60 protein-coding genes (2 of these 60 running past the window's edge) are annotated in these 53,607 nt (G+C 70.2%); 29 read left to right on the top strand and 31 right to left on the bottom strand.

The annotated features are described in order from the left end of the window. A protein-coding gene (locus GXW79_RS03835; RefSeq protein WP_211873003.1) for a TetR/AcrR family transcriptional regulator crosses the window boundary here: on the top strand, positions 1–360 show its 3' portion. The gene continues 267 nt to the left of window position 1, outside the view; the window shows 360 of its 627 coding nt (coding positions 268–627); its start codon lies beyond the left edge, outside the window; its stop codon occupies positions 358–360. Between the two features lie 25 nt (positions 361–385). Here the strand turns inward: GXW79_RS03835 and GXW79_RS03830 are convergent, their stop codons facing one another. Then, positions 386–1,015 carry a hypothetical protein gene (locus tag GXW79_RS03830; RefSeq protein WP_211873002.1) on the bottom strand — a complete coding sequence of 210 codons (630 nt, stop codon included), beginning with the start codon at positions 1,013–1,015 and terminating at the stop codon, positions 386–388. Between the two features lie 108 nt (positions 1,016–1,123). Further along, complete coding sequence (locus GXW79_RS03825) at positions 1,124–2,017, bottom strand: shikimate dehydrogenase (protein WP_211873001.1); 894 nt, start codon at positions 2,015–2,017, stop codon at positions 1,124–1,126. 94 nt (positions 2,018–2,111) lie between these two features. On the opposite strand from GXW79_RS03825, the gene GXW79_RS03820 reads away from it, so the two are divergent. Genes GXW79_RS03820 through GXW79_RS03805 form a run of 4 tightly spaced genes read left to right on the top strand, consistent with a single transcriptional unit; the run spans position 2,112 to position 6,376 of the window. Continuing rightward, positions 2,112–3,101 carry a Bug family tripartite tricarboxylate transporter substrate binding protein gene (locus GXW79_RS03820; protein WP_367614792.1) on the top strand — a complete coding sequence of 330 codons (990 nt, stop codon included), beginning with the start codon at positions 2,112–2,114 and terminating at the stop codon, positions 3,099–3,101. A gap of 15 nt (positions 3,102–3,116) precedes the next feature. Next, entirely contained in the window at positions 3,117–3,842 is a 726-nt protein-coding gene (gene pcaH, locus GXW79_RS03815) for a protocatechuate 3,4-dioxygenase subunit beta (protein WP_211873000.1), read from the top strand. Between the two features lie 3 nt (positions 3,843–3,845). Next, positions 3,846–4,463: a protocatechuate 3,4-dioxygenase subunit alpha gene (pcaG, locus tag GXW79_RS03810; protein WP_211872999.1), complete on the top strand. Its 618-nt coding sequence runs from the start codon at positions 3,846–3,848 to the stop codon at positions 4,461–4,463. Between the two features lie 11 nt (positions 4,464–4,474). Then, positions 4,475–6,376, top strand: a complete 1,902-nt coding sequence (locus GXW79_RS03805; RefSeq protein ID WP_211872998.1) for a bifunctional sugar phosphate isomerase/epimerase/4-hydroxyphenylpyruvate dioxygenase family protein — start codon at positions 4,475–4,477, stop codon at positions 6,374–6,376. On the opposite strand, the gene GXW79_RS03800 is transcribed toward GXW79_RS03805, so the two are convergent. Beyond that, positions 6,325–7,650 carry an MATE family efflux transporter gene (locus GXW79_RS03800; protein WP_211872997.1) on the bottom strand — a complete coding sequence of 442 codons (1,326 nt, stop codon included), beginning with the start codon at positions 7,648–7,650 and terminating at the stop codon, positions 6,325–6,327. The two genes, GXW79_RS03805 and GXW79_RS03800, sit on opposite strands and share 52 nt — an antisense overlap. A 105-nt stretch (positions 7,651–7,755) precedes the next feature. Between GXW79_RS03800 and GXW79_RS03795 the strand changes: the two genes are divergently transcribed. The 4 genes from GXW79_RS03795 to GXW79_RS03780 all read left to right on the top strand — a co-directional run bounded on the left by GXW79_RS03795 (position 7,756) and on the right by GXW79_RS03780 (position 10,212). After that, positions 7,756–8,697 (top strand): thioredoxin family protein, encoded by a 942-nt coding sequence (locus GXW79_RS03795; RefSeq protein WP_211872996.1) that lies wholly within the window; start codon positions 7,756–7,758, stop codon positions 8,695–8,697. Between the two features lie 47 nt (positions 8,698–8,744). Then, the gene (locus GXW79_RS03790; protein WP_246503670.1) at positions 8,745–9,356 is read left to right on the top strand and encodes an LON peptidase substrate-binding domain-containing protein; all 612 of its coding nucleotides are present in this window, start codon (positions 8,745–8,747) and stop codon (positions 9,354–9,356) included. A gap of 12 nt (positions 9,357–9,368) precedes the next feature. Next, positions 9,369–9,548: a Trm112 family protein gene (locus GXW79_RS03785; RefSeq protein WP_211872994.1), complete on the top strand. Its 180-nt coding sequence runs from the start codon at positions 9,369–9,371 to the stop codon at positions 9,546–9,548. A 298-nt stretch (positions 9,549–9,846) separates the two neighbouring features. Beyond that, positions 9,847–10,212, top strand: a complete 366-nt coding sequence (locus tag GXW79_RS03780) for a gamma-butyrobetaine hydroxylase-like domain-containing protein (RefSeq protein WP_211872993.1) — start codon at positions 9,847–9,849, stop codon at positions 10,210–10,212. Between the two features lie 292 nt (positions 10,213–10,504). Here the strand turns inward: GXW79_RS03780 and lpxK are convergent, their stop codons facing one another. From lpxK to GXW79_RS03755, 5 genes are all read right to left on the bottom strand, one after another. Continuing rightward, on the bottom strand, positions 10,505–11,494 hold the full coding sequence (lpxK, locus tag GXW79_RS03775; RefSeq protein WP_211872992.1) for a tetraacyldisaccharide 4'-kinase: 990 nt from the start codon (positions 11,492–11,494) through the stop codon (positions 10,505–10,507). After that, the gene (locus GXW79_RS03770; protein WP_211872991.1) at positions 11,494–12,798 is read right to left on the bottom strand and encodes a 3-deoxy-D-manno-octulosonic acid transferase; all 1,305 of its coding nucleotides are present in this window, start codon (positions 12,796–12,798) and stop codon (positions 11,494–11,496) included. Before GXW79_RS03770 ends, lpxK begins: the two co-directional genes overlap by 1 nt. After that, on the bottom strand, positions 12,795–13,463 hold the full coding sequence (locus tag GXW79_RS03765; protein ID WP_211872990.1) for a lysophospholipid acyltransferase family protein: 669 nt from the start codon (positions 13,461–13,463) through the stop codon (positions 12,795–12,797). Before GXW79_RS03765 ends, GXW79_RS03770 begins: the two co-directional genes overlap by 4 nt. 106 nt (positions 13,464–13,569) lie before the next feature. Then, positions 13,570–14,640, bottom strand: a complete 1,071-nt coding sequence (locus GXW79_RS03760; RefSeq protein WP_367614791.1) for a glycosyltransferase family 4 protein — start codon at positions 14,638–14,640, stop codon at positions 13,570–13,572. Next, positions 14,637–15,518, bottom strand: a complete 882-nt coding sequence (locus GXW79_RS03755) for a UDP-2,3-diacylglucosamine diphosphatase (protein WP_211872989.1) — start codon at positions 15,516–15,518, stop codon at positions 14,637–14,639. Before GXW79_RS03755 ends, GXW79_RS03760 begins: the two co-directional genes overlap by 4 nt. Before the next feature lie 199 nt (positions 15,519–15,717). Here GXW79_RS03755 and GXW79_RS03750 point away from each other — a divergent pair, with 199 nt between their 5' ends. Beyond that, positions 15,718–16,587: a diacylglycerol/lipid kinase family protein gene (locus GXW79_RS03750; protein WP_211872988.1), complete on the top strand. Its 870-nt coding sequence runs from the start codon at positions 15,718–15,720 to the stop codon at positions 16,585–16,587. Between the two features lie 12 nt (positions 16,588–16,599). Here the strand turns inward: GXW79_RS03750 and GXW79_RS03745 are convergent, their stop codons facing one another. The 4 genes from GXW79_RS03745 to GXW79_RS03730 are packed head-to-tail and all read right to left on the bottom strand — an operon-like array spanning position 16,600 to position 20,617. Beyond that, the gene (locus GXW79_RS03745; RefSeq protein WP_211872987.1) at positions 16,600–17,697 is read right to left on the bottom strand and encodes a mandelate racemase/muconate lactonizing enzyme family protein; all 1,098 of its coding nucleotides are present in this window, start codon (positions 17,695–17,697) and stop codon (positions 16,600–16,602) included. A gap of 14 nt (positions 17,698–17,711) precedes the next feature. After that, positions 17,712–18,344, bottom strand: coding sequence for a glutathione S-transferase family protein (locus tag GXW79_RS03740; RefSeq protein WP_211872986.1), 633 nt, complete (start codon positions 18,342–18,344; stop codon positions 17,712–17,714). A gap of 58 nt (positions 18,345–18,402) precedes the next feature. Beyond that, positions 18,403–19,164, bottom strand: coding sequence for a TVP38/TMEM64 family protein (locus GXW79_RS03735; protein ID WP_211872985.1), 762 nt, complete (start codon positions 19,162–19,164; stop codon positions 18,403–18,405). Positions 19,165–19,210: 46 nt separating this feature from the next. Further along, positions 19,211–20,617: a helix-turn-helix domain-containing protein gene (locus GXW79_RS03730; protein WP_211872984.1), complete on the bottom strand. Its 1,407-nt coding sequence runs from the start codon at positions 20,615–20,617 to the stop codon at positions 19,211–19,213. Between the two features lie 152 nt (positions 20,618–20,769). Here GXW79_RS03730 and aceA point away from each other — a divergent pair, with 152 nt between their 5' ends. The 3 genes from aceA (at position 20,770) to GXW79_RS03715 (ending at position 23,470) form a co-directional block, all read left to right on the top strand. Beyond that, a complete protein-coding gene (gene aceA / locus GXW79_RS03725) occupies positions 20,770–22,098 on the top strand; it encodes an isocitrate lyase (RefSeq protein WP_211872983.1) in 1,329 nt (442 codons plus the stop codon). Positions 22,099–22,136: 38 nt separating this feature from the next. Continuing rightward, a complete protein-coding gene (locus GXW79_RS03720; protein WP_211872982.1) occupies positions 22,137–22,325 on the top strand; it encodes a hypothetical protein in 189 nt (62 codons plus the stop codon). Positions 22,326–22,429: 104 nt separating this feature from the next. Further along, positions 22,430–23,470, top strand: a complete 1,041-nt coding sequence (locus GXW79_RS03715; RefSeq protein WP_246503668.1) for a DNA topoisomerase IB — start codon at positions 22,430–22,432, stop codon at positions 23,468–23,470. On the opposite strand, the gene GXW79_RS03710 is transcribed toward GXW79_RS03715, so the two are convergent. The 6 genes from GXW79_RS03710 to GXW79_RS03685 are packed head-to-tail and all read right to left on the bottom strand — an operon-like array spanning position 23,467 to position 29,488. Further along, positions 23,467–24,351 carry a beta-xylosidase gene (locus tag GXW79_RS03710; protein WP_211872980.1) on the bottom strand — a complete coding sequence of 295 codons (885 nt, stop codon included), beginning with the start codon at positions 24,349–24,351 and terminating at the stop codon, positions 23,467–23,469. The two genes, GXW79_RS03715 and GXW79_RS03710, sit on opposite strands and share 4 nt — an antisense overlap. Continuing rightward, positions 24,348–25,100, bottom strand: a complete 753-nt coding sequence (locus GXW79_RS03705) for a TIGR04290 family methyltransferase (RefSeq protein WP_211872979.1) — start codon at positions 25,098–25,100, stop codon at positions 24,348–24,350. The genes GXW79_RS03710 and GXW79_RS03705 overlap by 4 nt, the downstream gene beginning before the upstream one ends. Continuing rightward, entirely contained in the window at positions 25,097–26,200 is a 1,104-nt protein-coding gene (locus tag GXW79_RS03700; protein WP_211872978.1) for a CgeB family protein, read from the bottom strand. Before GXW79_RS03700 ends, GXW79_RS03705 begins: the two co-directional genes overlap by 4 nt. Next, positions 26,197–27,312, bottom strand: coding sequence for a glycosyltransferase family 4 protein (locus GXW79_RS03695; protein WP_367614790.1), 1,116 nt, complete (start codon positions 27,310–27,312; stop codon positions 26,197–26,199). The genes GXW79_RS03700 and GXW79_RS03695 overlap by 4 nt, the downstream gene beginning before the upstream one ends. After that, positions 27,309–28,376: an NAD-dependent epimerase/dehydratase family protein gene (locus GXW79_RS03690; RefSeq protein WP_211872977.1), complete on the bottom strand. Its 1,068-nt coding sequence runs from the start codon at positions 28,374–28,376 to the stop codon at positions 27,309–27,311. Before GXW79_RS03690 ends, GXW79_RS03695 begins: the two co-directional genes overlap by 4 nt. Next, on the bottom strand, positions 28,373–29,488 hold the full coding sequence (locus GXW79_RS03685; protein ID WP_211872976.1) for an NAD-dependent epimerase/dehydratase family protein: 1,116 nt from the start codon (positions 29,486–29,488) through the stop codon (positions 28,373–28,375). Before GXW79_RS03685 ends, GXW79_RS03690 begins: the two co-directional genes overlap by 4 nt. Positions 29,489–29,685: 197 nt before the next feature. Here GXW79_RS03685 and GXW79_RS03680 point away from each other — a divergent pair, with 197 nt between their 5' ends. Genes GXW79_RS03680 through GXW79_RS03665 form a run of 4 tightly spaced genes read left to right on the top strand, consistent with a single transcriptional unit; the run spans position 29,686 to position 33,504 of the window. Then, on the top strand, positions 29,686–30,753 hold the full coding sequence (locus GXW79_RS03680; protein ID WP_367614789.1) for an inositol-3-phosphate synthase: 1,068 nt from the start codon (positions 29,686–29,688) through the stop codon (positions 30,751–30,753). Further along, positions 30,750–31,361 carry a histidine phosphatase family protein gene (locus GXW79_RS03675; protein ID WP_211872974.1) on the top strand — a complete coding sequence of 204 codons (612 nt, stop codon included), beginning with the start codon at positions 30,750–30,752 and terminating at the stop codon, positions 31,359–31,361. The genes GXW79_RS03680 and GXW79_RS03675 overlap by 4 nt, the downstream gene beginning before the upstream one ends. Further along, positions 31,358–32,455 (top strand): CgeB family protein, encoded by a 1,098-nt coding sequence (locus tag GXW79_RS03670; RefSeq protein ID WP_211872973.1) that lies wholly within the window; start codon positions 31,358–31,360, stop codon positions 32,453–32,455. Before GXW79_RS03675 ends, GXW79_RS03670 begins: the two co-directional genes overlap by 4 nt. Beyond that, positions 32,455–33,504 (top strand): CgeB family protein, encoded by a 1,050-nt coding sequence (locus GXW79_RS03665; protein ID WP_211872972.1) that lies wholly within the window; start codon positions 32,455–32,457, stop codon positions 33,502–33,504. The genes GXW79_RS03670 and GXW79_RS03665 overlap by 1 nt, the downstream gene beginning before the upstream one ends. On the opposite strand, the gene GXW79_RS03660 is transcribed toward GXW79_RS03665, so the two are convergent. Both GXW79_RS03660 and GXW79_RS03655 read right to left on the bottom strand, forming a co-directional pair. After that, positions 33,483–34,487, bottom strand: coding sequence for a Gfo/Idh/MocA family protein (locus GXW79_RS03660; protein ID WP_211872970.1), 1,005 nt, complete (start codon positions 34,485–34,487; stop codon positions 33,483–33,485). The two genes, GXW79_RS03665 and GXW79_RS03660, sit on opposite strands and share 22 nt — an antisense overlap. After that, positions 34,484–35,404, bottom strand: a complete 921-nt coding sequence (locus GXW79_RS03655; RefSeq protein ID WP_246503667.1) for an MDR/zinc-dependent alcohol dehydrogenase-like family protein — start codon at positions 35,402–35,404, stop codon at positions 34,484–34,486. Before GXW79_RS03655 ends, GXW79_RS03660 begins: the two co-directional genes overlap by 4 nt. Before the next feature lie 136 nt (positions 35,405–35,540). On the opposite strand from GXW79_RS03655, the gene GXW79_RS03650 reads away from it, so the two are divergent. The 3 genes from GXW79_RS03650 to GXW79_RS03640 all read left to right on the top strand — a co-directional run bounded on the left by GXW79_RS03650 (position 35,541) and on the right by GXW79_RS03640 (position 38,123). Continuing rightward, positions 35,541–36,086 (top strand): DUF1003 domain-containing protein, encoded by a 546-nt coding sequence (locus GXW79_RS03650; RefSeq protein WP_211872963.1) that lies wholly within the window; start codon positions 35,541–35,543, stop codon positions 36,084–36,086. Next, a complete protein-coding gene (locus GXW79_RS03645) occupies positions 36,079–37,026 on the top strand; it encodes a glycosyltransferase family protein (protein ID WP_211872961.1) in 948 nt (315 codons plus the stop codon). The genes GXW79_RS03650 and GXW79_RS03645 overlap by 8 nt, the downstream gene beginning before the upstream one ends. Positions 37,027–37,100: 74 nt before the next feature. Beyond that, positions 37,101–38,123, top strand: coding sequence for an aldo/keto reductase (locus GXW79_RS03640; RefSeq protein ID WP_211872959.1), 1,023 nt, complete (start codon positions 37,101–37,103; stop codon positions 38,121–38,123). Between the two features lie 61 nt (positions 38,124–38,184). On the opposite strand, the gene GXW79_RS03635 is transcribed toward GXW79_RS03640, so the two are convergent. From GXW79_RS03635 to hslV, 7 genes are read right to left on the bottom strand one after another with little or no spacing between them, the layout of a single operon-like run. Continuing rightward, a complete protein-coding gene (locus tag GXW79_RS03635) occupies positions 38,185–39,927 on the bottom strand; it encodes an ABC transporter transmembrane domain-containing protein (RefSeq protein WP_211872957.1) in 1,743 nt (580 codons plus the stop codon). Then, positions 39,924–40,463, bottom strand: a complete 540-nt coding sequence (locus tag GXW79_RS03630; protein ID WP_211872955.1) for a carboxymuconolactone decarboxylase family protein — start codon at positions 40,461–40,463, stop codon at positions 39,924–39,926. The genes GXW79_RS03635 and GXW79_RS03630 overlap by 4 nt, the downstream gene beginning before the upstream one ends. A 15-nt stretch (positions 40,464–40,478) precedes the next feature. After that, a complete protein-coding gene (locus GXW79_RS03625) occupies positions 40,479–41,285 on the bottom strand; it encodes an EcsC family protein (protein ID WP_211872953.1) in 807 nt (268 codons plus the stop codon). 33 nt (positions 41,286–41,318) lie between these two features. Next, positions 41,319–41,708: a type II toxin-antitoxin system death-on-curing family toxin gene (locus tag GXW79_RS03620; RefSeq protein WP_211872951.1), complete on the bottom strand. Its 390-nt coding sequence runs from the start codon at positions 41,706–41,708 to the stop codon at positions 41,319–41,321. Beyond that, positions 41,705–41,932, bottom strand: a complete 228-nt coding sequence (locus tag GXW79_RS03615) for an AbrB/MazE/SpoVT family DNA-binding domain-containing protein (RefSeq protein ID WP_211872949.1) — start codon at positions 41,930–41,932, stop codon at positions 41,705–41,707. Before GXW79_RS03615 ends, GXW79_RS03620 begins: the two co-directional genes overlap by 4 nt. Positions 41,933–41,983: 51 nt before the next feature. Next, entirely contained in the window at positions 41,984–43,309 is a 1,326-nt protein-coding gene (hslU, locus tag GXW79_RS03610; protein ID WP_211872947.1) for an ATP-dependent protease ATPase subunit HslU, read from the bottom strand. Beyond that, entirely contained in the window at positions 43,306–43,887 is a 582-nt protein-coding gene (gene hslV / locus GXW79_RS03605) for an ATP-dependent protease subunit HslV (protein ID WP_211872945.1), read from the bottom strand. Before hslV ends, hslU begins: the two co-directional genes overlap by 4 nt. Positions 43,888–43,999: 112 nt before the next feature. Here hslV and GXW79_RS03600 point away from each other — a divergent pair, with 112 nt between their 5' ends. The 9 genes from GXW79_RS03600 to GXW79_RS03560 all read left to right on the top strand — a co-directional run bounded on the left by GXW79_RS03600 (position 44,000) and on the right by GXW79_RS03560 (position 50,009). Continuing rightward, positions 44,000–44,206 (top strand): hypothetical protein, encoded by a 207-nt coding sequence (locus tag GXW79_RS03600; protein ID WP_211872943.1) that lies wholly within the window; start codon positions 44,000–44,002, stop codon positions 44,204–44,206. 66 nt (positions 44,207–44,272) lie between these two features. After that, complete coding sequence (gene hisB, locus GXW79_RS03595; RefSeq protein WP_211872941.1) at positions 44,273–44,884, top strand: imidazoleglycerol-phosphate dehydratase HisB; 612 nt, start codon at positions 44,273–44,275, stop codon at positions 44,882–44,884. After that, positions 44,881–45,273, top strand: a complete 393-nt coding sequence (locus tag GXW79_RS03590) for a DUF2628 domain-containing protein (protein WP_211872939.1) — start codon at positions 44,881–44,883, stop codon at positions 45,271–45,273. The genes hisB and GXW79_RS03590 overlap by 4 nt, the downstream gene beginning before the upstream one ends. Then, positions 45,273–45,926 (top strand): imidazole glycerol phosphate synthase subunit HisH, encoded by a 654-nt coding sequence (hisH, locus tag GXW79_RS03585; RefSeq protein ID WP_211873071.1) that lies wholly within the window; start codon positions 45,273–45,275, stop codon positions 45,924–45,926. Before GXW79_RS03590 ends, hisH begins: the two co-directional genes overlap by 1 nt. Then, entirely contained in the window at positions 45,926–46,489 is a 564-nt protein-coding gene (locus tag GXW79_RS03580) for a GNAT family N-acetyltransferase (protein WP_211872938.1), read from the top strand. Before hisH ends, GXW79_RS03580 begins: the two co-directional genes overlap by 1 nt. After that, on the top strand, positions 46,486–47,211 hold the full coding sequence (gene hisA / locus GXW79_RS03575) for a 1-(5-phosphoribosyl)-5-[(5-phosphoribosylamino)methylideneamino]imidazole-4-carboxamide isomerase (RefSeq protein ID WP_211872936.1): 726 nt from the start codon (positions 46,486–46,488) through the stop codon (positions 47,209–47,211). The genes GXW79_RS03580 and hisA overlap by 4 nt, the downstream gene beginning before the upstream one ends. A gap of 173 nt (positions 47,212–47,384) precedes the next feature. Continuing rightward, entirely contained in the window at positions 47,385–48,164 is a 780-nt protein-coding gene (gene hisF / locus GXW79_RS03570) for an imidazole glycerol phosphate synthase subunit HisF (protein WP_211872934.1), read from the top strand. Continuing rightward, entirely contained in the window at positions 48,164–48,682 is a 519-nt protein-coding gene (locus GXW79_RS03565; protein WP_211872932.1) for a phosphoribosyl-ATP diphosphatase, read from the top strand. Before hisF ends, GXW79_RS03565 begins: the two co-directional genes overlap by 1 nt. A 67-nt stretch (positions 48,683–48,749) precedes the next feature. Beyond that, positions 48,750–50,009: an RsmB/NOP family class I SAM-dependent RNA methyltransferase gene (locus GXW79_RS03560; protein WP_211872931.1), complete on the top strand. Its 1,260-nt coding sequence runs from the start codon at positions 48,750–48,752 to the stop codon at positions 50,007–50,009. A 15-nt stretch (positions 50,010–50,024) separates the two neighbouring features. Here the strand turns inward: GXW79_RS03560 and GXW79_RS03555 are convergent, their stop codons facing one another. The 4 genes from GXW79_RS03555 to GXW79_RS03540 all read right to left on the bottom strand — a co-directional run. Next, positions 50,025–50,258 (bottom strand): hypothetical protein, encoded by a 234-nt coding sequence (locus GXW79_RS03555; protein ID WP_211872930.1) that lies wholly within the window; start codon positions 50,256–50,258, stop codon positions 50,025–50,027. A gap of 119 nt (positions 50,259–50,377) precedes the next feature. Continuing rightward, positions 50,378–52,183, bottom strand: coding sequence for a hypothetical protein (locus GXW79_RS03550; RefSeq protein ID WP_211872928.1), 1,806 nt, complete (start codon positions 52,181–52,183; stop codon positions 50,378–50,380). 110 nt (positions 52,184–52,293) lie between these two features. Continuing rightward, a complete protein-coding gene (locus tag GXW79_RS03545) occupies positions 52,294–53,070 on the bottom strand; it encodes an ABC transporter permease (protein ID WP_211872927.1) in 777 nt (258 codons plus the stop codon). Then, positions 53,067–53,607, bottom strand: the 3' portion of a protein-coding gene (locus GXW79_RS03540) for an ABC transporter substrate-binding protein (protein ID WP_211872925.1). 419 nt of this gene lie beyond the right edge of the window; the window shows 541 of its 960 coding nt (coding positions 420–960); its start codon lies off the right edge, out of view — the gene reads right to left on this strand; its stop codon occupies positions 53,067–53,069. Before GXW79_RS03540 ends, GXW79_RS03545 begins: the two co-directional genes overlap by 4 nt.

Raw genomic sequence — 53,607 nt, 5'->3', positions numbered from 1 at the left:
CGCCTGGTGGAATTGACCTTCGACCATCATGCGGCGCGCCCGGAATTCGTCCGGCTGGTGACGGTGGAGAACATCCACGAGGCGAGCCATGTGAAGACCTCGCCCACCATCCGCAAGCGCAATGCGGCGGTGATCGGCGCCATCCGCGCGCTGCTGGATCGCGGCGAGGCGGCGGGGGTGTTCCGCAAGGGCGTGGACCCGCTGGACCTGCATCTGCTGATCACGGGGTTCTGCTTCCATCGCGTGTCGAACCGGCACACGCTGTCGGCGATCTTTGGGCAGAACCTGCACAGCCGGCCGCGCGCGGCGGCGCATCGGCGGATGATCGCCGATGCGGTGCTGCGCTACATGGCGCCCTGACCCGGGGGGCGGCCCCGGGCGCGGATCAGTTGGATTTCAGACGGTTCGCCAGGCGCTCGGTGTCGTTGGCGCGGGTGACCATGCCGTACTCCTCGCCCAGCAGCACGGCGAGCGCTTCGTCCGCCGGGTTGCCGCCGGATGCGACGTTGAATTGGGCGGTGTGGCAGTGCAGCAGTGTCGCGGCCGCCTGCAGGCGGTGCACGCCGCGCGTCCCCCTTGCGAACTTGTAGATGCCCTTGGCGGAGCGCTTCAGACGATCGGCCACCGTCACCGTGACGCCGAGACCGGCGCCGGCAACCGCGCCGCCGATCCCGCCCAACGCGGTGCCGAGGACAGGCACCACGGAGCCGATCGTCGCGCCACCCGCAGTCGCCGCGATCTGCAGGCCGAACTTCGCGGTGCCGATGACACCCTTGCGGATGGCCTTGGAGTGCTTCTTGCCGCGCGCGTAGATGATGGCGCGCTTGACGTCGGTCAGGCCGATCTCGCGACCGTCGAATTCTTCCCCCCGGGCCTGGTAATAGGTCTGGAGGATGTCGTTGAGGACCTGCGCCTTGGCCTCCGCCGATATGGCCGAGGCGGCATCGCCGCTGCCGGAGATGACATTGCTGCCGGCCATCTTGGCCAGGCTGTGGCCGACATAGGTGGTGGGCATGGGCATTGGCCTTCGGCGCGAGGAGGTTCGCCATACGCGCGGGAGCCGTGACCACGCCGTATCACAATGACAGTATAAAGACACACCGACGATCGGCCCGCAAGCGGATCAATTCGCTTTAGGATCAATATGGGTCACCAGTTCGGCAAAATTCGCGAGCATGCGCGCGGGATCGGGTTCGCGGCCGGTGAACAGGCGGAAGGCGCCGACCGCCTGGAAGACTGCCATGCCGCCGCCGTCGAGCGTGCGGCAGCCTAGCGCGCGGGCGGCGCGCAGCAGCGCGGTCTCGAGCGGGAAATAAATGATCTCCGCGACCCAGAGCGCGGGGCGCAGCAGGGCCACGGGCAGCGGCGTGCCGGGCAGCTTGGCCATGCCGACGGGGGTGCAGTTCACCACGCCATCGGCGGCGGCGACCGCCTCCTCAAGCGGCGCCCCGGCGCGTGCGCGGCCTTCGCCGAAGCGTGCGCGCAGCGCGGCGGCCAGGTCCTCGGCGCGGGCTGCGTTGACGTCGTGGATAGTGAGGCGGCCGACGCCCTTGCGCAGCAGCGCCTCAGCCACGGCGGATCCCGCGCCGCCGGCGCCGAGCTGCACCACTTCGCCGAGCGGGGCGCCGGGCAGGCCGCGGGAGAAGCCTTCGGCAAAGCCGGAGCAATCGGTGTTGTGGCCGATGCGCCTGCCGTCGCGCAGCACCACCGTGTTGACGGCGCCGAGCGCGCGCGCTTCCTCGGAGAGATCGTGCAGCAGCGGGATCACCGCCTGCTTGCACGGAAAGGTGATGTTGAGGCCGGCGAAGCCCGCCGCCTCGGCGCGGTCCAGCAGCGCGGGCAGCGCCTCGACGCCGAGGCCCATCGCGTCGAGGTCGATGCGGCGATAGGATAGCGCGAGATGATGCGCCGCGGCTTCGCGCTCATGCAGGGCCGGCGTGAGAGAGGCCTGGATGCCGCGGCCGATGAGGCCGGCGAGGAGGGAGGGGCCGGCGGGTGCTGCGAAGGGATCGTTCATGCGGCGTTTCCCTGCTTTGCGGCTTGCCGGCGCAATGTACTATCTGGTACGTACAGGTCAATCGCTGATCCAAGAAAAGCAAGGAGGATGTTCCGTGAAGCAGCACCCCGCACTCTCGCGCCGCACGCTTGGGCTTGGCGCCATCGGTCTTATCGGCGCGCGCGCCGCGCAGGCGCAGGAGGCCTATCCGGGTGCGCGGCCGGTGACCATCGTGGTCGCCTGGGCGCCGGGTGGGTCGACCGATTTCGTGGGCCGCGTGGTGGCGCAGCAGATGTCGCGCGAGCTGTCCGGCAATGTCGTGGTGGATAATCGGCCTGGGGCCTCGGGCACGGTGGGCCATGCCTCCGTCGCGCGGGCGCGGCCGGATGGCTACACGCTACTCATGGGCGTGAATTCCACCTATGCGATGTCGCGGCATCTGTTCCCCGGCCGCGGCTATGATGATGACCGCGCCTTCGCCGCCATCGGTCGCGTCGCGCAATCGCCGATCATCCTCTGCGTCAATCCGCGCCTGGGCACGCCGACGATCGCGGCACTCGTGGCCAAGGCGAAGGAAGCCCCGGGGCGGCTGTCCTATGCGTCGTCCGGTGCGGGTTCCTCCGCGCATCTCGCGACCGAGCTGTTCCTGCGCGCTGCCGGGATCGATATCCTCAACGTCACCTATCGCGGCGGCGCGCCGGCGGTGCAGGCGCTGATCACCAACGAGGTGCAGGTCGCGATGGTGGATGCGGTGACGGCGCTGCCGCTGATGCAGGCCGGGCAGATCGTGGGCATCGGCGTCTCCACGCTGACGCGCAACCCGCTTGCGCCCGACGTGCCGACCATCGCGGAATCGGGATTCTCCGGTTTCGAGGCGACGTCGGATTTCGCCCTGCTCGCACCCGCCGGCACCCCGGCGTCGATCATCGCGCGGCTGCACACGGCCCTCGCCGCGACCATGGCGAATGCGGAGGTGCTGGAGCGGCTGCGCGCCAGCTCCATCGTGCCGACGCCCGGGACTCCGGAGGCGTTTCCCGCCTATCTTGCCGCCGAAAGTGCGAAATGGGGCGAGCTGATCCGCACCCGCGGGATCACCCTGGAATAGCCTGGAGCGCCGCGCATGAAGCCCGATGCCGAGTTCTTCCCGCGCGATCCGGCGGACCATCCGCCGGCCTCGTCGCCGGTGTATAAAAGCAGCGTGCTGCGCAGCCCGCGCTTCCCGCTGCTGTCGCTGCAGAACTCGCTCTCCGAAGTGACCGGTCCGGTGTTCGGCGCCGGCGAGCTCGGGCCGCTCGACCACGACCTGATCCTCAACTACGTGCAGACGGGCGAGCCGATCGGCGAACGTATCATCGTGCATGGACGGCTGATGGATGGCGAAGGTCGGGGCCTCGGCGGCATGCTGGTCGAGCTGTGGCAGGCCAATGCCGGCGGGCGGTATCGCCATGCGCTCGACACCTACCTCGCGCCGATCGATCCCAATTTCGGCGGCTGCGGGCGCACCATCACCGATGCGGAGGGCTACTACAGCTTCCGCACGATCAAGCCCGGCCCGTATCCCTTTCGCAATCGCGTGAATGACTGGCGGCCCGCGCATATCCATTTTTCGCTGTTTGGGTCCGGCTTCGCACAGCGCCTCATCACCCAGATGTATTTCGAGGGCGACCCGCTGATCGCGCATGACGCGATCATCGCGACCATGCCGGACCCGGCGCTGCGCGAACGGCTGATCGCGAAGCTGGACCTCAAGGCCTCGGTGCCGCTCGACACGCTCGCCTATCGCTTCGACATGGTGCTGCGCGGCCGCCGGCAGACGCGCTTCGAGAACAAGCTGCAGGGGAGCTGAGCGATGGACTACCTGCCCGAGACACCGTCTCAGACCGCCGGCCCCTATGTGCACATCGGGCTGATCCCGCGCCAGGCGGGATTCGAGATCTTCGCCAACAATCTCGGCGAACGCATGGTGAGCGACGCGACCCGCGGCGAGCGCATCCGCATCGAGGGCCGCATCTTCGATGGCGCCGGCAGCATCGTGCGCGACGCCCTCATGGAGATCTGGCAGGCCGATGCGCATGGCCGGCACAACCACCCCGCCGATACGCAGGACGGCACGGCACCCGACGCCGCCTTCCACGGCTGGGGCCGAACGGGCACCGATTTCGCGACCGGTATCTGGGCCTTCGACACGATCAAGCCTGGCGCGGTCACCGGACGCTCCGGGCATGCCCGCATGGCGCCGCATGTGAGCCTCTGGATCGTCGCGCGCGGCATCAATCTCGGCCTCTCGACGCGCATGTATTTCGGCGACGAAGAGGCGGCGAACGCGGCCGACCCCGTGCTGAAGCTGATCGACCCGGCACGCCGCAACACGCTCATCGCGCCGCGCGGCCTGCGCGAAGGTGCGGTCGTCTACGGGTTCGACATCCGCCTGCAGGGCGAAGGCGAGACGGTCTTCCTCGACATCTGAAAGGGCCTTCCATGAAGCGCGCCATCGCGACGGTCTGCCTTTCGGGGACATTGCCCGACAAGCTGGAAGCGGCCGCAGCGGCGGGGTTCGAGGCGGTCGAGATGTTCGAGAACGACCTGCTCACCTTTGACGGCACGCCGCGCGAAGCGGGAAGGCTCTGCACCGATCTCGGGCTGGAGGTCGCGCTGTTCCAGCCCTTCCGGGATTTCGAGGCGATGGAGACGGCCCAGCGCGCGCGCAACCTCGACCGCGCCGAGCGGAAATTCGACACCATGCAGGCGCTGGGCGCGGAACTGCTGCTGGTCTGCTCCAACACCCAGGCCGCCACGCTCGACGATCCGTCGCGCGCCGCGGCCGACCTGCGCGAGATGGCGGAGCGCGCCGGAGTGCGTGGACTGCGCGTGGGCTATGAGGCGCTGGCCTGGGGGCGGCACATCAACCGATGGCGCCAGGCCTGGGATATCGTGCGACAGGCCGACCACCCCGCGCTCGGCCTGATCCTGGACAGCTTCCACACGCTCTGCCTCGGCGATGATCTCGCGGCGCTGTCTGACTCGGTGCCCGCGGAGAAACTCTTCTTCCTGCAGCTCGCCGATGCGCCGCGACTGTCCATGGACGCCCTGTCCTGGAGCCGGCATTTCCGCAGCTTCCCCGGCCAGGGCGAGTTGCCGGTCGCGGATTTCCTGCGCGACGTGCTGGCCGCCGGCTACACGGGGCCCATCTCGCTCGAAGTCTTCAACGACGAGTTCCGCGCCGCCCCCGCGCGCCGCATCGCGCGCGACGGTCTGCGCTCCCTGGTCTGGCTTGCGGAGCAGGCGGGCATCGCCGCACTCCCCGCTCTGCCGCAACTGCGTGGCATCGAGTTCATCGAATTCGCCGTGGACGAGCCGACGCGCGCCGCACTCGGCGCTTTCCTCGTGCCGCTCGGCTTCGTCCGCGCCGGCGTCCATCGCTCGAAGCAGGTGGAGCTGTGGCGCTCCGGCGACGCCAACATCGTGCTGAACGCGGAACCCGACAGCGCCGCCTCCGAACGCTTCGAGCAGCACGGACCCTCCGCCTGCGCGATGGCGCTGCGCGTCGATGACGCCGCGCGCGCCGCGTTGCGTGCCGAGGCGCTGCTCTGCTCCGTCTGGCAGGAGCGCGTGGGCGAGGGCGAGCGCGCCATCCCCGCCGTGCGCGCGCCCGACGGCACGCTGGTCTACCTGGTCGAGGAGGGCGGCCGCGCGATCTGGGAGGATGATTTCCACCTGGAGCCACAGGCCGCGCCCAGCCTCGGCATCACCGGCATCGACCATGTCGCGCAGGCCCTCGCGCCGGGCTTCCTCGAAAGTTTTTCCCTGTTCTACCGCGCCGTCTTCGGGCTGGAGCCGGAGGCGCTGTTCGAACTGCCGGACCCCTATGGCCTGGTGCGCAGCCGCGCCTTCACCGGTGGAAAAGGCGCGGTGCGGCTGCCATTGAACGTCAGCGAAAGCGGGCGCACCGGCACCGGGCGCTTCGTCTCGGCGCTGGCCGGCGCGGGCGTGCATCACATCGCCTTCGCGGTGGCCGACGCGGCCGCGGCGGTGGATGCGGCGGGGCCCGACGCGCTGCTCGATATCCCGCCGAACTACTACGAGGATATCGCGTCGCGCTTCCCGCTGGATGACGATGCCATCGCGGCATTGCGTGCGCGGCATCTGCTCTTCGACAGCGCCGAACAAGGCGTTGAGTTCCGCCACGCCTACACGGATGCCTTTCGCGACCGCTTCTTCTTCGAGATCTGCGAGAGGCGCGGGGGCTATGCCGGCTTCGGCGCCGCCAATGCCGGCGTGCGCATGGCCGCGCAACGCCGTGGCGCGCTATCCGGCGCGACGCCGCGCGCTCACGCCCGCCACACGGATGGACGCACCGCCACCGAGGTGAACACGCCATAGGCGGTGATGCCGAGCGCGACGCCGATGAAGTGCCCCTCAAGCCCCATCCCGAGCGGCACCGCCAGCACCCAGCCGAAGCCCACCGCGAGCGTGATGCGCGCCAATGCGGCCACGATCGGCCAGCCCATCCGCCCCGCGCCCAACGCCGCGAAATACATCGCCATGCCCAGCCCGAACCCGCCCAGCGCCGGCCCGATGATGGCAAGCGCGCGCGTGGCGATGGCGGCGACCTCCGCATCGCGTGTGAAGGCGTTGGCGACCAGCCCGGGCGCGAGTGCCACGAAGATCCCCACGCTGCCCGCGACCGCGAGCGCCGCAAGCCCACCCGCCCAGGCGATGCGCCGCGCGGTCGCCCAATCCCCCGCGCCGACGCTGCGCCCGACCAGCGCCGTCAAAGCCGACCCGATCCCGAAGGCGATCGGGATCATCAGAAACTCCAGCCGCGCGGAAATGCCGTAAGCCGCGACCGCGGCCGCGCCATGCACCGCGATCTGCGCCGTCACCAGCACCGTCGTCAGGTTCGCGATCGTCGCGAGCGCACAGGCGATCAGCCCCACCGAGAGGATGCGCGTGAACAGCGCCCCCGTGATCGGCGTGCGCAGGTTGGGCAGGAACCCGGCGCCGCCGCGCAGCACCGTCACCAGCATCGCGACCGAGGCCAGCCAGAACACGCCCGCGAAAGCCACGCCGATGCCCGCGAGCCCCATCCCCAGCGGCTCCGCGCAGGCCCAGGAGAGCGGCGGCAGCGCGACCCAGGCGAACGCCATCACCCGCGCGGCGAGCGCATGCCTGCCCCCGCCGCGCAGCACCGAGGCGAGTGTGTTCGCCATCCAGGCCGGCACCGCGCCGGCGCCGAACAGCCACATCGCGTAAAGCGCCGCCGCCCCCCCCGCCTCCGGCCCGGCGATCGCGCCGAGGATGGCGCTGGGCGCGATCGCGAGGCCGAGTGCGAAGATCAGCCCGCCCATCGTTGCGATCAGCAGCGCATGCAGCACCAGCGCGGAGGCCTCGCCATCCCGCTTCGCCCCCAGCGCGCGCGCGATGGCCGAGACCACGCCGCCGCCCATCGCGCCGGTCGACATCTGCTGCATCAGCAGCGCGAAGGGCAGCACCACCGCCCAGCCCGCGAGCGCTGCGGTACCCTGGCGCGCCGCAAGCCAGGTCTCGAACAGCTGCGCGAAGGCCTGCAGCGCGGCCAGCAGCAAGGTGGGTGTCGCGAGGGCCCCGATGCGGCGCAGCAAGGTCGCGGTGCTCGGCGGAAGGGGGGCGCTCACGCCGGGACGATGCGGTCGGCAGGCGGCACGGTCAACTTGCGCCTTGCTTTAGGCACGGAGCGACGCATCTATGCGATCAAAGTTTCCTTGAGGAATGGTCCGACCATGGAAGTCATCTTCGATCCCAAACGGCCCGCCGATGCACAAGGCGCCGGCGTCGATCCGGTGAAGGACAGCGACCAGAAATCCTTCATGGCCGACGTCATCAACGCCAGCCGCGAAGTGCCCGTGCTGGTGGATTTCTGGGCCACCTGGTGCGGCCCGTGCAAGACGCTCACACCCGCGCTGGAAAAGGTGGTGCGCGCCGCGCAGGGCCGCGTGCGCCTGGTCAAGATCGACATCGACCAGAACCGCGCGCTGGTGCAGCAGCTCTCGCAGATGGGCCTGCCGCTGCAATCCGTGCCGACCGTCGTTGCCTTCTGGCAGGGCCAGATCGCGGACCTGTTCCAGGGCGCGCTGCCCGAGGGCGAGATCAAGAAATTCATCGAACAGGTGCTGAAGGTCGCCGGCGGCAAGCTGCCCAGCGCTGAATTGCTGACCGAGGCGAAGACCGCGATCGAGGAAGGCGACTACCAGGGCGCGCTCGAGGTCTTCGGCACCGTCGCCCAGGCCGAGCCGGAAAACCCCGAGGCGCTCGCCGGCGTCGCCCGCTGCCTGATGCTGCTGGGCGAGGAAGACCAGGCGCTGGCCGTGCTCGACAGCGCGCCCGCCAAGATCAAGGACCACGCTGCCGTCACCTCCGTCCGCTCGGCACTGGAACTCGCCGCCGAAGGCCGCCGCGCGCGCGAACGCTACGCCGAGTACGAGGCGCGCCTGGCCGCCGACCCCGATGACCACGCCGCGCGCATCGACCTCGCCATCGCGCTCAACGCCGCCGACGAACGCGCTGCGGCCACCGACGCGCTGATCGAGGCGGTCAAGCGCGACCGCGCCTGGAACGACGAGGCCGCGCGCAAGCAGCTGCTGAAATTCTTCGAGGCATGGGGTATGACCGACCCCGCGACGCTCGCGGGACGCCGCAAGCTCTCCACGCTGCTGTTCCGCTGAGCGGAATGCGCGCCTTTCATCCCGGACTCGAGGACCTTCCGCGCGAGATGGCGGTGTTTCCGCTGTCCGGCGCCCTGCTGCTGCCCGAAGGCCGGCTGCCGCTCAACATCTTCGAACCGCGCTACCTCGCGATGGTCGAGGATTCCATGGCCACCGGACGCATGTTCGGCATGATCCAGGCCGAACCCGGCGCACCCCGCGGCGCCTCCGGACCGGGCCTCTACACCATCGGATGCCTCGGGCGCCTGTCCTCCTTCTCCGAGACCGACGACGGGCGCTACCTCATCACGCTCAGCGGCGTCATCCGCTACCGGGTGGCCGAGGAGATCGACATGCAGCGGGGCTACCGCCGCGTCCGCGCCGACTACACGCCCTATCTGCGCGACCTGGTCACCGAAAAACCGCAGGTCGACCGCGACGCGCTGCTGGGCGCCATCCGCCCCTACTTCCTCGCCCAAGGCATCGAGGCCAACTGGGCGGCGATCGAGGAAACCTCCGACTCCATGCTGATCACCACGCTGTCGATGGTGTGCCCCTTCGAAGTGCCGGAAAAACAGGCGCTGCTCGAAGCTCCCGACGCGACACAACGCGCCACCATGCTTGTGGCGCTGATGCAAATGGGCGCCCATGGCGAGTCGCCGGACCAACGCCCCAGCTGAAAGACCCGCCCCGTGAGCACTGACACATCCGTCGACCCGCGCCTGCTGGAAATCCTGGTCTGCCCGGTGACCAAGGGACCCCTCCGCTACGACCGCACGGCCGGCGAACTGGTGAGCGAAAAAGCCGGCCTCGCCTATCCCATCCGCGACGGCATCCCCATTATGCTCCCGGACGAGGCGCGCAAGTTTTGAAGGCAAGGCCAGGGGCGCTGCCCCCTGGACCCCCGCCGGGGATCGCGCCGATCCCCGGGCCCCTGCGTGTGTTGGTCCTGGGTTTGAGAGAGATGTGCTTCATCGATGAGTGCCGGGGTGGGGAGGGGGCGCTTGCGGTTCCATTGCCATACGAACTCCCTCGATGCGCCCCCTCCCCGCCCCGGCTCGCCTCCGGCGAACACTCCTCACAAAGACCCAGAACCAACAGATGGAGGTCCAGGATCGACACGATCCTGGCGGGGTCCAGGGGCAGCGCCCCTGGCCTTGCTTCAAACACATGAGCGCCGTCGTCACGGAGCTGCGGCTGAAGCGCGCCGAGCGGGTGTTGGAGGTGGCGTTCGCCGACGGCGCCCGCTTTGCCTTGCCGGCCGAGTATCTGCGGGTGGAGAGTCCCTCCGCCGAGGTTCAGGGCCATGGTCCCGGGCAGAAGGTGATCATCGCCGGCCGGCGCCAGGTCGGCATCATGCGGCTGGAGCCGGTAGGGCACTACGCGGTGCGGATCGCCTTCGACGATCTGCACGACAGCGGGATCTACAGCTGGGACTACCTGCACCGGCTGGGCAGCGAACAGCCGCGCATCTGGGCGGAGTACGAGGCGGCACTGGCCGCGCGCGGCCTGTCGCGCGACCCGGTGCGGCGTTAGGAAGAAAGCAAGGCCGGGGGCTTTGCCCCCAGACCCCCACCGGGGATCGCGCCGATCCCCGGGCCCCTGCATGTGTTGGTCCTGGTATTGGGAGGGGTGTTCATCGAAATGCGCCGGGTCGGGAGGGGGCGCATGGAGTGCCCGTGACACGGGAACTCCCGCGACGCGCCCCCTCCCCAACCCGGCGCGCTTCCGGCGAGATCCCCTCCCAATCCCAAAAACCAACGGATGGAGGTCCAGGATCGACACGATCCTGGCGGGGTCCAGGGGCAGCGCCCCTGGCCTCGCTTGCCTACCCCACCGTCTCGGGCACGCGCGCCAGCAGCGGTTCGAGCAGTGCTTCGATCTGCGCGGGTGATTCCCATTCCAGCTTCACGTTCACTACGGTGATGCGGCTGCGGAAGGCCTGCGGGATGCGCACGAAGTCTTTGCGCGTGGTGACGGGGATGGCGCGGAGCGCTTCAGCTTCGGCGAGGAGTTCGCGCAGGTCTCCGGAATCGTAGGGGTAGTGGTCGGCGTAGGATTGGCGCCCGGCGAGGATGGCGCCGGATTCCTGCAGGCTCGTGAAGAATTTGCGCGGGTTGCCGATGCCGCAGAAGGCGAAGACGGACTGGCCGGAGAGCATGGCCGCTTCGGGGCCCTGGGACAGGCGGGCGCGCAGCACGGGCAGGTCGCGCGGGAGTTGGGCGAGGGCGCCGCATTCATCCTCGCCGACCAGGATGGCGGCCTGGCAGCGCGCGGCGGCGGCGGCCACGGGTTCGCGCAACGGACCGGCGGGAATGACGCGGCCATTGCCGAAGCCGGAGGTGCCGTCGATCACCAGCAGCGAGAGGTCCTTGGCGAGGCCGGGGTTCTGCAGCCCGTCATCCATGATGATGGCGCGGGCGCCGTTCGCGATGCCGAGCTGGGCGCCGGCGGCGCGGTCGGCGCTGACGATGGTGGGGTGTTCGGCGGCGAGCAGCAGGGCTTCGTCGCCGACGGCGCGGCTGTCGTGCTGGCCAGCATTGACCAGCAGCGGTCCCTTGAGGTTGCCGCCGTAGCCCCGCAGCAGGAAGTGCGGTGGCACGCCGTGGTCGGCAAGGCGCCGGCCGATATCGAGTGCGACGGTGGTCTTGCCGGCGCCGCCGGCGGTGGCGTTGCCGATGCAGATGACGGGGATGGGGGCCTGCCAGCCGGGGCGTGCCATGCGCCGCGCGGTGGCACCGGCGTATACGGCGGAGATCGGGGAGAGGAGCAGGGGCAGCACGCCGCCCCCGCCGCTCCAGAATTGGGGCGCGCGCATCAGGTCTTGACCGTCACTCGTCCTTCGTTGGCGCCCGAGCCATCGAGCAGCGGCAGGAGGGTTGCCGCCACCCGATCGGGCAATTCCGCCTGCTGGGCGGCCACACCTGCGGCAGCTTGCGCCATCGCCTGCCTTGTCTCCGGGCTTGATAGCATGGCGGCCACGGCCTCCGCCAGCGCGGCTGGGTCGGGGGTGGTGCGGCGGATGGCGTGGGCTTCGGATAGCTGGTCGGTGATGGCGGCGAAGTTGTCCATGTGCGGTCCGGTGAGGATGGGGCACGCCAGGCGCGCGGGCTCGAGCGGGTTCTGGCCGCCATGGGGGATCAGCGAGCCGCCGATGAGCGCGAGGTCGGCGAGGCGGTAGAACAGGCCGAGCTCGCCGAGCGTATCGGCGATGTAGAGGCCGGTCTCCGGCGTGGGCAGGCCCCCGGTGCTCCGCCGCGTCGGCAGGGCGAGGCTGGTTGCGATAGCGGCGCCGCGCTCGGGGTGACGGGGGACGAGGATGGTCAGCAGGTCGGGGAAGCGCGCGCGGAGCAGGGTGTGGGCCTCGGCAATGATGGCCTCCTCGCCGGGATGGGTGCTGGCCGCGAGCAGGATCGGGCGGCCCGCGGTTGCCGCGCGCAGTTCGGCGAGGGTGGCGTCATCGGCGGGCAGCGGCAGCGCGGCGTATTTCAGGTTGCCTGGCGCGGTGACCGCGGTGGCGCCGAGGGCCGTGAAGCGCGCCGCATCGGCGTCCGATTGCGCAAGGATCATCGCGAAGCGCTGCAGCGTCTCGCGCGCCAGGTCGGGGAGCTTCGCCCAGCGCCGCGCCGAGCGGGACGAGATGCGCGCATTGAGCAGCGCGAGGGGAATGTGGCGGGATGCGGCGGCGGCGAGCAGGTTCGGCCAGAACTCGCTCTCGACGAAGGCGGCCGCGTCGGGTCGCCAGCCATCGAGGAAGCGCGCGACCCAGGCCGGCACGTCGAGTGGGACGAAGCGGTGGCGCACGCGCGCGGCGATCTCCGGCGGCAGGCGCTGGGCGAGCAGGGTGGCGGCGGTGACGGTGCCGGTGGTCATCAGGATGTGCAGCGCGGGTCGTGCTTCGAGCAGGCGCGGCAGGAGCGGGAGGACGGAGAGCGTCTCGCCGACGCTGGCGGCGTGCAGCCAAAGCAGCGGCCCCGGCGGGCGATCGGCGCCCTCGCCGCGGCGCTCGCCCAGGCGCTCGGCGATCTCCTTGCCGCGGCCGACGCGGGTGCGGAGATAGAACGGCAATACCGGCGCGGCGAGGCTCGCGACCCCATGCCACAGGCGCTGCGCCAGGCTCATGCCTCGGCAGCCACGCGGGCGGCGGTCAGCGCCGCGGCGATGGCGGGAAGTGCCGCGGCGGCGCCGTCACGCGGCACCTGGATGGGTGGGGCCAGCGCGATGGTGCCGCGCGAGAAGGGCAGCGGAAACACCATCCGGTCCCAGGAGCCCAGCGTGCGGCGGCGCGTGGTGACGGCGGCGCAGGGCAGCACCCAGGCGCCGGATGCGGCGGCGAGCTGGGCGATCCCTGGCGCCGCCTCGCGCCGCGGACCGCGTGGCCCGTCGGGCGTAATGACCAGCGTTCGACCGGCGGTGAGCGCGCGCAGCATCTGGCGCAGCGCAGGCGTGGCACCGTGCGAGGACGAGCCTTCGATGATGCCGGCGCCGGCCTGTTCAAGGATGCGCGCGATCAGGCGTCCGTCGCGATGGGCTGAGATCAGGATGTCGACCTGCGGCACGGGCCCGCCGGTGGCACGTGCCAGGGCGATGCGCCAGCAGGCGGCGAAGACGGCCAGGTGTTCGTGCCAGAAGGCGAGGATGACGCCCTGCCCGGCGGCGAGGGGGGCTGCGTGTTCGGGGTGGCGCAGCGTCCATCGCGTGGTGCGGGCGACGAAGCGGAGGTAGAGGACCAGGAGGCGCAGCAGGATCGCCTGGATGGCCGGGTGTTTTCCCAATCGCTTCAGCATCTCACGAGGGCGTTAGCACCCGCCATCGCGGATGACCAGCGAGGCGCGATTCGCGAAGCAGGGGGGAATGAATTCCCCCCTCTAGGCGAAAGTCATTCCCGCAGTTTTATCGCCCCGCCCCGATGATGCTCAGCGCGCCGCGGAACTGCGCCGCGCAGGCTTCCCACGAATACCGCTCGGCATGGGCGCGGCAGGCGGCGCGGTCGCATTCCAGCGCGCGGAGGCAGGCGGCGCGGAGGTCCTCGTCGAGCGCGCCCACGCGCGGGTCGGTGATGACGTCGAGCGGACCGGTGACGGGATAGGCCGCGACCGGCGTGCCCGATGCCAGCGCCTCAAGCAGCACCAGGCCGAAGGTGTCGGTGCGCGAGGGGAAGACGAAGACATCCGCACCCGCATAGCTGCGGGCGAGCGCGCCATTGTCACGCCAGCCGGTGAAATGCGCCTCGGGGAAGCGCGCCATGAGTGCGGCGCGCTGCGGTCCGTCGCCGACGACGACCTTGGTGCCCGGCAGGTCGAGGCTGAGGAAAGCGGCGATGTTCTTCTCGATCGCGACGCGGCCGGCATAGAGGAAGATCGGGCGCGGCAGGCCCTCGAAGGGGTCCCGCGCATTGACGTTGAAGCGCGCGAGATCGACCCCGCGCGTCCAGGGCTGCACCTTGGTGAAGCCGCGCGAAGTGAGCTCGTCGCGCAGCGATTGCGTCGCAGCGAGCGTCGCATCGCCGGCCTGGTGGAAGCGGCGCATCACCGCCCAGGACCAGCGCATCGGGATGCGCGTACGGGCGTGCAGGTATTCGGGGAACTTGGTGTGGTAGGCGGTGGTGAAGGGCCAGCCACGCCGCTTGCAGATCCCGCGCATCGCCCAGCCGAGCGGGCCTTCGGTCGCGATGTGCACGGCACAGGGCATGAAGGATTGCGCGATTTCCTCCAGCTTCTTGCGCGGCCGCAGCGCGAGGCGGATTTCCTTGTAGCCGGGCGTCGGGATCGAGGAGAAGCGATCGGGGCCCACGATGTCGATGATGTCGCCCTGCGCGCGCAGGATATCCGTCACCAGCGTCAGCGTGCGGACCACGCCATTGACCTGCGGATGCCAGGCGTCGGAGATGATCAGCAGGCGCAGCGGTTCGCGCCGCTCCAGGATCGGGCCCTGCGGCGTGATCCCCTGGGAAAGATCGTTCACCGGGTTTCCCGCGCCAGGGACTCCATCCCGGCGGCGTCGGGAGCGAGGGCGAGAAGCTGCGCGGCCTCGCTCGCCGCGACGCGGTCGCGCGAGGGGCGCCGCGCGGTGAAGGTCAGGCGGTTCTCGGCGGCCCAGTCGATCAGCGCGAAGCGGCCATCGGCGTGCTCGACCAGCGCGGTGCAGCTTTCCACCCAATCGCCGTCGTTCATGTAGGCGATGCCCTGGATGGTGCGCATCTCGGCATGGTGGATGTGGCCGCAGACGACGCCGTCGAGACCGCGCCGGCGGGCTTCGTTGGCGAGTGCGGATTCGAAGCGGTCGATCGCCTTGACCGCCTCCTTCACCTGGCGCTTGAGCCATTGCGACAGCGACCAGTAGGGATAGCCCAGCCGGCGGCGGATGGCGTTGAAGCCGGTGTTCAGCCACAGCGCCCAGTCATAGGCCCAGTCGCCGAGATGGGCCAAGAACTTGGCGTAGCGGATGACGCCGTCGAACTCGTCGCCGTGCATGACGAGGTAGCGCTTGCCGTCGGCCGCGGTGTGGACTGCTTCCTTCTGCAGCCGCACGCCGCCGAGCTCGAGCCCGAGGCCCAGCCAGTCGCGGAACATCTCGTCGTGGTTGCCGGGGATGTAGGTGACGGCGGTGCCGTTTCGCGCCATCGACAGGATCAGGCGGATGGCCTCGTTGTGGTCGGCGTCCCAGTACCAGGACTTCTTCAGCCGCCAGCCATCGACGATGTCGCCGACCAGGTAGAGCTGTTCGCATTCGACCTGGCGCAGGAAATCCACCAGATAGTCCGAGCGGCAGCCACGGGTCCCGAGATGCGTGTCGGAGATGAAGATGGTCCGGTAGCGACGCTTGGTCTCGGTCGGGTGCATGAAGCTGTCCTTCCTGCCCGCTCGGGCCGCGAATCGGTCAAGCGCGCACAGCGAATATAGTTTCCGTCCGCGGGCTTTATCCCCTGCCTCGCAGAAACCGCGTGAATCCTGCGTGAAACCATTGATTTCTGCGCTGTCATGCTATGGAAGTCGCCACGACGCGAAACTGTAACCCCCACACTGCGAGAAGCCCCCTCACATGCTCGTTGTTTTCAACCCTGCCGCTGGTGCGCGGCGTCGGCGTCGCTTGACCCGTGCGCTCGACACCATGCTCGGCCTCGGCATGCGGCCGGAGCTCGCCGAGACGGCGGGGCCGGGCGATGCGGAGCGGCTGGCACGTGACGGGGCCGCGCGCGGCGAGGCGCTGGTGATCGCGGCCGGCGGCGACGGCACCATCGCCGAGGTGGCGAGCGGGATTGCGGGGTCCGATGCCTCGCTCGGCGTGCTGCCGTTGGGCACGGCCAATGTGCTGGCCTGGGAGATGGGCCTGGCCATGCGCCCCGAGGACGCTGCCGGGCGCCTGGCCAGCGGGCGGATGGTGGAGCTGCGGCCGGGCCTCGCGCGGTTCTCGGATGGGCGCGCGCGGCTGTTCGTGCAGATGCTCGGCGCCGGGTTCGACGCGGCGGTGGTGCGCGACCTCGATACCGGGCTCAAGCGCCGCATTGGCAAGGGGGCCTATGTGCTGGAGACGCTGCGCCAGCTGCACCGGTACCAATTCCCACGCATCACGGTCGATATGGATGGCGAGATCCACCACGCGACCAGCGCCATCATCACCAAGGGCCGCCTCTATGCCGGGCGCTATCGCCTCGCGCCCGAGGCGAAGCAGGGCGAGCCCGGCTTCCACGTGGCGCTGTTCTCGGCGCGCGGTTGGCTCTCGACCGCGGTGCTCGGTGCGGCGCTGCCGCTGAACCTGCTGCCGTCGATGCCCGGGGTGCGGCTGCTGCGCGCGAGCCGCGTTTCCCTGACCGGCGAGGGCGTGCCGGTGCAGGCCGATGGCGATGCCGCTGGCACGCTCGGCATGACGGTCGCGGACATGCCCGGGCCGCTGCGCCTGATCGGCGCCTGAACCCGCGCTGCTTCAGCGCAGCACGAAGTCGGCCAGCACCTCGGGCTTGAAGGCCAGCCCGTGGCCCGGCGTCTCGGGCGCGGTGATGAAGCCATCGGCGATGACCGGATGGGCGACCCACACATCGTCGAGCAGCCCCATCTGCTCCGCCCAGCCAGCGTTGGGGATGCTGGCGAGCAGGTGGACGTTCAGCTCCGGGAACAGATGCGGCGCGATGGTCATGCCCCAGGTGTCCGCGACGGTGGCGATCTTGCGCAGTTCGGTCAGGCCGCCGCGCATCGGGTCCGGCTGCAGGATCGGCAGGCGCGGGTTCTCGAGGAAAGGTTTGAGGTCGGCACGGCCGAAATGCGTCTCGCCGCCGACGATGCGCATGTCCAGCGCCTCGGCGCAGCGGATGTAGCCCGCGTGGTCGTCGGGCAGGACGGGCTCTTCGAGCCAGTAGACGTCGTACTCGGCCATGCGGTGCCCGGCGTGGATCGCGACCTCGGCGGACCAGCCCATGTTGACGTCGATCATGATCTCGATGTCGGGGCCGAGCGCCTCGCGCATGCGGCGGACGTTCTGCACGTCGGTGCGCCAGTCGCCGATATGGGCGACCTGCATCTTGATCGCCTGGAAACCTTGGCTGACGAAGTGCTGCGCCTTGGCGATCATGCCGTCGCCGCGCAGGTCGCGAAAAACGCCGCTGCCGTAGACCGGGATCTTGCTGGTCACGTGGCCCCACAGCCGGTGCAGCGGCATCCCCGCCGCCTTGCCGACGATGTCCCACAGCGCAATGTCGATCGCGGACTGCGCCATCATCGTCACGCCGCCGCGCCCCCCGGTGACGGTGGAGCGCCAGAGGTCCTGCCAGATGCCTTCAACGGCGGTCGCATCGCGGCCGATGATGCGCGGCGCCATCGCATCCTCGATGCAGGCGGCGATGGCGCGATGCAGCGGCAGGTTGAGCAGATGCAGGTAGCCCATGCCGGTGATCCCCGACGCCGTCGTGATGTCCAAAACCAGCAGGTCGCGCGTTGGGCCGAGCGGGTGGCCGGCGAGCCAGGGATCCTCCGGCCAGGGCATGCGCAGCAGCGTGGTGCGGATTTCTCGGATGGTAAGGTCGTGCATGGGTGTCTCCCGGATCAGGTGAGCGGGCCGCCGAGCCAGCGGGCGTAGCCGGGGCGGGCGCTGATCGTCGCGAACCAGCGCTCGAGGTTCGGCAGCGAAGCCTTGCCCTCGACGGGGACGCCGAACCAGCGGCCGGCATAGGCGCCGAGCACGATGTCGGCCAGCGTCAGCGCCTCGCCTTCGATGAAGCCGCGGCCATCGGCGAGGCGGGCGTCGATGATGCGCCAGCAGGCGCCTGAATCGGCCACGGACTTTTGGACCGCCGCCATGTCGCGCTTTTCGGGCGGCGTGCGGACGACGCCCCAGAACATCATGCGCTCGGCGCCGCCGAGGGTGGAGAGCTGCCAGTCCAGCCAGCGATCCACGCTGGCGCGCGCGGCGGGGTCCGGGGGGTAGAGCGTGGCGCCCCGCTCGCCGGCCTTCATGGCCAGGTAGCGCAGGCAGGCATTGCTCTCCCACAGCACCAGCGCGCCATCGGTGATGGTGGGGATGCGGCCGTTCGGGTTCATGGCGCGGTATTCGGGCGTGTCGACCACACCATGCTCCATGCCGGCATCCAGGCGCTGGTAGGGCGTGCCCAACTCGTCGAGCAGCCACAGCACTTTTCGAACATTCACCGAATTGGTGCGGCCATAGACCGTCAGCATCGCCTTGTCCTCCCGCGCGCAGCCTAGATCAGGTTGCGCCGGGCCCCAATGACCCGGGTCAGGCGGGCGGTGGCGTGGGGGTCGCCGGAGCCGGCGCGGGCGCCGGCGCCGGGGCAAAGCGCGCCTTGAGCGGGATGGCGGCGAGCGAGAGTGCCGCCAGGGCACACAGCGCGATCAGGATTTCCGGCGTCAGGATGGAGCCGAGATCGAGCGCGCCGCCGCTGTCGAGCGTGCGCCCGAGCCCGGCGCCAGAGAGCGAGAACACCGCCGTCCCGGGCAGGATGCCGAACAGCGTGGTGATGGCGAAGACGCGCAGTCGCACGCCGGCGAAGGCCGGCACGATGTTGACCAGCAGGAACGGGAACAACGGCACCAGGCGCAGGACCAGCAGATAGGACCAGGCGTTGCGGCGCAGCCCCTCGACCAGGGCCTTGGCGCGCGGGCCGAAGCGTTCCAGCGCATTCGCGCCGAAGACGGCGCGCGCGGTGGAGAAGATGATGATCGCGCCGATGGTGGCGGCGACGACCGTCAGGCCGGTGCCGATGACCGCGCCGAACAGGAAGCCGCCGGTGAGCGTCAGCAGCACCGCGCCGGGCAGCAGCAGAGCCGTGGTGACCACGTAGGTGGCCATGTAGGCGAGTGCCGCGAGCAGGCGATGCTCCGCGACCCAGCCGGTGAGCGTGCCGCGCACGCTGCGCAGCGTGTCGAGGCTGAGGTAGTCCGCCGCACCGCTCAGCCGGATCGCGACGATCACGGCGATGACGGCCGCGACCGCCCATAGCCTTCGGTCCTTCAGCAGGCGGGTCGCGAGGCTGGGCATGGCGGTCTCCGGTTGCGGGCCGTGTAGGGCAGGTAGCGCGGAGACGCTACGGCGCAGGGGCGCGCGCGGTTTCAAATCGCCAGGGGCTGGCACCCTCGATCGCGGGGTCGAGTGCCAGGCGATGCTCCAGCGGCGGGAAGGCGCGGGATCGGCAATCCTCCCGAGCGCAGAGCCGGCAGGACAGGCCGATGCCGACCGTGGCGGCCTCGAGGTCCAGGCCGTCGGCGTAGACCAGCTCCGGCGCGCGGGCGATGTCGCAGCCCATGGCAATGACGTGGACGGGGGCGGGTTCGCCCCAGCGCGGGGCTGGGCCGGTCACGCTCTGGGCAAAGCACAGGAAGGTCGCGCCATCCGGCAGCGCGGCGACCTGGACGCGCAGCGTGCCGGGCGTGGCGAAGGCGTGATGGACGATCCATTTCGGGCAGCTGCCGCCGAAGCGGGCGAAGGGGAAGCCGGCCGCCGAGAAGCGCTTGTCCACATTGCCGGCGGGGTCGACGCGGAGGAAGAAGAATGGCACCCCGCGGGCGCCATCGCGCTGCAGGGTGGAGAGGCGGTGGCTCGCCTGCTCGAAGCTGACGCCAAAGCGCGCGGCCAGCGCCTCGACATCGTGGCGCAGCGCGCGGGCGGCGGCCAGGTAGGGGGCGTAGGGCATCAGCAGCGCGCCGGCGGCGTAGTTGAGCAGTCCGATGCGGATGATCGAGGCGGCCTCGGTGGAGGTGGGGCTGTGCGGGGCCAGCGCGTCTTCGACGGCGTCGCGGGCTTCGAGCAGCATGAGGCAGAAGGCCATGTGGAAACCGCGGCTTTCGCGCGGCAGCGATTCCGAGAGCAGCAGGCTGCGCGTGGCCGCGTCATGCCGGCGGAGCGCGCCTTCCAGTGGGCCGACCACGATGCGCAGCCCGTGCTTGCCGCGGAGGCGCTCGGCGATGGCGTGGTTGAGTTCGGCCGGGCTCGCCTGAAGTTCCCGCCCGATGCGCTCGGCGAGCGTTTCCAGCACCGGGAAATGGTTCGCGCGTTCGTGGAACAGGTCGCGCGCTTCCTCGGTGGGCAGCAGGATGCGCCGGCCGGAGGGCAGCGCGATGCCGGAGCTGTCCTCCCGCGCCACGCGCCAGGCGCGGTACAGCGCAAGCATCGCGCGCGCGGCGTTGGGCGCGGAGCCGGCGAGGGCCGCAATCTCCGCCTCCGGCACCTCCTCGATGCCGAGCATGGGGTCGGACAGCACCTCGCGCAGGCCCGCCTCGGTCTGGCGTTCGGCATGGCCGGAGAGATGGGCCAGATCGATCTGCAGCGCCTCGGTCAGCTTGATGAGCAGCGAGGCGGTCACGCCCCGCTGGTCGTGCTCGATGAGGTTCAGGTAGCTCGCGGAAATGCCCAGCCGCGCGGCCAGGGCCTGCTGCGTCATCGCCTTCTCCAGGCGGATGCGGCGAACGGTCCGACCGATCATGGGACGGCTCATGGGTTTACAGCCTTTACGGATTCACGCGGAGGTCTGTGCGGAACCCTACGGGATTGCGCGGTGAAACGCGAGAATGCCCGTGCTTTTGCGCGGCGCAGTGTCAATTATTGACGTGCGCCGGTCGTCTCCGGTGACCAGAAGGATTGAGCACCATGCGTCCCAACCCCACCCCCGTCCTGGCCCCCGATGGCAGCGCCGGCGGGCCCGCGCCCGAGCCCGGCCGGTTCGACGGCATCCGCCGCGACTACACCCCCGCCGATGTCGAGCGCCTGGCCGGCAGCTTCCGCGTCCAGCACACGCTGGCCGACCGCGGCGCGCGGCGGCTGTGGCAGCTGCTGAAATCCGAACCCTTCGTGAATACGCTGGGCGCGCTCACCGGCATGCAGGCGCTGCAGCAGGTCAAGGCCGGGCTGAACGCGATCTACCTCTCGGGCTGGCAGGTGGCTGCGGATGCGAATTCGGCCGGTACCATGTACCCGGACCAGTCGCTGTATCCGGTGGATTCCGTGCCCCAGGTGGTGACGCGCATCAACAACGCGCTGCGCCGCGCCGACCAGATCGCCACACTCGAGCGCATCGAGGGCAAGGCCGACGACCAGACCCACTACATGGCGCCGATCGTGGCCGATGCGGAGGCCGGGTTCGGCGGCGCGCTGAATGCCTATGAGCTGATGAAGGCGATGATCGCCGCCGGTGCCGCGGGCGTGCATTTCGAGGACCAGCTCGCGAGCGAGAAGAAGTGCGGGCATCTCGGCGGCAAGGTGCTGGTGCCGATCAGCCAGCATATCCGCACGCTCAACGCCGCCCGCCTCGCGGCCGATGTGGAGGGCGTGCCCACCGTGCTGCTCTGCCGGACGGATGCCGAGAGCGCGCAGCTGCTCACGGCCGATGTGGATGAGCGCGACCGGCCGTTCATCGGCAATGACCGCACGGCGGAAGGCTTCTTCCGCATCCGGCCGAAGATGGGCAAGGCCTACGCGATCGCGCGCTCGCTGGCCTACGCCCCCTATGCCGACCTGCTGTGGTGGGAGACGTCGGACCCGGATCTCGACGATGCGCGCGCCTTCGCCGAGGCCATCCACCGCGAATTCCCCGGCAAGATGCTCGCCTACAACTGCTCGCCCAGCTTCAACTGGCAGCGGAAGATGGGCATCGAGGCGGCGACCAAATTCCAGCGCGAGCTGGGCGCCATGGGCTACAAATTCCAGTTCGTGACCCTCGCCGGCTTCCACAGCCTGAACCTGTCCATGTTCAAGCTGGCGCGCGGCTACAGGGACCGCGGCATGGGCGCCTACAGCGAGCTCCAGCAGGCCGAATTCGCCGCCGAGGCCGAGGGCTTCACCGCCATCCGCCACCAGCGCGAAGTGGGCGTGAGCTACTTCGACGCGGTCGCGATGGCGGCCTCGGGCGGACGCTCCAGCACCACCGCGATGGAACACAGCACCGAGACGGCGCAGTTCCACGACGCGCCGGCCCATTGATCCCTCACCCACACACACAGACTGAAGGAAGCACGACCATGTCCAACCCGATCAGCACCATCGACCATGATGACGGCCTGGTGCACAGCCATGCCTGGGCCTGCGGCGAGCGCGGCCGCGAGGCCCATGTGAACCGCCCGGCGCCGGAGCCCGAACATGATGACGGCCTGGTCCACAGCCACGGCTGGGCCTCGTCCGAGCGTGGCCGCGAAGCCCATCGCCGCTGAGGGCAGGATGAAGGCCCGCATCGCGCGGGCCTTCATCTTCCCGCGAGGCTTCCTGCAAGCGCGTTGGACCTACCCAATTCCAGTGGGTCCAACGCGGAAGAATGATGTCGACCTCCCTGATCATCCCCGGGCTTCGCTACGTCACTGTCGGTGAGCCGGGCCTGCGCCGCCTCGGCAAGCCACCCCGCTTTCGCTACGTCGATCCCGACGGGCGCCCGCTGCGCGAGGCCACCGCCCTGCAGCGCATCCGGATGCTGGCCATCCCACCCGCCTACCAGGATGTCTGGATCTGCGCCGATGCCGATGGCCACCTCCAGGCGATCGGCACCGATGCGCGCGGGCGCCGGCAGTACCGCTACCACGCCGATTGGCGCACCCATCGCGACAGCGGCAAGTTCGCCCGCCTCACCCAGTTCGCCGAGAGCATGCCGGCCATCCGCGCGCGCGTCGCCGCCGATCTCGAACTGCGCGGCCTGCCGCGCGCGAAGGTGCTCGCGACCGTGGTGCGGCTGCTCGAGACCACGCTCGCGCGCGTCGGCAACGAGGAATACGCCCGCACCAACGAAAGCTACGGCGTCACCACGCTGCGCAACGAGCATGTGGCGGTGCAGGGCAGCGCGATGCGGTTCCACTTCCGCGGCAAGGGCGGCAAGATATGGCGCTTGAAGCTCGAGGACCGGCGCGTCGCCGGCGTGCTGCGGCGCTGCCAGGAACTGCCCGGCGAGCAGCTGTTCCAGTACCTCGACGAGGATGGCGCGCTGCAGGGCATCGGCTCGTCGGACGTGAACGCCTACCTGCGCGAGATCACCGGCGAGGGCGTTACGGCCAAGGATTTCCGCACCTGGGCGGCGACGGTGAACGCCACCTTCGCGCTGCTCGCCATGCCCAGGGCTGAGAGCCAGACCGCGCTGAAACGGCAGCTGAACGAGGCGATCAAGGCGACCGCCGCGCGGCTGGGGAACACGCCCACCATCTGCCGCAAATGCTACATCCATCCTGCGGTGCAGGAGGCCTATCTCGGCGGCGGACTGGCGTTGCGCCTGATGGCTGCCGGCGCAGAGGCGCATGCGTTGCGGCCTGAGGAAGCGGCGGTGCTGCGCTTCCTCCGCCGGGCCGGCGCTGCGCAGCGGCAGCAGGCGGCCTAGGCGTAGCGCCGGACCATCGCGCCACAGAACTCGGCGAACTCCTCCGGCACCAGCGGCGGGCTGGTGTGGTGCGGCTCGATCCCGCGATGCTCGGGCGTGAAGCAGAAGGTCACCGTCACGTCGAAGTCGCGTAGCGCGTCCATCTGGCGGTCGAACCAGGCGAGCGCATCGGGGCGGAAGCTGTCGGCCCAGGACAGGCCGGTCCGCAGGTGCCGCACGCCCAGGCGCTGCATCCAGCGCACCGCCTCGTCCAGCCGGTGATCCTGGTAGTGGAACCACTGGCACAGGCCGAATTCCGGCGTGTGGCGCCCGAAGGTCTCGAGCGCGGGCTTCGGCGTGCCATCCTCGCGCAGCAGGCCCATGGCGAAGTGCCGGTAGTAGGAGGAGCCTTCCGCCTCGCGGTGGCGCGTCGTCGCTTCCCACGCGCGCGGCAGATCGTAGAGGCTGTACCAGTGGATCCGCGGTGCCCGGCCCTTGAGCAGGGCGGCGGTGCGCGCCAGCCCCCAATCCTGCACCTCCTCCGCGCCGAAGGAGGAGACGCCGACCTCCGACACCCAGACCGGAAGCGCGGTCGCGGCTTCGATTTCGCGCAGCTTCTCCGGCCACTCATGGATGGACCACAGGTTCCAGTCGAGCGGAAATCCGTGCACCGCGACCGCATCCATCGCGGTGAGCGCGCCCTGGTCCTGCATGCGCCGGATGAAGCCGGGGTCGATCGGCGACATGCCGCCGAGCACGCGCGTGAGAGAGCCATTCTCGGCATGGATCGCCTCCCCGGCCAGCCGCGCCATGCGGGCGAAGCGGCTCCAGTCCGGGTCGAGCAGCGGGTCCCAGTGCGACTTGTTGTTGGGCTCGTTCCAGATCATCGCGGCTTCGATCATGGGGCTTCTCCGGCACTGGGGTAGACGGCCGCGGCGCCATAGGGCGCGGCGACACGGCGGCACAGGTAGACCTCGTCCTCGGGCCGGGCTTCGATCGCGAAGCCGGCGCTGCGCAGCATCGCCTCGGTGCAGGCGCGGTTGGGGATCCACCAGTTGGTGACGTCGCCGGCGTAGCCGTGCTCGACGAAATGCAGGCGCGGATAGCCCGGCTCGGCGAAGGGCGCGACGTCGGCGAAGGGATAGTCCTCCGCGACCGGCGCGACGTGCGTTTCGCCGCGTTGGAGGGACTGAAACACCAGCAGGTCACGCGCGACGTGCTCGTGGATGAGGTCGAGCGCGAGCAGCGGATGGCGCAGGTGATAGAGCACGCCCATGAACAGCACGATGTCGAAGCGCTCGCCGAGCCTGCCGACATCGAAGACCGAGAGCTCGCGGAACGCGATGGCCACGCCGGCGACATCGGCGGCGAAGCGCGCCTGGGCCAGGTAGCGGGGATCGGTGTCGATGGCGACCACGCGGTCGGCGCCGCGGCGCGCCATCTCGATCGCGTAGAAGCCGCCATTGCAGCCGATGTCGAGCACGGTCTGTCCGCGCAGATCGGCGGGAATGCTGGCCGCGAAATGGCGCCACTTCACGCGCGGATAGTCGCCCAGGGGATGGTCGGGGGCGGTGGCGACGCCGCCCAGCTCCATGTTGTGGAACCAGGGGCCGAGACGCGTGATCTCGGCGCGGATGGCATCGGGCGTCATGCCTGCGCCACCGGCATGCGCAGCAAGTCGGAGATGGTCATGAGCTCGTCCACCCGGTGCGCGCAGCTGTGCCGCGCGTGGATGCTCTCAAGGCCGTTGGCGACGAGTTCGCGCCGCATCTCCGCATCCGAGGCGAGGTCCCGCAACTGGCGCGTCGCAACCGCGCCGGAGGAGGCAACCAGGTAGTCCACGCCGGGGCGGAACAAGGCCTCGCTGTCCTCCCACGGCGCCGAGACCAGCGGGATGCCGCAGGCGAGCGCCTCGAAGACACGGATCGTCGGGATGCCCGGGAGGGTGGTCGCGTAGAAGCGCCGTGGGACGTGCAGCGTGACGAGGTGGCGCGCGAAGACGTCCGGCGCGCGCGCATTCGGCAGCCAGTCGCGCAGCGTGGCGCCGTGGCGCGCGAGCAGCGCCTGCGCCTCGGTTGGATAGCGGACGCCGTGGATGGTCAGCGGCAGGCCCGCGTCGCGCGTCGGTCGCAGGAGGAATTCCTCCAGCTCGGCGCCGCGTTCGCCGTCGCCCCAATTGCCGATCCACACGGCGCCGCTGCGTGCGCCTTCCTGCGCGGGCGGCCGGAACAAACGCGTGTCCGCGGCCTCGTGCCAGATGAAGGCGCGATCACCCCAGCCCCAATCCCGATAGGTCTGCGCGAGCGTCGCGCCGAAGGCGAGCACGCCGTCATAGCCATCGAGATCATAGGCGCGCATGGCCTCCGGCTCGCTGACCGCGCGGTGATGCGTATCGTGGAACAGCAGGGTGAAGGGGGCACCCAGGCGCCGGCGGCGGCCGAGCTCGGCGACCAGGGCGGGTGTGTTCCATTCATGCACCAGCACCAGTTCGGCGCCGTCGAGCGCGGGCTCGATCTCGGCGAGGCTCGCGTATTGCTGAGGCCGCAATTCCGGATAGGCCGCATGGAAGCTGTCGAGGCCCGAGAGCCCGTGCTCGGCGATGAGGTTGCCGAGGCTCCAGGAATCCCGCGGCTCGAGCGCCACGACGTCATGGCCGCGATGGATCAGCTCGCGCAGGACGCCACGCAGGAAATGCGCATTGCCGTGGTTCCAGCACGACAGCAGCGAGTGGGTGAAATAGACGATCTTCATGCCGCGGAAGCCTCGCGGCGGCCGCCGGCGAGCAGCCCCTCATACTGGGCAAGCGTCGCCTCGGCCATGGCATCCAGGCCGTAGCGCGCCGCGCGGTCGCGCGCTGCTGCGCCGAGCCGGGCACGCTCAGCGGCATCGCCCATCAGCGCGCGGATGGCACCGGCAACGGCGTGCGAATCGGACCAGTCGACAAACAGCGCCGCGTCACTCCAGAGCTCGCGAAAACTCGGGATGTCCGCGAGCACGAGCGCACAGCCCGCCTGTGCCGCCTCCAGCACCGCGAGGCCGAAGGGCTCGTAGAGGGCCGGTGCCGCATAGAGGGGCGTACCGCGCCAGATCGCCGCCATCCCCGCGTCGTCGAGAGACCCGAGGCTGGTGAGGTGCGCGAAGGAGACGCGGCTGCGCTCGGGACCCTCGAGCGGTCCCGCCGCCAGGACCGGGAAGGGCAGATGCGCGGCGACACGGTCCAACGCCGCGATATTCTTGCCTGCATCCCAGAGGCGGCCGGCGGTGAAGACCGCGTCCATCGCCGCGGTATGCACGCAATCCGGCGCGTCGCGCCCATTGTGGATCGCTACCGGTGAGCTCGGCAGCGCATGCGCCTCGGCTGTCGCCGAGGCGAAGGCGCGCGACGGTGCGACGAGCGCGTCGCAGGCGAGATAGCCCTCGCGCAGCAGCGCCGACCGCCAGGCGAACGCCGCCGGCATCGGCCCGCCGCGCACCGCGGCCCACCAGGTCGCGAGGCAGGAATGGCAGGCACTGAGCACCGGGACCCCGAACCCACCGGCACTCGCCAGTGCCGGGCTGTTGAGGTGCACGAGGTCCACGCCAAGCGTTGCCGCGAGGTTCCGGATCGCCACGCCCGCCGTGCGGATCGCGTCCGGCGTGCCGGCCATCCAGTCGAGCGGCAGACCGGTGTCATGCAAGGTCAGCCCCGGGATGGTCGCCGCCTGCGCCGCCTGTGCGGCACTCGGCGACGGACCCAGCAGCGCCAGATGCGTCACCACGCCGCGCGCCGCCAGGCCGCGCGCAAGGTCGGTGGCATAGGTCCACACGCCGCCCACGGCATCCGTGGTCATCAGCAGACGGAGGCGCGCCGCGGCGTCGGTCACGCGGCCTCTCGCGCCCTGCCATGCGCGCGCAGCCAGGTCGCGAGGTCGGCGACGCCGTCGCGCCAGGGCCGTGGCGGCGGGAGGTCCAGGGCCTCCGTCGCGAGGCGCGTGTCGGAGACGAAGTAGCGCTGGTCGCCGGCCCGCCATGATTCGTGTCGCGTCACCACGCGCTCGCCGGTCAGCGCCTCGATCCGCGCGATGAGCTGGCGCAGGCTGATGGCATTGTCCGGGCCACCGCCGAGGTTGAAGGCACGCCCGCGCACGCTGTCGATCCGCCGCCAGGTCGCGATGTAGGCACCTACCGCGTCACCCACGTCGAGCACGTCGCGCACCTGACAGCCATCGCCGAAGATGCTGATCGGTTCGCCATGCAGGGCGCGGATCAGGAAATGCGCGACCCAGCCCTGGTCCTCGGTGCCCATCTGGCGCTGGCCATAGATGCAGCTCATCCGCAGCACCGCCGCGGGCAGGCCGAAGCTGCGCGCGAAGTCGAGCACGTACTGGTCCGCCGCGCCCTTGGAGCAGCCATAGGGCGTGTGGAATTCGAGCGACCGATCCTCCGCGATCCCAGAGCTTCGCAGCGTCGCGTCACGCGGCAGCCAGGCATCTTCGTGCTTCTCCAGCGCGACGTCGGCGAGGTCGCCATAGACCTTGTTCGTGCTGGCGAAGACCAGCGGCACCTGGCCGCCATTGCGGCGCAGTGCCTCCAGCAGCTGCACCGTCGCCTGGAGGTTGATGGAAAAATCCTCCTGCGGGTCGGTGAGGCTGGTGGTGACTGCCACCTGGGCCGCCAGGTGGAACACGGCGCTGCACTCACCCGCGGCCTTGGCCAGCGCGTCCCCGTCGCGGATATCGGCAATGACCGACGTCACGCGCTGCGGGTGCCGCTGCCGCAGCCAGCGCAGATTGCCCTCGACCCCGGCGCGGGTGAGCGCGTCGAACACCAGCACGTCGTGGCCGTCGCTCGCCAAGCGATCGGCGAGGTTGCAGCCGATGAATCCGGCGCCGCCGGTCACGAGGATGGGGCGGCGATGCGTCACGGCCGGCGGGGCTGCGTCGTTCATGCGACGAGTCCGCGCAGCTCGAGTTCGCGCCGCGCATCCTGCACGCGATCCTGCGCCGCCTGGCGCCCCACCCATTCCGCGAGCTCGGCGAGGTCGGAGCGGAAATCCAGCCGCTGCGGCGCGTAGCCGAGCCGCGTACGGGCGAGGCCGATATCGGCGATGTTGTGCCGGATGTCGCCGGCGCGCGCCTGTTGCGTGACCTCCGGCCGCAGCCCGGCATGGCCCATGGCCTCGGCGAGATCGGAAGCCACCTCGGTGACGCTGCGGTCGACGCCGCTGGCGATATTGAAGACGCCGCCGGCGGCGTTGGGATGGTCGAGCGCCAGCCGGAAGGCGCGCGCCACATCCTCGACATGGACAAAGTCGCGGCGCTGCTGGCCATCCTCGAAGATCATCGGCGGCTGGCGGTTGTGCAGCCGCGCGGCGAAGATCGCGAGCACCCCCGTGTAGGGGTTCGAGAGCGCCTGACCGGGTCCATAGACATTCCACAGCCGCAGCGCCGCACCCTCCATGCCGTAGGCGGGCGCGACGGTGAGGGTCAGGCGCTCCTGCACATATTTCGTGATGGCGTAGACCGAGGCGAGGTTCTGGCGCTTGGTTTCCGGCGTCGGCACCGGCGACATCGGCCGCCCCTCGCCGTCGATCGGATCCCAGGAGATATCGCCCGCGCGACGCGGGACGCGCTGCGCATCCTCGACGAGCTTGCCGTCGACGGTGCGATACAGGCCCTCTCCATAGACACTCATCGACGAAGCCACGACGACGCGGCGCACCGGTTGCTTGATCAGTTGCTGGAACAGCACCGCGGTGCCGTGGTCGTTGACCGAGACGTAGTGGTCCACCTCGTACATGCTCTGACCGACGCCGACCTCGGCCGCGAGGTGCACGACCTTGTCGACACCGCGCAGGGCGGCCGCAACACGCTCGCCATCGCGAACGTCGCCGCGGATGATTTCGGCATCGGCGTCGAGGCCGTCGGTCCCGCGATCGCCGTGCACCTGGTCGATGAAGCTGTCGAGAATGCGGACCTTGTGGCCCGCCGAGAGCAGGGCGTGCGCGAGATGACGCCCGATGAATCCAGCACCGCCGGTGATCAGAACCGTATCGGCCAACGCATGTCCTCCTCCGGCAGAATTGTGCGACGTCTGCTTCTAAGAACGCGGCAAAAGGAGAAAGGCTGGCTCACATCCTGTTGAGAATGCGCGCGATGCAGCTTCTTTCCTCGGCGCGACGTTACGGCCCACAGGCACAACGCGGAGGCGCAGCCTTGCCCGATTCTATCCAGCCATGGTCACGGGATCCGCGGAGCGTGCGTGTCGGCATCGTCGGGCTTGGCAACTGTGCCTCGGCCTTCGTGCAGGGCCTCACCTATTATCGCGACGCGGATGCGAATGAGCCGGTGCCGGGGCTGATGAGCGTGACGCTCGGCCCGTACCATCTGCGCGACGTGGTGGTGAGCGCGGCCTTCGACGTCGCCGAGGGCAAGGTGGGGCGCGATGTCGCCGAGGCGATCGCGGCGGCGCCGAACAACACCCATCGCTTCGCCGATGTTGCGCCGCTCGGCGTCACGGTGGAGCGCGGGCCGACGCTGGACGGCATCGGTCGCTACATGCGCGACGAGATCGTCGAATCCGCGGCGAGCCCGGCACCCGTCGCGGAGATCCTCGCCGATACACGCACCGACGTGCTCGTCTCCTGGCTGCCGGTGGGAGCGCAGCGCGCGACGGAGTTCTATGCCGAGCAGGCGCTCCAGGCAGGTTGCGCCTTCGTCAACTGCATCCCGGTCTTCATCGCATCGGACGAAGGCTGGCGCCGTCGCTTTGAGGCGCGCGGGCTGCCCATCATCGGGGACGACATCAAGAGCCAGGTGGGCGCCACTATCCTGCATCGCACGCTGGTCAACCTGTTCCACGAGCGTGGCGTGCGGCTCGACCGCACCTACCAGCTGAACTTCGGCGGCAACGCGGATTTCCTCAACATGCTGGAGCGCGAACGTCTCGCCTCCAAGAAGATCTCCAAGACACGCGCGGTCACCAGCGAGCTGGGCGTTCCCTTGCCCGAGACGGATGTGCATGTCGGCCCGAGCGATCATGTGCCGTGGCTGCTCGACCGGAAATGGGCGCAGATCCGCCTCGAAGGCACCGGCTTCGGCGGCACGCCGCTGAACGTGGAGCTCAAGCTCGAGGTGTGGGATTCGCCCAATGCGGCTGGGGTTGTGATCGACGCCGTGCGCTGCGCGAAGCTGGCGCTGGACCGCGGCATCGGCGGCGCGCTGCTCGGCCCCTCGGCCTACTTCATGAAGTCGCCGCCGCGGCAGTGGCATGATGCGGAGGCGCGCGAGCGGCTGCGCGCCTTCGTCGAGGCGGAGGCGCCATGAGCCGCCCGGACGTGATCACCCTGTTTCTGCTGCGCCACGCCGCGCATGACCGCGTGGACCGCGTGCTGTGTGGCCGCATGCCGGGCGTGTCGCTGGGCGCGGCGGGGCTGCATCAGGCCTCGCTGCTCGGCGCCGCCCTGCAGCGTCACGCGCCGGATGCCCTGTTCACCAGCCCGCTCGAACGCTCGCGCATGACGGCCGACGTGCTGGGCGACATGCTGAACCTCACCGCGCAGGTGAGCCCCGAGCTCACGGAGATCGACTGCGGCGAATGGACCGGTCGTGAATTCGCCGAGTTGCGCGAGGATCCGCGTTGGCTGCGCTGGAACAGCGAACGTGCTGCCTCGCGCCCGCCCGGCGGCGAAACCATGGCCGAGGCCGGCGAACGCGTGCTGGATTTCGCCCGCACGCTGCGCCGGCGCTATCCCAACGGCGTCGTCGCGCTGGTCAGCCACGCCGACGTCATCAAGGCCGCGCTCGCCGCGGTGCTCGGCCTGACGCTCGACGCGCATGACCGCTTCGACATCGCGCCCGCCTCGATCAGCACGCTGGTGCTGTGGGAGGGCGGCGGGAAGGTCGTCGGCCTGAACGCGGTGCCGCAGCCGTGAAGATCGCCTTCTATGGATCAAGCCTGCTCTCCTCCTACTGGAATGGCGCGGCGACCTATTATCGCGGCGTCATCCGCGATCTCGCGGCGCGCGGCCACGATGTGATCTTCTACGAACCCGAGGCCTATGACCGGCAGGCGCACAACGACATCGCGCCGCCGGACTGGGCGCGGTCACGCGTCTATGCGGCGACCACCGATGCGCTGAATGCGGTGATGGATGAAGCCGCGCTGGCCGACGTGGTGGTCAAGACCAGCGGCGTCGGCGTCTTCGACGACGAGCTGATCACCGGCGTCATGTCTCGGGCGCGCCCGGACGCGGTGCGCATCTTCTGGGACGTGGACGCGCCGGCGACACTGGAAGAAATCCGCCCGCAGCCGGGCCATCCGCTGCGGCAGGCCCTGCCCGCGCTCGACCTGGTGCTGACCTATGGCGGCGGGCCGCCGGTGGTCGCGGCGTATGAATCGCTCGGCGCGCGGCGCTGCGTGCCGATCTACAATGCGCTCGATCCCGACACCCATCATCCGGTGCCGCCCGAGCCACGCTTCGCCGCCGATCTCTCGCTGCTCGCCAACCGCCTGCCCGATCGCGAGCGGCGCGTGGAAGCGTTTTTCCTCGATGCGGCGTTACGGTTGCCGGGACAGCGCTTCGTGCTCGGTGGCAATGGCTGGGCGGACAAGCCGATGTCGCCGAACATCCGCTATATCGGCCATGTGCCGACGCGCGACCACAACGCCTTCAACACCTCGGCCACCGCCGTGCTCAACATCGCGCGCGACAGCATGGCGGCGACGGGATACTCCCCGGCGACCCGCGTCTTTGAGGCGGCGGGCGCGGGGGCCTGCCTGATCACCGACGCCTGGGTCGGTCTCGAGCTCTTTCTGGCGGAAGGCATCGAGGTGCTGGTCGCCCGCGACGGTGCGGATGTCGCCGCCCACGTCGCCGAACTCACCCCGGCGCGGGCGCGCGCCATCGGCGAGGCGGCGCGCCTGCGCATCTGCGCCGACCACACCTACACCCGGCGCGGCGTGGAGGTGGACGCGCTGTTGCGCGAGGAAACCGCGCGGCGCCGCGCCATGGTGGCGAACGCCTGATGCGCATCGTGGTGCTGGGCTTGAGCCTGTCCTCCTCCTGGGGCAATGGGCATGCGACGACCTATCGCGCGCTGCTGCGCGCCTTCGCCGCGCGCGGCCACGACATCCTGTTCCTCGAGCGCCAGGTGCCCTGGTACGCCGCGCATCGCGACCTGGCCGAGCCCGGCTATTGCCGGCTCGCCTTCTACGACAGCGTGGCGGAACTGGACGCCTGGCACGATGCGCTGGCGACGGCCGATGCGGTGATCCTCGGCTCCTACGTGCCGGATGGCATCGCGGTGGGCGACTATGTGCAGCGGGTTGCGCGGCTGGCGGCCTTCTACGACATCGACACGCCGGTGACGCTGGCCGGCCTCGCGCGCGGCGAGGAGAGCTACATCGCCGCGCGCCAGATCGCCGGCTTCCGCCTCTATCTCTCGTTCACCGGCGGACCCACGCTGGTGCGGCTCGAGCGCGAGTATGGATCGCCGGCCGCGCGCCAGCTCTATTGCTCGGTGGATGTCGACGCCTATCGGCCACTGGACCTGCCGCATCGGTGGGACCTGTCCTATCTCGGCACCTACAGCGACGATCGCCAGCCGACGCTGGAGCGGCTGCTGCTGGACCCGGCACGGCGCGCGCCGGAGCGACGCTTTGTCGTCGCCGGGCCGCAATACCCCGACACGATCGACTGGCCCGCCAATGTCGAGCGCATCGCGCACCTGCCGCCCGAACAGCACGCCGCCTTCTATGCGCAGAGCCGCTTCACGCTCAACGTCACGCGCGCCGACATGATCCTCGCCGGCTACAGCCCGAGCGTTCGGTTGTTCGAGGCCGGCGCCTGTGCCACGCCCATCATCTCCGACGAGTGGCCGGGGCTGAACGCGCTGTTGCAGCCCGGTCGGGAGATCCTGATTGCGGATGGCGAGGATGAGGTGGTGGAAGCGCTGGCGATTGCGGAGCCGCGACGCCGCGCGATGGCCACGACGCTGCGGACGCGAATTCTCGCCGAGCATTCTTCCGCGCGGCGCGCCGCGGAGCTGGAGGACTACCTGCTGGGCGCCGCCTGACGCGAGGCGTCGTAGATGCGGTCAATCACGCGGGCCACGGTGACGAAGCGTTCCGCCTCCGCGTCGAAGCCATCGCCGATGCGCTTGGCCCAGTCGATCGCCGCGCGGCCGCCCCAGTCATCGGGCGGCGACGCGAGCAACTCGCGATGGGTTTGCCGGTTGTGCTCGGCGGTGAAGTCGTAGAAGGAGCCGTCGGCGTTGCGCATGGCCGCGCCACCCTCGGTGCCCCAGAAGCTCGCGCCGATCTCGGCGTCGCGGCCCGCGTGCAGCTTCCACGAGCAGGCGAGGCGCAGCACAACCCCGCCTTCGAGCGCCAGCGTGGCAAGGCAGAAATCCTCGACGCGGGCGCGGGGTCCGGCCAGTGGCTCGCCGCCGGCGCGCAGATGACTTTCCACCGCGATCACCTCGGGGAAATCCAGCACCCATAGCGCGAGATCGATGAGGTGCACGCCGAGATCCATCACACAACCGCCGCCGGCCAGCACGACGTCGTAGAACCACGGCTTGTCGGGCCCATAGGCGTTGTGGAAGGTGAGGTCGCCGGCGAAGACGCGACCGATGCCCCCGCTGCGGACCAGGTCGCGCAGCCGCACCATGGCGAGGGTGTGGCGATAGGACAGGTCCAGCCCCAGCCGCCGATCAGCGCGGCGCGCCGCGGCGACCACCGCCTCCGCTTCCGCCGCGCTGCGCCCGAGCGGTTTCTGGCAGAACACCGCGACGCCATGGTCCAGCGCCTTGATCGCCTGCGCGGCGTGCATGGCGCTGGGGGTCGCGATCACCACCCCGTCGAGGCCCAGCGCCAACATCGCATCCAGCCCATCGACCATGGCGGCGCCCGGTGCGATCGTCGCCGCCTCGCGCACCGCGTCGGGCGACGGATCGGTGATGGCCACGGCTTGGCCGGCGTCCGCATCCAGGATCGCGCGCATGCGGTGCCGCCCGATCCATCCGAGGCCGAGGAACCCCAGGCGTGGCGCGCTCATGGTGCGACCCAGGCCTTGAGGAAGCCGTCCGGGCGGTCGCGCGTGGCGTCAAGCGCCTCGCCGAGCCGTTCGAGCGGAAAGCGATGGGTGCAGAGCGCGGCGAGGTCGATGCGGCCCGACATCACCGCGTCCAGAGCCGCGCGCATGCCCTCCGTGCGGATCGCCAGGTCGCGCTCATGCGCGTTGATCACGTCGATGCCGCGCCAGTTCCACAGCCACATGTTGACCTGGCGGGGCCCATCCTGGTGGTAGCCCGCGATGATGAGGCGCCCACGCTCCCCGGTCAGTTCGCCGGCGAGATCCAGCGGCCAGGATTTTCCCACGGCCTCGATCACGCGCGGGCAGAATTTCCCCGAGGTCAGGGCGGCGACGCGCGCGATGATCGCCGCGTGGTCGTCCATGGCGATGGTCTCGGCCGCGCCCATGCGGCGTGCGAGGTCCAACGCGTAGGGCCGCCGGGCGATCGCGATCACGCGGGCGCCCGCTTCGGTGACCAGGCGCGTGAGGATCGCGCCGAGGAAGCCGATCCCGATGATCGCCACGTCCTGCCCCGCCTCGATGCCGCTGCGCGCGAAGATGTTCATGGCGCAACCGAGCGGCTCGCCGGGGAAAGGCATGGCGTCCAGCGCGGCCGGCAGGGGGAGCACGCGGTCCGCCGCGGCGAGGTCGTATTCGGCATAGCCGCGGAAGCTCAGCGCCGCGACGCGCTGGCCCAGCGCCAGGGCGCCGACACCCTCGCCGAGCGCATCGACGATGCCCCAGCCCTCATGCCCGAGATCGCCGGGCGGGGTGGGGAACTGCATCCATTCGGGCCCGGCCCAGGGCGTGAGGTTGGACGCGCAGACGCCGCAGCCTTCCAGCCGGATGCGGACCTCGCCGTGCCCGGGTTGCGGCAGCGGCACCATGTCCAGCCGCATCCTTCCGGGTGCTTCGACAATCGCTGCCCGCATCATCCGATCGACCATCGCCGCGTTCCATCATTGCTCTCGGAGGCGTCAACGCCGAACCCGACGCGCTGTTGCATCTGCCCGGATGCGCGAGCGTTCCGAACCCATGGCGCCAGCAACGACAACGACCACGACCGCAGCGCCCGACCTCGGTTCCGCGCTGACGCGCAACATCAAGGTGCTGGAACAGAGGCGTCGCGACGCCGCGGCACGGGAGAAACCGGAGCAGCGCGTCGCCCAGGCCGTCACGCGCTTCACCGGGTCGATGCGCTTCGTCTATCTGCACCTCGCGCTGTTCGGTTGCTGGATCGCGATCAATGTCGGCCTCGTGCCCGGGGTGCCACGGTTCGACGCGTCGCTGGTGATCCTTGCAATGGTCGCTTCGGTCGAAGCGATCTTCCTGTCGACCTTCGTGCTGATCAGCCAGAACCGCATGGAGAACGAGGCCTCCGCGCGCGCCGAGCTCGACCTGCAGATCAGCCTGTTGACCGAACACGAGCTCACCCATGTCGCGAAGCTGCTGGCCGCCATCGCCGAGCGCCTGGGCGTGCCCGAGGCGCAGCATCCGGAGGTGCAGGAAATCCAGTCGGCGGTGGCGCCGGAGGCGGTGATCGACGCGATCGCCGCCGAGCAGGCGCAGCTGCGTGACTGAGGCGAGCCTGGCCGTGCGCCCGCGCGAGGATCCGGGCGCGGCCTGGATGCGCTGCATGCGCCGCGGCGCCTGGGCGGAGGCCTGGCAGCTCGGCGATGCGATGCTGGCGGCGCGCGGCGCGGCGCGCGACCGGCACGCGCCGCGGCACCTACAGGCGGTCTGGGACGGGACGCCGCTGCGCGGCCGTCAGGTGCTTGTGCGCTGCTATCATGGCCTCGGCGACACGATCCAGTTCATCCGGTTCATCCCGACGCTGCGCGAGATCGCCGCGGATGTGGTGACCTGGGTTCAGCCCGCGCTCATTCCCCTGTTGCGCACCATGCCGGGCGTGGGGCGGCTGGAACCGCTGCACGACGGCACGCCGGAGTTCGCGCATGACGTCGACATCGAGATCATGGAGCTGGCGCATGCGCTGCGCGTGACGGCGGAGAGCCTTCCGGGTGATGCGCCCTATCTGCATCCGCCGGCAGCGAACGCACGCGGCGATTGTCTTGCGATCGGCCTCGTGTGGGCGGCGGGCGAGTACGATCCGTTGCGCGCGATCCCGCTGCGGCTGCTCGCGGGGCTCGCCGATGTGCCGGGGGTCAGCCTGCACATCCTGCAGCGCGGCCCGGCGCTGCAGGAGCGGGATGCCGGGTTCGGTCTCAGCTCCGGTGCCGATGATCTGCTCGCGCTCGCATCGCTGATGCGCGGGCTCGATCTGGTGATCAGCGTCGATTCCATGCCGGCGCACCTGGCTGGCGCGTTGGACGTCCCGATCTGGCTGATGCTGCGCCACGAGGCCGACTGGCGATGGATGGAGGGCCGCGATACGAGCCCGTGGTATCCCTCGATGCGGCTGTTCCGCCAGCCGTCGCCGGGCGATTGGCCCTCGGTCGCGCGGGATGTGATCCGAAGCCTCCGCGCGTTGGCGGCGACGGGGAGGCGACGCGCGGGCTGAGCGACGCTGCCGCCGCGCTTGACGCGGTTCGCGATCCGCCGCCTGCTGCGCCGCGCGCGAAGGGGAGCCACGCCATGGAGTATCGCAATCTCGGACGCAGCGGGGTCAAGGTCTCGCCGCTCTGCCTCGGCACCATGATGTTTGGCGCTGGCACGGACGAGGCCACGAGCCAGCGCATCATCGCGCGTGCACGGTCGCAGGGCGTGAACTTCGTCGACACCGCGGACACCTACAATGGCGGGAGGTCCGAGGAGGTGGTGGGGCGTGCCATCGCCGGCGATCGCGCCTGGTGGGTGCTGGCGACCAAGATGGCGAACCCGATGGGGGAGGGGCCGAATGGCGGCGGGATGTCGCGCCTGCACGCCTTCCACGCGGTCGAGGCCAGCCTGAAGCGGCTTGGCACCGACGTCATCGACATCCTGTACTGGCACAAGGAGGATCATGCGACCCCGCTTGAGGAGAGCGTGCGCGCCATGGCGGACCTGATCCGCGCGGGGAAGATCCGGTATTTCGGGCTGTCGAACCATCGGGCGTGGCGCGTGGCGGAGGTATGCCGGTTGTGTGATCTGGCGGGCATCGACCGGCCGGTGGTGAGTCAGCCGCTGTACAATGCGCTGAACCGGATGGTGGAGGTGGAGCATCTGCCGGCCTGCGCAGCGCTTGGCCTGGGGGTGTTTCCGTATTCGCCGCTGGCGCGGGGGGTGCTGACGGGGAAGTATGCGCCGAATGTGGTGCCTCCGGAGGGGTCTCGCGCCGCGCGGCGCGACAAGCGGATGATGGAGACGGAGTGGCGGCCGGAGAGCCTGGAGATCGCCGGGAAGATTGCGGCGAGGGCGGAGGCGCATGGGGTGACGGCGGGGCAGTTCGCGCTGGCCTGGGTGCTGCACAACCGCCTGATCACAGGGGTGATCGCAGGGCCGCGCACCGAGGAGCATTGGGAGGAGTATGTGGCCGCGCTGGGCTGTGTGTTGAGTGCCGAGGACGAGGCCGCCGTGGACGCCCTGGTCGCCGCTGGCCATCCCTCGACGCCCGGCTACAACGATCCCGCTTATCCCCTGGAAGGCCGGATTGCGCGCTCGTCCGGCGCCAAGTCGTGAAAATAAAAGAATGGCCGCAAACGTATACGTTTGCGGGGGGAATTCTTTTCCCCAGCCTTTTTCATGCGTCAGTGAACTGCAGTTCCGCGAACCGTTGGTAGAGTCCTCCGTCCTTCAGCAGTGACGCGTGCGTCCCAATCGCGACGATTTTGCCGGCTTCCATCACCACGATCCTGTCCGCGCGTCGCACGGTGGCGAGTCTGTGCGCCACCACCAGGGTGGTGCGGTTTTCCGACAGTTCGGCGAGGGCCTGCTGCACCGCCTGCTCGCTCTCGGCGTCGAGTGCGCTGGTGGCTTCGTCGAGCAGCAGCACGCGCGGGTCGCGGAGGATGGCGCGGGCGATGGCGACGCGCTGGCGTTGGCCGCCGGAGAGCGTGACGCCCTTGGCGCCGAGGTGGGTGGCGAAGCCTTCGGGCAGGGCGTCGAGGAAGCGGTCGGCGGAGGCCTGAACGGCGGCGGCGCGGACTTGCTCGTCGGTGGCGTCGGGGCGGCCGAAGCGGATGTTGTCCCAGGCATTGGCGCTGAAGATCACCGGGTCCTGCGGGACCAGGCCGAGGGGCTCGCGCAGGGTGCGCGGGTCGAGCGTGGCGATGTCCACGCCGTCGAGGCGCACGGTGCCGGATTGCGGGTCATAGAAGCGCAGCAGCAGTTGCAGGATGGTGGTCTTGCCGGCGCCGGAGGGGCCGACGAGAGCCACGGTCTCGCCGGGTTCAACGGTGAGCGAGAAGCCGTCGAGGGCTTTTTGTGAGGGGCGGGTCGGGTAGGAGAAGTGGACGTCCTCGAAGGCGATGCGGCCACGGACAGGGCGCGGCAGGATGGCGGGTGCGGCGGGTGCCGCGATGGCGGGGACGGCGTCGAGCACTTCGTCGATGCGTTCGGCGGCACCCGCGGCGCGCTGGACCTCGCCCCAGACTTCGCTGAGTGCGGCTGCGGAGGTCGCGAGCAGGATGGCGTAGAGGACGAAGGCGGAGAGCTCGCCGCCGGTCATGCGGCCGGCAACGACGTCGTGCCCGCCGACCCAGAGCGAGAAGGTGACGGCGCCGAAGCCGAGCAGGATCACCGCGAGGATCAGCCCCGCCCGCACCTTGATGCGCTTCAGCGCGGTGGAGACGGAGCTTTCGGCGGCCACCTGGAAGCTGGCGTGCGCGCTCGCCTCCTGGGTGAAGGCCTGCACGGTGCGGATGCCGGCGATGGTCTCCTCCACCTGGTGCCCGAGGTCGGCGACGCGATCCTGGGTGGCGCGGGAGAGTTTTTTCTCGCGTCGGCCGAAGAGGATGAGGGGGGCGACCACGATCGGCAGCACGGCGGCGACGATCAGCGCCAGCTTGGGGCTGGTGGCGACGAGCATGCCGAAGGCGCCGATGATCATCAGCGTGTTGCGGATGCCCATAGAAATCGCCGAGCCGATGAGGGATTGCAGCAGGGCGATATCGGCGGTGAGGCGGGAGAGGATGTCGCCGGCGCGCGCCACCTCGAAATAGGCGGGCGAGAGGGTGAGCAGCCGGTCATAGGCGTCGCGACGGATATCGGCGGCGATGCGCTCGCCGAGCCAGGAGACGAGATAGTACCGCGCACCGGTGGCGAGTGCGAGCGCGGCCACGATGCCGAACATCAGCAACGCCGCGCGATCGAGCTCGGCGGCGTTGGCGGTGGAAAATCCCTGGTCGATCAGGTGCCGGATGCCCTGGCCGATGCCGAGCACCAGGGAGGCGGCGACGACCAGTGCCACGCCCGCCATCGCCACGCGCCCGGCATGGGCACGCAGATAGGGCCAGAGCAGTGCGAGCGAGGCGATGCGCTTCATGCGCGGGGAAGCGGGAATTTTTCGAGGTAGGGCATGTAGTCGGGCTCCACGTCGATCTCGAGCGAGGCGAGCACGCGCACCACGGCGCAGTAGAAGCCGGCGGTGAGGATGAGGTCGGTCAGTTCCTCGGTGCTGAAATTGGCGGCGAGCTGGTCATGCGTGGCCTGCGATGTGCCGCCCGACACCACCTCGCGCGCGGCGCGCAGCACCAGGCGGGCAAGGCCGTCGAGGCCGCTCTCGTCGCCACTCATGATGGCGCGGATGTCGGTCTCGGCGACGCCGAACTCCATGCCGATCTTCACGTGGTGCGACCATTCATAGGCGCTGCGCGCGATCCAGCCGACCTGCAGGATGGCCATCTCGCGCAGCCGCGGGTCGAGCTTGCTGCCGTGGCGAATGTATTGCCCGAGGCCCTGGAAGGCGCGTGCCCCGCCGGGGCTGTTGGTCAGCGCGCGATGGAGGCTGATCGGGCGCTTGAGAAGATCGCGCTGGTCCTCGGGCAGGTCCTCGGAATCGAGGTAGGGGATGCGGGCCATGTGCTTGTTTCTCCCTCAGCCGGCGAACCGAGCGTCGCGCTCTGCCGCAATGGCGTCATAGGCCGCGCGGATCGCGGCCTCGCCATGGTTGCGCTCCAGCCGGCGCAGCGTGAAGTGGGCGTGGGCGATGGATTTGAAATGCTGGAGGAAGGCGAGGTTCACGGCCGCACCGGCGGCCGCGCCCAGGATGGGGGCCGCCTGGGCGCCGAGTTTCAGCGCGATCGGACCGCCGAAGCGGGCGGCAATGGCGCCGATGAAGCTGGGCAGGAGGTTGACCCCGACCGCGCCCTTGAGCGTCTCGGCGAGCGCTACGCGGACGGCGAAGTAACCGCTTTCGGTCGCGTCGTCCTCGGTGCCGCGGCCGCCGAGCGCAAACACCTTCAGGCATTCGGGCGCCGTGGCGGGATGCGCGAGGTCCTCGCCCTGCGCGGCGGCCTCGGCGGCGATCTGGCGCAGCAGGAGGGTGGTGGAGATGGGCAGCTCGACCAGGGTTCCGGGCAGGCCGAAAGCACCGCCGGCGATGCCCGAAGCGGCAGCGAGTCCGCGGTGGAACCAGGTCTGCCCCATGGCGAAGGGCGAAGCTTCCGGCCGGCTGCCCAGCGCCGTCGTCATCGCGCGTTCGAGGGCGGCGCGCACCGCGCCATCCAGGCGGGACTGCACGAAGGTAGGCAGGGCGTTCCGCAACGCCTCCAGCGGCGTCCCGGCGAGAGCGGCGAGCCGTGCGGCAAGCGAAGTGTGCTCCAGCGTCTCGAACGCGGCGCGGATTTCGCCATGCGCGGTCGCGGAGATGAGGGGGGAGGAGGCGAGGGCGAGATCGGTCATGCACGCCTCACATGGCGATGCGGGGAGCGAAGTTCAGCCCTGGGAGGAATTGTCACGCAGCCAGGCGGCGAAACCTTCCTCGGGGAGATCACCGGCCGCGAGGTCCATGGTGGCGGCGATCGCCTCACCCTCGTCGAGGTTGGTGGCCATGCCGTTGAACTCCAGGAATGTCACGGCCGCGATGAAGGCGGCGCGCTTGTTGCCATCGGCGAAGGGGTGATTGCGCGCGAGGCCGAAAGCATAGGCGGCGGCGAGGCGGAACAGGTCCGTCTCGCCGCCATAGGCGTGCAGGTTTTCGGGGCGCGCGAGAGCGCTGTCGAACAGGCCCTCATCGCGGATGCCTGCGAGCCCGCCATGTTCATTGAGGCCCTCGGCGTGCAGCAGCAGAATGATCTCGCGCCGCAGCCAGGTTGGCGTCGTCATTTTGCGAGTTCGCGCAGCACGCCGCGATACTTGCGCATCACTTCGCGCCCGACGCGCAACTGCTCGGCGGCCACCGGATCGAGCGTGGTGAGCAGTACCGCGCCGCCGGGTTGCTCCACGGCGTGCAACACATCTCCCTCGCCGATGTTCAGCCGTGCAAGCAGTTCCTTGGGCAGCACGACGCCCACCGAATTGCCGATCGCGCGCAGCTTCAAGGTCGCCATGGGATAACCTCCGTGATCACGAAGGTTATAACACGGATGACCCCGCCGCCGCTACAGGATATAGCGGCTGAGGTCGGCGCTGGCCGCGAGCGGTCCAACCTTGGCGCGCACCATCGCGCCATCCACCGCCACCGCTTCGCCGCGCCGGTCCGACGCCGTGAAGGAGATTTCCTCCAGCAGCCGTTCCAGCACGGTGGAGAGCCGCCGGGCGCCGATATTCTCGACGCTGGCGTTGATGTCTGCGGCGAGCTCGGCAATGGCGTCCACGGCGTCGGCCGCCATCTCGAGTGTGACACCCTCGGTGCCCAGCAAGGCCACGTATTGCTTGATCAGGCTGTGCTCCGGCTCAGTCAGGATGCGCTTGAAGTCATCGCGGGTGAGCGCGGCCAGCTCCACGCGGATCGGCAAGCGCCCCTGCAATTCCGGCAGCAGGTCCGAGGGCTTGGCCAGGTGGAAGGCGCCCGAGGCGATGAACAGCACATGGTCGGTCTTCACCGGCCCATGCTTGGTCGTCACCGTGGTGCCCTCGATCAGCGGCAGCAGATCACGCTGGACGCCCTCGCGGGAGACATCGCCGCCGCGGAAGCCGCCCTCGGTGGTGCGCGCGCAGACCTTGTCGATCTCGTCGATGAAGACGATGCCGTTGGCCTCCGCATGTGCGACGGCATCGCGGGTGAGCGCGTCATTGTCGAGCAGCTTGTCGGCTTCCTCGCGCGTGAGCGCCACCCGGGCATCGGCCACGTTCATCTTGCGCGTCTTGCTGCGGCCGCCGAACATCTTGCCCAGCATGTCCTGCATGTTCTGCATCTGCATGCCCTGGGCGCCCGGGAGGTCCATCATGCCGATCGGCATGCCGCCGCCGGTCTCGGCCACGGCCACCTCGACCTCGCGATCCTCGATCTGGCCTTCGCGCAGCATCTTGCGGAATTTCTGGCGCGTCTCGCCGGCGGCACCCTCACCCACCAGCGCGGAGAGCAGCCGCTCCTCGGCGGCCAGATCCGCCTTGGCCTGCACGCCGATGCGGGCCTGTTCGCGCAGGAGGGTGATCGAGACCTCGACCAGGTCGCGCACGATCGAATCCACGTCGCGGCCGACATAGCCGACCTCGGTGAACTTGGTCGCCTCGACCTTGAGGAAGGGGGCGTTGGCGAGACGCGCGAGGCGTCGGGCGATCTCGGTCTTGCCGCACCCGGTCGGCCCGATCATCAGGATGTTCTTGGGCGTGACTTCCTCGCGCAGGCCGGGGGCCAGCTGCTGGCGGCGCCAGCGGTTGCGCAGCGCGATGGCCACCGCGCGCTTCGCGTCCTGCTGCCCCACGATGTGGCGGTCCAGCTCGGAGACGATCTCTCGCGGGGAGAGGTTGGAGGATTCGCTCACAGGGTCGGCTCCTTCCCGACCACGCTTTCGAGCGTTTCGAGGATCATGTTGCCATTGGTGTAGACGCAGATATCGGCCGCGATCGCCATCGACCGGCGGCAGATCTCGGACGCATCGATGCCCTCGACCGGCAGCAGCGCGCGCGCCGCAGACAGGGCATAGTTGCCGCCCGAGCCGATGCCGATCACGGCATCCTCGGGCTCCAATACATCGCCCTGGCCGGTGATCAGCAGCGACCGGGACCGGTCGGCCACCGCGAGCAGGGCTTCAAGGCGGCGCAGGTAGCGGTCCGTGCGCCAATCCTTGGCAAGTTCCACGGCCGCGCGTTCCAGCTGGTCGGGGAAGCGTTCGAGCTTGGCCTCCAGCCGCTCCAGCAGCGTGAAGGCGTCTGCCGTCGCACCGGCGAAGCCCGCGAGGACGCGGCCCTGGGCGATGCGGCGGATCTTTCTGGCGTTGCCCTTGACCACGGTCTGGCCAAGGGAAACCTGGCCGTCACCGGCCATCGCCACCTGGTTGCCCTTGCGGACGCACAGGATGGTCGTGCCGTGCCAGCCGATCAAATCATTGCTGTTCATCATGGGCAGCCAAATGGCGATGCGCCCCGGCCTGAACAACGGTCCGGCCCCCATTCGACATTGCACCTGTCATGCAGTCGACGCATCCTTGCGCGACCGAACGGAGCTCCGCCCTGTGACCGAGATGCAAACGCCGCTGACCTGGACCCGCATCATCATCATCATGGCGATCGCGGCCGTTGTGACCGGGGTGGGCGTCGGCGCTCTCGGCACCCTGATCGGCCTGCCGCCATGGCTGCCGGGCGCGGCGCTGGCGAGCGTGCTCGGCGTCTCGGCCGCATTCCTGATCCAGCGCCGCAACGCCCAGCGGAACCTCCGCTAGCCGGGGCTGCCCCGACGCTCGACGGCGCGGTTGCCCCGCCCCTCGCCCACGCGTAGAGAAGCGCCCATGGACGCCGCCCCCTCGCCGCGCCGGGCCGAGATCGCCCGCAGCACCTCCGAGACCCACATCCGGGCGCGGATCGCGCTGGATGGCAGCGGGGCCGCGACCATCGCCACCGGCATCGGCTTCCTCGACCACATGCTCACCGCGCTGGCCCGGCACTCCATGATCGACATGGACATCGCCGCCGATGGCGACCTGCACATCGACGGCCACCACACCACCGAGGATGTGGGCATCGTGCTCGGCCAGGCGCTGCGCCAGGCGCTGGGCGACAAGCGCGGCATCCGCCGCTACGGCCACGCCGTGATCCCGATGGACGAGGCGCTGGTCGAAGTGGCACTCGACATCTCCGGCCGGCCTTTTCTCGCCTGGGACGTGACCTTCAAGCGCGACAAGGTCGGCACGCTCGACACCGAGCTGTTCGAAGAGTTTTTCCGCGCCTTCGCCTTCAACGCCGGCATCACCCTGCATATATTCCAGAAGGCCGGCAGCAACGCGCACCACGTCGCCGAGGGCTGCTTCAAGGCGCTGGCCAGGGCGCTGCGCATGGCGGTGGAGCCGGACCCCCGCGCCGGCGACGCCATCCCCTCGACCAAGGGGGTGCTGGAGGCATGAGCCTGCACGCCTACACCCTGCACACCGGCACCGACCGCACCCCGCCGCTGCTGCTGCGCGAAGGTTTTTCGTGGGGCGCCTTCGCCTTCGCGCCGCTCTGGGCGCTGCGCCACGGGCTGTGGATCGCCGCACTCGGCTATGTGGTGGTCGCGGCGGCGGTGATCGCCTTTGCGCCGGGCATTCCTGCGTTGCTGACGCTCACGGGCCTGCACATCCTGGCCGGGTTCGAAGGGCGCGACCTTCAACGGATGCGCCTCGCGCGGCAAGGGCGGGGCGAGAGCGCCGTGGTGCTCGCACCCGATGAGGATACCGCGCTGTGGCGCGCTCTGGGGAACAGCGACGCCGCGCGGTCTGCGGCGCTGCGCGACGTGCAGGGAGGGGCGGCATGATCAGGCTGGCGATTCTCGACACCGGCTCGGGCAACCTCGCCTCGGTGCAGCAGGCGGTGGAACAGGCGGCCGAGACGGCGGAGATCGCGGTCAAGGTGGCCGTGACGACATCGGTCGCCGATATCCGCGCGGCCGACCGCATCATCCTGCCGGGACAGGGCGCCTTCGCCGCGGTGAAGAAGGGGCTGGACGCGCTGGACGGCATGCAGGATGCGCTGGAGGAACGCGTGCGCGCCCAGGGCGTGCCCTTCTTCGGCATTTGCGTGGGCATGCAGATCCTGTTCGAGCGCGGCCTCGAACACGGCGTGTCCTTCGGCCTGGGCTGGTTCGGCGGCCAGATCGCGCCGATGGACCCGAAGGATTCCGACGGGAAGCCGCTGCCGCTGCCGCAGATGGGCTGGAACGCGCTGGATTTCGAGGAAGGCTACCACCCGGTGCTGGACGGCATCGAGAAGGGCAGCCACGTCTATTTCGTCCACTCCTACGCCGCCCGCGACCATGACGAGGATTTCGTCATCGCGACCACGGATTACGGCGGGCCCATCGTCGCCATGGTGGCGCGCGCGAACATCGTCGCCGCGCAATTCCATGTCGAGAAAAGTGGGGATGTCGGTCTCGCCATGCTCGGCAATTTCCTCCGCTGGGAACCCTGATGGCGCATGAGCTCGATGTCGCCCGCGCGGAGCGCCTGAGCCCCGGAGAACTGGCGGAGCTGTGCGAGGCGACCGACGCCGCGATCATTGAGGGCGGCGGCTTCGGCTGGCTCGAACCGCAGGGCCGCGCCACCTTGGAACGCCATTTCGGCGGCACGCTGCTGGTCCCCGAGCGCGAGCTGTTCGTCGCGCGCATGGACGGCCATATCGTGGGCTCCGCGCAGCTCGTGCGGCCGACGCGCAACAATGAAGCGCAGGCTTTCGCGGCCACCCTGACTCACGCCTATATCGCGCCCTATGCGCGTGGCGTGGGCCTCGCGCGGCTGATGGTCGCCCGCGTGGAGGAACGCGCCGCGGCACTGGGCCACCGGGTGCTCAACCTCGATGTGCGTGAGACGCAGACGACCGCCATCGCGCTGTTCGAGGCGATGGGCTACCAGCGCTGGGGCACGCACCCTTTCTACGCGCGCGCCGATGGCCGCACGGTTGGCGGCCACTACTATACCAAGCTTCTCGAGCCCGGGCGCGGCCGCAAGACCGACAAGCTGATCGGCGTCGAGTGACCGCCTTCACGCTCTACCCCGCCATCGACCTGAAGGGTGGCCGCGTCGTGCGGCTGCGGCGCGGGGACATGAACGCGGCCACCGTGTTTTCGGAAGATCCCGGCGCGCAGGCCGCCGCCTTCATGGCGCAGGGCTTTGCCTGGCTGCATGTGGTCGATCTGGACGGCGCCTTCGCCGGCAAGCCGGCCAATGTGGCGGCCGTGCGCGCCATCCTCGCGGCCACCAGTGTGCCGGTGCAGCTCGGCGGCGGGATCCGCGACATGGCGACGGCCGCGGCCTGGATCGAGGCCGGCGTCGCGCGGATCATCCTGGGGTCCGCCGCCGTCAAGGACCCTGACTTCGCGCGCGCGGCCTGCGCGGCATTCCCGGGCCGCGTCGCACTCGGCATCGATGCGCGGGGCGGCATGGTCGCGACCGAGGGCTGGGCCGAGACCTCCGACATCACGGCCGAGGACCTCGCACTGCGCTTCGCCGATGCTGGCGCGGCGGCGGTGATCTACACCGACATCGACCGCGACGGCATGCTGGGCGGGGCCAATGTCGCGGCGACGGCGGCCCTCGCGCGCGCGGTGCCGATCCCGGTGATCGCCTCGGGCGGCGTCGCGGGGATCGAGGATGTGGTCGCGCTGATCGGCGCGGGCGGCATCGCCGGCACCATCATCGGGCGCGCGCTCTATGATGGGCGGATCGACCCGGCAGCGGCGCTCGCGCTGGCGGGCTGAGCGCGGGCGCGCTGCGTCGTCGCCGGCACCGCGATCACTTGTCATCAGAACATCATGCGTGCGGCCGTGCGGCGCGCGCGCAATAAGCGCTTGACCGGCGCGCGCATTGGACGCATCGCCATCGAGACGCTGCGGCATTCCGCGCGACTCAACCTATTGTAAAGTTGTCTGCGATGCTGGCGTTGCGTGTGATCCCCTGTCTGGATGTGAAGGAAGGCCGCGTCGTCAAGGGCGTGAACTTCCTCGCGCTGCGCGACGCCGGGGACCCTGTGGAACAGGCGCGGCTCTACGATTCCGAAGGTGCCGACGAGATCACCTTCCTCGACATCGGCGCGACGGCGGAGAACCGCGACACCATGTTCGACGTCGTCGCGCGCACCGCGCGGCAGGTCTTCATCCCGCTCACCGTCGGCGGTGGCGTCCGCAGCGTCGAGGATGTGCGTCGCCTGCTGCTCGCGGGGGCGGACAAGGTGAGCATCAATTCCGCCGCCATCGCGGAACCCGAGCTGATCCGCCGCGCGGCCGAGGCGTTCGGCAGCCAAGCCATCGTTGTCGCGATCGACGCGAAGCAGGTCGCCCCGGGACGGTGGGAGATATTCACCCATGGCGGCCGCCGCGAGACGGGCATCGATGCGGTGGCCTGGGCGGCGCAGGCGGCAGCCCTCGGCGCTGGCGAATTGCTGGTCACCAGCATGGACCGCGACGGCACCGGCCAGGGCTTCGACACCGTACTGCTTCGCGCGATCCGCGCCGCGGCGCGGCTGCCGATCGTGGCCTCCGGCGGTGTCGGCAAGGTCGCGGATTTCGTCGCCGGCGCGGAGGCGGGTGCCACAGGCCTGCTCGCGGCGAGCGTGTTCCATTTCGGTCAGTTCCGGATTGCCGACGCGAAGGCGGCGCTCGCCGCCGCGGGCCTGCCGGTGCGTCCGCTGCCCCATCGCGTGAGGAGTGCCTGATGGCGAAAGCTGCAAAGAACAAGACGCCGACCAAGGCGGCAAAGGTGCGCCTGCCGTTGCCGGCCGGCATCGCCGCCACGAAGAAATCCAAGTTGCCTAAGCCGGTGCGCGCCGTGGATGCGCGGGTACTGTCCCCGCTCACGGCGAATGGCACCGGCGGCGATGCGCTGATCCTGGATCGGCTGTGGCAGGTGGTCGAGCAACGCCGCGGCGCCGGCGACGCCGCACGCTCGCACTCCGCGCGGCTGATGGCGCGTGGCACCGCCAAGGTGGCGCAGAAGCTGGGCGAGGAAGCGGTGGAGTGCGTGATCGAGGCGGCGCTGGGCAATCGCGAGGCGACGGTGCTGGAATCCGCCGACCTGCTGTACCACCTCATCGTCGTCTGGGTGGATGCCGGCATCCACCCCGAGGAGGTCTGGTCCGAGCTGGTCCGCCGCCAGGGCGTCAGCGGCCTGGCCGAAAAGGCGGCGCGCCCGCGCGGCGTGATCCGCGCCGCCGGGACCCGGAAACTGCCCTGAGGCCGATAAAATCAGGCAAGGAGGTTTGGGGGAATGACTTCCCCCGGGCTTCGCCTACAACCCCTCGATGACTCGTCCCCCGAACGCTTCCGGCCTCCCCACCCGCCGCGCCGCCCTCGCCCTGCTTGAATCCGTCCTCGAGCGTCACCGCCCGTTGGAGGAAGCGCTCGAAAGCCTGCCGCCCTCGCTCGAGGCGCGCGACCGCGCCGCCGCGCACCGCATCGCCGCGGCCGTGCTGCGCCGCATGGGCTCGCTCGATGCCGTGCTGGAGCCTTTCCTCAGCCGCAACCCGCCGGGTGTCGTGCGCGCCGCGCTGCGCATGGGCGCGGCCGAGCTGCTGCTGCTCGGCACGCCCCCGCATGCGGCGGTCGCCAGCACGGTCGGCGCGGTGCCGCGCCCCTTCGCGGGGCTGGTGAACGCGGTCCTGCGCAAGGTCGCCGCCGAGGGCCTGGCCGCACTCGAACTGCTCGATGGTGCGCGGCTGGACACGCCGCCCTGGCTCTGGAGCGCCTGGCACGCCGCCTATGGCGCCGAGGGTGCCCGCGGGATCGCGGAGGCCCATGAATTGCCGGCGCCGCTCGACCTGTCGCATCGCGAGGGCGCCGCGCCGCCCGAAGGCGCGGTGCTGCTGCCGACCGGCACCTGGCGCCTGCCGGCAGGCACGCGCATCACGGAATTGCCTGGCTTCGATGAAGGGCTGCTCTGGGCGCAGGATGCCGCCGCGGCGCTGCCCGCCCTGCTGCTCGATCCGAAACCCGGCGAGCGCATCGCCGATCTCTGCGCCGCACCGGGCGGCAAGACCGCGCAGCTCGCCGCCGCCGGGGCCGAGGTGGTCGCCGTCGAGCGCGATCCACGGCGTGCGGCGCGGCTGCGCGAGAACATGGCGCGGCTGAAGCTCGCCGCGACGATCGTGGAGTCAGATGCCACGACATGGCGCCCGGACGGGACCTTCGACGCCGTGCTGCTGGACGCGCCGTGCTCCGCGACCGGCACCATCCGCCGGCACCCGGACGTCGCGCATCTGAAGCGGCCGAAGGATGTGGCGAGTGCGGCGGAGCTACAGGCGAAACTGATCGTCGCGGCGACGGCGCTGCTGCGGCCGGGCGGCCGGCTGGTCTTCGCGACGTGCTCGCTGCAGATGGAGGAGGGCGAGGCCCAGGCCGCCAAGGTGAAGGGCCTGTCGCTGGCACCCTTTGACCGGCAAGGCGTGGTGGCGGAGATGGGCGCGATCACGCCCCAGGGGATGCTCCGGACCCGGCCGGACATGCTGGCCGGGTTCGGTGGCATGGACGGGTTTTTCGCCGCCCGGTTCGTCCGGGGCGACTAGCGCCCCGTACGCGGATCAACGATTGAAGCGGCGGTGATGATGGCGGCGGCGACGGCGGCGCGAATCGGACTGGTCATTGGCGACGACGAGCTGATCGGTGACCGGCGCGCCGAACTGCAGGGCCGGGCTCGGCGCGGCGAAGCCGGCGAGAACGGTCTGCTGGTCGAGCGTGGTCGCCGAGGCGGGCGCGGCGCCGGAGATGGCGACGAGGCCGAGCAGCCCCACCGTCGCGGAAAGAAGCATACGCATGCTGGAAAATCCCCCTGTGACGGTGATGCGAAGACCGATCGACCGTGACGTGCATCATGCCCGAAACGGGCGGCGCGCGAAATGGGTGACGCATGAATACTTGTCCATGCTGCGCTGCACTAATCCAATGATAGCAACAGGAAATCCTGCGTAACCTCCTGCGAGGTCGTAACTTCGGTCCAGCCCTCCGGACGAGCACCCGCGAGAAGGCGGGAGCGGAACGAATCTTCCGCGAATGGACCGCCGAGGTGGGGGGCGGCCCGGCACAGCAGCAGCAGCCGCACCGAGCGCCGCGCCAGGATCGCGAGCGCCTCGGAATCCTCGGTCGCCGCCAGCACCGCGCTTGTGTCGAGCAGCGCGGCGCCGCCGCGATGATAGGGTGCGGCGGTCTGCCGATAGGGCGTGCGCCAGGCGAGCTCGGGCCCCAGATTGACGTTGTCGGCGAGCATCACCGCGCCCGGGGCGGCGGGCGGATGGGCGGCGAGGAAAGCGACCAGCGCCCCCGTCGGGCAATCTTGCGCTGCCCGCACCTCGGCCTCGGCAGGCGCCGCGAGCAGGCCCGCGAGGACAGGCAGGCCAAGCAGCAGTGCGGCGAAGAGCGCCACCGCCACCACGCGGGACGGCCCCATCAGCAATCGTCCCAGCAGCGGCAACAGCCCGGCCGCGCCGATCGCCGCCGGCGCCGCGAGGTCGAGCGAGAAGCGCCGCGCCATCAGGGTGGCGGCCAGCGCGGTGAGCAGCGAGAGCAGCACCATCAGTGCCGCCGTCCAGCGGCCATTGCGCGACCAGCCTTCGAATTCCAGGCCGAGCGCGAGGGCGAGCAAGGCCAGCGGCGCGGTGCCGGCCCAGATGACGCTGTCCGCCAGGCCGTCGAGCGTGCCGAAGCGCAGCGGCTGCATCTCGTCGACGCCGGGCAACAGCAGCGCGGCGGCACCGGCATCGGCGGCGCCGAGCGAGGCGCGCAGCAGCTCCGGCCATTGCCACACCAGCGCGGCGCCGGCCGCGGCGGCGAGGATGGCGCCGGCCGGCAGCCGCGCCCAGACCGGGAGCCGCCCAAGTGGCGCGGCGAGCAGGAAGGTCGCCGCCGCCGCCGCCGCCATCGCCAGGTGCTGGATCGAGACGCGATCCTGCTCGGCGAGCAGCCATTCGTCGAACGGGCGCTCCGTCCCGATGGCGAGCGCCAGCATCAGCCCGAGCCCCGCCGACGCGCGCAGTCCCTGCAGCGCGTGGCGATGCCCGTCCCAGGCGAGCAGCCAGGCGAGCCCGAGTCCCGCGAGCAGCGGCGCCACGGTGAGCAGCGCCTCCGGACTGATCCAGATGCCGAAGCCGCCGGCGAACCCCGCCAGCCAGGCCTGGGCGCCGCGCTCCGGGTTGATCGCCGCGCGCATGCCCGCGCCGAGCGTGACCAGCGCCGCCAGCAGGATCAGCGTGTGATGGTCCGCCGCCCCGGCCACGGAATAGGCGAGCGCGGCGCCGTTGCCGAGCAGCAGCACCGCGGCGAACCAGGCCGGCATGCCTGGCCAGAGCGCCTTCGCGGCCCAGACACCGGCCGCCAGTGCCAGCAGGTGCTGCGCCGGGCAGACCCAGGCGCCGGACCACAGGATGGCCTCGCGCGGTTCCACACCGAACGCCATGGCGATGCGCGCCGGTGCGAGGATCATCACGTCGAGCGGCCGCGTCCAGTGCAGCGACAATCCGTCGGGCGCGGAGAGCGTGCGAAGGATGCCGTCGTGCCATCCCGCGCCTTCGTGCAGCGCCAGCACGCGCAGGATCCGCGTCCAGGAATCCGGGTCGGCCAGTGATCCGTCGGCGAGGAAGCCGCCGGCCATGTGGGCGACGCGCCAATGCAGCAGCCCGGCCGCGAGGACCAGGATGAGCGGCAGGAGCGGCGACGGTCCGTCCTGCGAATCGATGCGTCGCGGCATGGCCGGACCGTGGCAGAAGCATGGTGTGCCCTCAAGCTGCGGGCGCGCGCTGCGCGTGCGTGCCTGCGCCGCACAACCGGCGCCGCGCCTTGCCGCTTATGGGCCGCTGGTCAGGCGTCGCTCTGCCGCCCCAGTGCGAACCACCAATGGATCATCCGCCGCTCGGCCAGCAGGAAGCCGCGGTTCAGCGCATAGCCGAGCATGCCGAGCAGCAGCACGGTGGCGTAGATCTCCTCCGCCCGCCCGGCGAACTGCATCATGACCAGGTAGTGGCCGACGCCCTGCTCGCCGGCGATCATCTCCGCCACCACGGCGACGACCAGCGCCAGCGCGAGTGCGATGCGGAATCCCGCGAGGATGTAGGGCAGGCTGGCCGGGAGCACGATGAACAGCGCCCGCCGCAGCGCGCCGATGCCGAAGGTGCGGCCCATGGCCAGCGCATCCGCCTCGACCGCGCGCACGCCCTGCACGGTGTTGGTCAGCACCGGGAAGAACACGGTGAGTGCGACGACCGTCACCTTCATGGTGTCGTCGAGGCCCAGGAACAGCACCAGCGGCGGGATCACCGCCGGCACCGGGATCGGCCGCAGGAGCTCGACGATGGGCGCGAAGAGCCGCGCGACGAAGGGCAGCAGCGCGAAGGCAAGGCCCAGCACCACGCCCGCCACGCCGCCCGCGAACAGCCCTGCCGCCATGCGCCAGAGCGTGCCGCCGACCAGTAGCGGGATCTCGCCGGTCATGACGTCGCGCGCGAGTGCGGCGACCACCGCGGTGAATGGCGGCCAGTTCGGGCTCGCGACCCAGCCTAACCGGGCCGAGACCTCCCACAGCAGCAGCAGGGCGAGGACGAGTGCGAAGCCGCTCGCGTTGCGCAGGCGGCTTGTCACACCGCCGCCGTCCTGTGGATCAGCGTCGCCGGCGCGGGATAGCGGCCGCCCAGGCCGAAGCGCGTCATCGTGGTGATGACCTCGGTGAGCTCGGCGGCACTCACGCCCTTGGGGTAGGTGGTGAAGGCGGCCTGGCGCAGCCGCTCGATCGGGACGCGGGAGAAGCCGGCGATCAGTTCCAGCAGCGCATTGTCGCCGCGCCGTTCATTCACCCAATCCGCCCCGCGATGCAGCGCACGCGCGAAGCGGTCGAACACCTCGGGGTTGCGGGCGAGGTCGTCGGCCATGGCGACGTATTGCGCGATGGTGGACCCCGGCGCGGTCTCGTTGATCGGCCAGCCGATGCGCTCCAGCCGGTCGCCATGGGTCTGCAGCGCCGCGGCGACGAAAGGCTCGGAGAAGACCGCGGCGTCGACCTGGCCGTTCGCGAGCGCGTCGGCCATCTGCGGGAAGGGCACCTCCACCGTGGTCACCCGGCGCCAGTCGCCGCCGGTCTTGTCCACCCAGGCGATGCCGCGCAGCCAGACGATGTTGTTG

The sequence above is a fragment of the Plastoroseomonas arctica genome (genome assembly GCF_018128965.1).
In the GTDB taxonomy this organism is placed as follows: domain Bacteria; phylum Pseudomonadota; class Alphaproteobacteria; order Acetobacterales; family Acetobacteraceae; genus Plastoroseomonas; species Plastoroseomonas arctica.
The sequence above is the reverse complement of the archived record's forward strand: the minus strand, read 5'-3'. Positions and strand labels throughout refer to the sequence as shown.

Bases quoted from the DNA above. Each gene is read 5' to 3' on its own strand.
- GXW79_RS03720 (WP_211872982.1), top strand. From the start codon at position 22,137: ATGTCCAACCCGATCAGCACCATCGACCATGATGACGGCCTGGTGCAC.
- GXW79_RS03620 (WP_211872951.1), bottom strand. From the start codon at position 41,708: ATGACGACGCCAACCTGGCTGCGGCGCGAGATCATTCTGCTGCTGCAC.
- hslV (WP_211872945.1), bottom strand. From the start codon at position 43,887: ATGATGAACAGCAATGATTTGATCGGCTGGCACGGCACGACCATCCTG.
- GXW79_RS03555 (WP_211872930.1), bottom strand. From the start codon at position 50,258: ATGCGTATGCTTCTTTCCGCGACGGTGGGGCTGCTCGGCCTCGTCGCC.
- GXW79_RS03615 (WP_211872949.1), bottom strand. From the start codon at position 41,932: ATGGCGACCTTGAAGCTGCGCGCGATCGGCAATTCGGTGGGCGTCGTG.
- GXW79_RS03690 (WP_211872977.1), bottom strand. From the start codon at position 28,376: ATGAACGACGCAGCCCCGCCGGCCGTGACGCATCGCCGCCCCATCCTC.
- GXW79_RS03700 (WP_211872978.1), bottom strand. From the start codon at position 26,200: ATGAAGATCGTCTATTTCACCCACTCGCTGCTGTCGTGCTGGAACCAC.
- GXW79_RS03780 (WP_211872993.1), top strand. From the start codon at position 9,847: ATGAGCGCCGTCGTCACGGAGCTGCGGCTGAAGCGCGCCGAGCGGGTG.
- GXW79_RS03770 (WP_211872991.1), bottom strand. From the start codon at position 12,798: ATGAGCCTGGCGCAGCGCCTGTGGCATGGGGTCGCGAGCCTCGCCGCG.
- GXW79_RS03750 (WP_211872988.1), top strand. From the start codon at position 15,718: ATGCTCGTTGTTTTCAACCCTGCCGCTGGTGCGCGGCGTCGGCGTCGC.
- GXW79_RS03665 (WP_211872972.1), top strand. From the start codon at position 32,455: ATGCGCATCGTGGTGCTGGGCTTGAGCCTGTCCTCCTCCTGGGGCAAT.
- pcaG (WP_211872999.1), top strand. From the start codon at position 3,846: ATGGACTACCTGCCCGAGACACCGTCTCAGACCGCCGGCCCCTATGTG.
- GXW79_RS03590 (WP_211872939.1), top strand. From the start codon at position 44,881: ATGAGCCTGCACGCCTACACCCTGCACACCGGCACCGACCGCACCCCG.
- lpxK (WP_211872992.1), bottom strand. From the start codon at position 11,494: ATGCGCGCGCCCCAATTCTGGAGCGGCGGGGGCGGCGTGCTGCCCCTG.
- hisF (WP_211872934.1), top strand. From the start codon at position 47,385: ATGCTGGCGTTGCGTGTGATCCCCTGTCTGGATGTGAAGGAAGGCCGC.
- GXW79_RS03765 (WP_211872990.1), bottom strand. From the start codon at position 13,463: ATGCTGAAGCGATTGGGAAAACACCCGGCCATCCAGGCGATCCTGCTG.
- GXW79_RS03635 (WP_211872957.1), bottom strand. From the start codon at position 39,927: ATGAAGCGCATCGCCTCGCTCGCACTGCTCTGGCCCTATCTGCGTGCC.
- GXW79_RS03560 (WP_211872931.1), top strand. From the start codon at position 48,750: ATGACTCGTCCCCCGAACGCTTCCGGCCTCCCCACCCGCCGCGCCGCC.
- GXW79_RS03625 (WP_211872953.1), bottom strand. From the start codon at position 41,285: ATGACCGATCTCGCCCTCGCCTCCTCCCCCCTCATCTCCGCGACCGCG.
- GXW79_RS03675 (WP_211872974.1), top strand. From the start codon at position 30,750: ATGAGCCGCCCGGACGTGATCACCCTGTTTCTGCTGCGCCACGCCGCG.
- GXW79_RS03550 (WP_211872928.1), bottom strand. From the start codon at position 52,183: ATGCCGCGACGCATCGATTCGCAGGACGGACCGTCGCCGCTCCTGCCG.
- GXW79_RS03715 (WP_246503668.1), top strand. From the start codon at position 22,430: ATGTCGACCTCCCTGATCATCCCCGGGCTTCGCTACGTCACTGTCGGT.
- GXW79_RS03830 (WP_211873002.1), bottom strand. From the start codon at position 1,015: ATGCCCACCACCTATGTCGGCCACAGCCTGGCCAAGATGGCCGGCAGC.
- GXW79_RS03630 (WP_211872955.1), bottom strand. From the start codon at position 40,463: ATGGCCCGCATCCCCTACCTCGATTCCGAGGACCTGCCCGAGGACCAG.
- GXW79_RS03745 (WP_211872987.1), bottom strand. From the start codon at position 17,697: ATGCACGACCTTACCATCCGAGAAATCCGCACCACGCTGCTGCGCATG.
- pcaH (WP_211873000.1), top strand. From the start codon at position 3,117: ATGAAGCCCGATGCCGAGTTCTTCCCGCGCGATCCGGCGGACCATCCG.
- GXW79_RS03565 (WP_211872932.1), top strand. From the start codon at position 48,164: ATGGCGAAAGCTGCAAAGAACAAGACGCCGACCAAGGCGGCAAAGGTG.
- GXW79_RS03580 (WP_211872938.1), top strand. From the start codon at position 45,926: ATGGCGCATGAGCTCGATGTCGCCCGCGCGGAGCGCCTGAGCCCCGGA.
- GXW79_RS03735 (WP_211872985.1), bottom strand. From the start codon at position 19,164: ATGCCCAGCCTCGCGACCCGCCTGCTGAAGGACCGAAGGCTATGGGCG.
- GXW79_RS03795 (WP_211872996.1), top strand. From the start codon at position 7,756: ATGGAAGTCATCTTCGATCCCAAACGGCCCGCCGATGCACAAGGCGCC.
- GXW79_RS03790 (WP_246503670.1), top strand. From the start codon at position 8,745: ATGGCGGTGTTTCCGCTGTCCGGCGCCCTGCTGCTGCCCGAAGGCCGG.
- GXW79_RS03640 (WP_211872959.1), top strand. From the start codon at position 37,101: ATGGAGTATCGCAATCTCGGACGCAGCGGGGTCAAGGTCTCGCCGCTC.
- GXW79_RS03655 (WP_246503667.1), bottom strand. From the start codon at position 35,404: ATGCGGCTGGACATGGTGCCGCTGCCGCAACCCGGGCACGGCGAGGTC.
- GXW79_RS03705 (WP_211872979.1), bottom strand. From the start codon at position 25,100: ATGACGCCCGATGCCATCCGCGCCGAGATCACGCGTCTCGGCCCCTGG.
- GXW79_RS03740 (WP_211872986.1), bottom strand. From the start codon at position 18,344: ATGCTGACGGTCTATGGCCGCACCAATTCGGTGAATGTTCGAAAAGTG.
- GXW79_RS03710 (WP_211872980.1), bottom strand. From the start codon at position 24,351: ATGATCGAAGCCGCGATGATCTGGAACGAGCCCAACAACAAGTCGCAC.
- GXW79_RS03650 (WP_211872963.1), top strand. From the start codon at position 35,541: ATGGCGCCAGCAACGACAACGACCACGACCGCAGCGCCCGACCTCGGT.
- GXW79_RS03805 (WP_211872998.1), top strand. From the start codon at position 4,475: ATGAAGCGCGCCATCGCGACGGTCTGCCTTTCGGGGACATTGCCCGAC.
- aceA (WP_211872983.1), top strand. From the start codon at position 20,770: ATGCGTCCCAACCCCACCCCCGTCCTGGCCCCCGATGGCAGCGCCGGC.
- GXW79_RS03660 (WP_211872970.1), bottom strand. From the start codon at position 34,487: ATGAGCGCGCCACGCCTGGGGTTCCTCGGCCTCGGATGGATCGGGCGG.
- hisB (WP_211872941.1), top strand. From the start codon at position 44,273: ATGGACGCCGCCCCCTCGCCGCGCCGGGCCGAGATCGCCCGCAGCACC.
- GXW79_RS03730 (WP_211872984.1), bottom strand. From the start codon at position 20,617: ATGAGCCGTCCCATGATCGGTCGGACCGTTCGCCGCATCCGCCTGGAG.
- GXW79_RS03825 (WP_211873001.1), bottom strand. From the start codon at position 2,017: ATGAACGATCCCTTCGCAGCACCCGCCGGCCCCTCCCTCCTCGCCGGC.
- GXW79_RS03755 (WP_211872989.1), bottom strand. From the start codon at position 15,518: ATGCACCCGACCGAGACCAAGCGTCGCTACCGGACCATCTTCATCTCC.